Consider the following 56376-nt stretch of genomic DNA (forward strand, 5'->3'; position numbering starts at 1 on the left):
GAAGTGGGCGGAGGCGTTGGCCTGGTGCCGGGGGACCAGGGCGAGGCCGGCGATCGGCTTCGCGGCCGGGCTGACGGCGCCGGGGGGGCGGCGCGTGGGCAATGCCGGGGCGATCATCTCGCCGGCCGCCGACGGCGCGGCCGAGAGGGCCGGGATCATGTGCTGGTATGGGCTGACGGTGGCGCCGGAGCCGGGCTCGTTCGGGCAGACCGTGGCCGACTGGCTCGCCCGGGCGGCGAAACGGCGGCCACCAAAAGCGTGCCGTTCGCCCTACCCCCTCTGCGGGGGAGGGTGGCCCCCGCAGGGGGTCGGGAGAGGGAAGCGACGGTACAGAACCCGGCTCCGCCCTTCATGCCTGTCACACCCTCTCCTGAAGCCGGGTTCCCCTCTCCCGACCCGGCCTGACGGCCGGCCCACCCTCCCCCGCAGAGGGGGGAGGGAGACGCGCGGATGACCGATCGGGCAGCCAACACACCAGAACCGCCCATCGGCCCCTGGAACCCGGGTGTCCGCTCAGACCTACCCTCCGCCTTCCTGCCCCTCGTCACGGTCTACCGCCCGGAGCACGTCGAGACGCCGCTGCGCGACGCCCTCGATCTCAGCGATCTCTGCGGCCTGCCCGCCCGGCAGCTCACGCGCTTCCGGGCAAGCCGCCTCGTCGTCCACGAGGTTCTCATCCGGGTCATGTCGGACCTGTCCGTGCCGGTGGGCGCGGTCTACGCCGATCTCGGCGTGAATTTCCGCGCGATCGTCGCCACGATCCTGCGCGAGGGCGTCGAGCCCCGCCTCGAAGACGTCGAGGCCGCCTTGGCGGAGATCCGCGCTGATGCCGACGCCGTGCTCACGCGCGAGATCGCGGACATCCTGGACGATGCGCCGGTCGCAGCGCCGCCTCGGCCGGGCTGGCTCGACCGGCTCCTCGGCCGGCGCCCGCCTGCGGTCGAGACACCGCGCGAGGATCTGCCGACCCGCGCCCTGCGCCATCTCGACTCGTGGCAGCGGCGGGCCGCCGAATCCGGCGACGGCCTGGAGATCGCCGCCTGCGAGGCGCTGCGCGCAGTCGTGTCGGGCCTCATCGCCCGGCAGAATACGCTGATCCGCGACCCGACCCTGCTGCGCAACCTCGCCGGGACGCTGGTCAGCAACGGCTACGGCAGCCGCCGGGTCGGCGAGTTGATCGAACCCTGGATCGCCGCCGTGGTCGAGGCCCGCGGCTACCGCCGCTTGGCGGCCCAGGACCATCCGGTGGTGATGAACGTCAAGGGCGCCTCGGCCTCCGGCAAGAGCACGATCCGACCTTATCAGCTCGGCCTCGCCCGGCGCCTCGGCATGGCGTGGTCCGACTTCGCGGTGATCACGCCGGATGTCTGGCGCAAGTACCTCCTCGATTACGACAGCCTGGGCGAGGCCGCCCGCTACGCCGGGACGCTGACCGGCTACGAGGTCGAGATCATCGACATGAAGCTCGACCGCTACGTCACCCGCAGGGCGGCCGAGCGGCGGATCTCGAACCTGCTGATCGACCGATTCCGGTTCGACAGCTTCCAGGCCGAGGCCGGATCGGACGGCGGCGGCCAGTTGCTCACGCGGTTCGGCGATCGGGTCTACATGCAGTTCATGGTCACGCCGCCGGCCGACACGGTCGAGCGCGCATGGCAGCGGGGCGAGATGTTCGGCCGCTACAAGGCGGTGGAGGATCTGCTGGCCCACAACGTCGAGGCCTATACCGGCATGCCGCGCCTGTTCTTCAACTGGGTGCTGGCCCGGGACAAGCAGGTGGTCTGCGAGTTCCTCGACAACAGCGTGCCGCTCGGTGAACGCCCGCGCACCATCGCGTTCTGGGCGAACGGGATCCTCAACATCCTCGACGTGAAGGGGCTGATCGACATCGACCGCTTCCGCAAGGTCGACATCTTCGCGCGCGCGCCCGACGCGGTGTTCAAGGGGGCCGACCTCTCGGCATCCGCCAACACCACGTTCCTGAACGCGTGCCTGCGCCGGATGGCGGCGATCCGCTTCGTTCAGGCCGAGACCGGGCGCGCGATCCTGCGGCTCGATCGGGGGCGGATCACCGGCCTGGATCGCATCGCCCTCGCGGCGCTCGCGGAAGGGCCGGACTGGGACGCCGCGCGCGCGCTCCTCGGCATCCCGACCGACACCGCATCGGTCCCCGAACTCGACGAAACCCTGAACCCAGCCGACGAGCCCACACTCGGGGCCTGGGGGCCATTTCCCGGGATCCCACAAACGGCATAATATCGCCGTCCTGACAGTTCATCCCGTCCGTTTCACACTGGTATATTGCATGCCTGGAATGGATGTGCATGATCAACGACGCACGAGACGCCGCCACGGAAGGCCGCGCCGCCCCAGAGAGGCTTAGGGATGGAACGCCAGGATTCGCCGTCGGCGAAGTGGTGGCAGCTCGCTTTCGGCGTGACCTGCATGGCCATGATCGCCAACCTCCAATACGGCTGGACATTGTTCGTCGATCCGATCGATCAGCGCTACCACTGGGGCCGGGCCGCGATCCAGCTCGCCTTCACGCTGTTCGTCGCCACCGAGACCTGGCTCGTCCCGGTCGAGGCGTGGTTCGTCGACCGCTACGGCCCGAAGATCGTGGTGGCCTTCGGCGGCGTCATGATCGCCTCGGCCTGGACCATCGACGCCTACGCCGACAGCCTGTTCATGCTGTACCTCGGGGCGGTGATCGCCGGCATCGGCGCCGGCTCGGTCTACGGCACCTGCGTGGGCAACGCGCTGAAATGGTTCCCGCACCGCCGCGGCCTCGCGGCCGGCGCGACGGCCGCCGGGTTCGGCGCGGGCGCAGCCATCACGGTGGTGCCCATCGCCCGGATGATCGCCACCAGCGGATATCAGGACGCGTTCCTGTATTTCGGCATCGGCCAGGGAGCGGTGGTGTTCGCCCTCGCCTTCCTGCTGCGCAAGCCGTCGACGATCACCACTGTTCAGCGCAAGAGCCTGCGCCTGCCCCAGACCAAGGTCGACCGCAGCCCCCGCGAGGCGGTGCGCACGCCCGTCTTCTGGGTGATGTACGTCATGTTCGTGATGGTCGCCTCGGGCGGCCTGATGGCGGCGGCGCAGATCGCCCCGATCGCCCACGACTTCCAGGTGGCCGGCGTTCCGGTGAGCCTGTTCGGCCTGCAGATGGCGGCGCTGACGTTGGCGATCTCGCTGGACCGGATCTTCGACGGGTTCGGGCGGCCGTTCTTCGGCTTCGTCTCGGACCATATCGGCCGCGAGAACACGATGTTCATCGCCTTCTCGACGGCGGCGGCGGCGGTGATCGTGCTCCTGACCTACGGGCACAACCCGATGGTGTTCGTGCTGGCCACGGCGGTGTATTTCGGGGTGTTCGGCGAGATCTACTCGCTGTTCCCGGCGACCTGCGGCGACACGTTCGGCTCGAAATACGCCGCCAGCAATGCCGGCCTGCTCTACACCGCCAAGGGGACCGCGGCGTTCCTCGTGCCCTTCGCAAGCCTGCTCTCGGCGGCCTATGGCTGGTCGGCGGTGTTCGCGCTGATCATCGTGCTCAACGTCACGGCGGCGGCGCTGGCCATGTTCCTGCTTCGCCCGATGCGAGCCCGCTACCTCGCGGCGGACGACGCCCCCGCGGCGCTCGCGGCCCAGCCGATCCGGGCGGCCTGACGCCGCTTACCCGTTCAGACCCGATCCGACTCTCTGGAGACCCCCGATGACCGCCCTGGCCAAGATCGTCCACACCACCCCCGAGATCGAGGCGGAACCCGAGCTGACCGACGGCTTCCACCTCGTCATCGACGCGCTCAAGCTCAACGGCATCGAGACGATCTACGGCGTGCCGGGCATCCCGATCACCGATCTCGGCCGCATGGCCCAGGCCGAGGGGATGCGGGTGATCTCGTTCCGCCACGAGCAGCATGCCGGCAACGCCGCGGCGATCGCGGGCTTCCTCACCCAGAAGCCCGGCATCTGCCTCACGGTCTCGGCGCCGGGCTTCCTCAACGGTCTCACGGCGCTCGCCAACGCCACCACCAATTGCTTCCCGATGATCCTGATCTCGGGCTCCTCCGAGCGCGAGATTGTTGATCTGCAGCAGGGCGACTACGAGGAGATGGACCAGCTCTCCATCGCCAAGCCCCTGTGCAAGGCGGCCTTCCGGGTGCTGCACGCGGCCGATATCGGCATCGGCGTCGCCCGCGCGATCCGCGCCGCCTGCTCGGGCCGGCCGGGCGGCGTCTATCTCGACCTGCCCGCCAAGCTGTTCGCCCAGGTGATCGACGCCGAGGCCGGCCAGAAGTCGCTGGTCAAGGTGATCGATCCGGCGCCCGCCCAGCACCCCGCCCCCGAGGCGATCGCCCGGGCCCTCGAGGTGCTGAAATCCGCCAAGCGGCCGCTGATCGTGCTCGGGAAGGGCGCCGCCTACGCCCAGGCCGACGAGGCGATCCGTTCGCTGGTCGAGACCAGCGGCATCCCCTACGTGCCGATGAGCATGGCCAAGGGCCTCCTGCCCGACACCCACCCGCTCTCGGCCGGCGCGGCGCGCTCGACGGCGCTGAAGGACTCGGACGTGGTGCTGCTGGTCGGCGCCCGGCTGAACTGGCTGCTGTCGCACGGCAAGGGCAAGAGCTGGGGCGAGCCGGGCTCGACCAAGTTCATCCAGATCGACATCGAGCCCCGCGAGATGGATTCGAACGTCGAGATCGTCGCGCCCGTGGTCGGCGACATCGCCTCCTGCGTGCAGGCTTTGCTCGACGGCATGGGCCAGGGCTGGCAGCAGCCCCCGTCCGACTGGATCGAGACGCTCAAGACCAAGCGCGAGGCGAACATCGCCAAGATGGCGCCCAAGCTCATGAGCAACGCCTCGCCCATGACCTTTCACGCCGCGCTCGGGGCGCTCCGCACCATCGTCAAGGAGCGGCCGGACGCGATCCTGGTCAACGAGGGTGCCAACACCCTCGACCTCGCCCGGGGCATCATCGACATGTACCAGCCGCGCAAGCGGCTCGACGTCGGCACCTGGGGCATCATGGGTATCGGCATGGGCTTCGCCGTGGCCGCTGCGGTCGAGACCGGCAAGCCGGTCCTGTGCGTGGAAGGCGACAGCGCCTTCGGCTTCTCCGGCATGGAGGTCGAGACGATCTGCCGGTACGGCCTGCCGGTCTGCATCGTGGTGTTCAACAACAACGGCATCTACCGCGGCACCGACACGGATCCGACCGGCCGCGACCCGGCCACCACGGTGTTCGTGCCGGATTCCCGCTACGACCGGATGATGGAGGCCTTCGGCGGCGTCGGCTACCACGTCACCACGCCCGACGAGCTGACCCGGGCGGTCAACGAGGCGATGAACGCGGGCCGGCCGGCCCTCGTCAACGCCGTGATCGACCCGGCCGCCGGCAGCGAGAGCGGCAACATCGGCAGCCTCAACCCGCAGAGCGGGATCAAGAAGAAGAAGTGAGGGCGGGCCAAAGCCCCTGATACGAAAGCCTCCGACGGCCGGATCGCTCAGCGGTCCGGCCGTTTTCAATGGGACCGCCGGATCCGTATCACGCCCTCCTTCCTCTGCGGGGGCGGGCGGGAGGGAGGCGGGTTCCGTTGCTCAAGTCCCGACCGCATCGCGCGCGCTCAGCCACAACCCGCCATGATCGATCCCGACCTCGCCGGCCGCCTGCACTTCCGTCACCGCCTGCCCACACAAAAGCCCCTCCCCCCGGGCCGGCACGACCTCGGCCTGTACGCCGAGCGGGACGCGGTGCTGGTGGTCCCCGAGGGCCTCGATTCCCACCGGCCCTGCCCCCTCGTGGTGCTTTTCCACGGCGGCGGCGGCAGTGCCGAGCGGATCCTGCCGATGCTGGAGCGACACGCCCAGTCCGAAGAGTTCCTGCTTCTCGTCCCGCAATCGCAATTCCCGACCTGGGACATCGTCATCGCGGGTCACGGCCCCGACCGGGAGCGCGTCGCGGGCGCGCTGGCCCATGTGGCCGACCGCTTCCCGCTCGATCCCGGACGCCTCTGCTTCGCGGGCCACTCGGACGGCGGGAGCTACACGCTCTCGCTCGGGCTCGCGAACGGCGACGTGGCCAGTCACCTGATCGTCTCGTCGGCGGGCTTCCTGTCGGTGCATCTGCAGATCGGTGCGCCGAAGATCTTCCTGTCGCACGGCACCCGGGACCAGCAGATCCCGATCGACCGCAGCGCCCGGGTCCATGTGCCGGCGCTGCGCGAGGCCGGCTATCCGGTGACGTACGTCGAGTATGACGGCCCGCATGCCCACCAGCCGGCCGTCGTGGCGCAGGCCGTGGACTTCTTCCTGAGGGATCAGGCCAGCGCGGGCTGAGCCGGTCCGTGAGTCCGGCCCGGGGGCTCGACTGCGCCGGCATCGGCGAGAAGCGCCGGGATCAGGTCGGTCTGCGAGACGATCCCGACGAGGCGGCCATCGCGGTCGACCACCGGCAGATGGTGCAGCCCCGCCCTCGACAGGAGTGGCACGAGCGCGGCAATGGGCAGATCCGGGCCGACGGGCGCGACCGCGCTCATGATGTCGGCGGCGCAGCCATGGGGCGCCCGGCCGCGCTCGACCGTGAGCCGCAGGCGGCGGCCGAGGCCGAGGCGCGGCCCGGACCGGTCCCAGGCGGCCTTGTCGAGCAGGTCGGTCTGCGTGACGATCCCGAGCACCCGCGCGCCCTCGTCGGTGACCGGCAGCGCCTTGATCCGGTGACGGCGCAGCAGCCGCAGCGCCTCGGTGAGCGGCGCGTCCGGCGCCACCGCGATCACGTCGCGCGACATGATCGCCCCGCAGGTGATCGGCCCCGAGCTGCGGCCGTAGACCCGCATCTGCACCTGCCGCAGGATCTGCTCGAGATCGCCGCGGTCGACGTCGAGCAGCTGATCGAAGTCTTTCAGAGCCGCGTCGAGATCGGCGGTGCGGAACCCGACCCGGGCGCCCGAGGGCGGATCGGCGGTCCGCGGACCGGCCGGGCGCTGGTGCGGATAGGCGCGGCCCGTGAGGTTGTTGAACAGCAGCGCGGTCGCGAGCAGGATCAGCGAGTTGGCCGCCACTGGCCAGAGCGCGAAGCCGTAGCCCAGCGCCCGGACCGCCGGGCCGCCGAGCACCGCCGTCAGCGCCACGGCGCCGCTCGGCGGATGCAGGCAGCGCAGGAGCATCATCAGGGCGATCGCCACGCCGATCGCGCAGGCGGCGGCCACGAACGGGTCGGCGATCCACGCGGCCGCCGTAACGCCGACCAGGGCAGCCACGAGATTGCCGCCGAGGATCGACCAGGGCTGCGCCAGGGGGCTCGCCGGCACGGCGAAGAGCAGAACCGCCGAGGCACCCATCGGTGCGATCAGGATCGGCAGCGCCGCGTTCGGGAGTGACGCGCGGCAGACGAGGCCGGTCGCCAGGATCCCCACCAGGGCACCCGCGGCGGAGCGCAGGCGCTCGCGCGTGCTGACCGGGGTCAGCTCCGGCAGGAAACGACTCAGGAACGCGCGCATCGGCTCCGGGGCTCGCATACGAAAAGGACGGCGCCAAGGCGACGCCGTCCTGTCTCAGGATCGCTGAGGACTTCCGGTCCCGGTCAGACCGCGCGGGCCTCGTGCATGGCCCGGATCTGCTCCTGCGTGTAACCCAGGCCCGCCAGCACCTCGTCGGTGTGCTCGCCGAGCAGCGGAGAGGCCTTCACCTCGACCTGCATGTCGGAGAACTTGATCGGGCTGCCGACGGTCAGATACTTGCCGAGCTTCGGATGCGCCACCTCGACCACGGTGCCGCTCTCACGCAACGACTTGTCCTCCGCGATCTCCTTCATCGACAGTACCGGCGCGCAGGGGATATCGAAGGTGCGCAGGATGTCGACCGCCTCGAACTTGGTCTTGTCGGCGAGCCACTCCTCGATCGTCTTGAAGATGTCGAAGATCTTATCCTGGCGGGCCCGGGCGGTGTTGTAGGCAGGATCGGTGATCCACTCTTCCTTGCCGAGGGCCTTGCAGATCGGCGCCCAGGCGTGGCCCTGGATCGTGAAGTAGATGTAAGCGTTCGGGTCGGTCTCCCAGCCCTTGCACTTGAGCACCCAGCCCGGCTGGCCGCCGCCCCCGGCATTGCCGCCGCGCGGCACCACGTCGGAGAACTCGCCGTGGGGGTATTGCGGGTACTCCTCCAGGTAGCCGAGGGCGTCGAGGCGTTGCTGGTCGCGCAGCTTCACGCGGCAGAGGTTGATCACGGAGTCCTGCATGGACACGGCGACCTTCTGACCCTTGCCGGTCTTGTTCTTCTGGTGGAGCGCCGTGAGGATGCCGATGGCCAGATGCATGCCGGTGTTCGAGTCGCCGAGTGCCGCCGCGCTGACGGTGGGCGGCCCGTCCCAGAAGCCCGTGGTCGAGGCGGCACCGCCGGCGCACTGGGCGACGTTCTCGTAGACCTTCAGGTCCTCGTAATGGTGGCCGTCCGAGAAGCCCTTCACCGAGGCGAGGATCATGCCGGGGTTCAGCTCCTGGATCCGCGCCCAGGAGAAGCCCATCCGGTCCAGTGCGCCGGGGCCGAAATTCTCGACCATGACGTCGGAATCGCGGATCAGCTTCTCCAGGACTTCCTTGCCGGCCTGGGTCTTGGTGTCGAGGGTGAGCGAGCGCTTGTTGGAGTTCAGCATCGTGAAATAGAGCGCGTCCGCGTCCTCGACGTGGCGCAACTGCGTGCGGGTCACGTCGCCGGCACCGGGGCGCTCGACTTTGATCACGTCGGCCCCGAACCAAGCCAGCAACTGCGTGCAGGCCGGACCCGCCTGAACGTGCGTGAAATCGATGATCTTGATGCCTTCCAGCGGCTTGCTCATGGGGCGTCCTCCCTTGGAATGTTGGTGGTTCGGTGAAGGCGATGCGCGGCCGGCCCGTTCAGGCCGGCACGGCGGCTTCGAGCTCGGCCACGCGCTGACGCAGCCGCTTGTCTTCCGTCCAGCGTTCGGTCTCGTCTCGGATCACCGCCACGATCCCGGTCACTTGGTCGGCGGAGTCCCGCACCATCCCCACCGTGAAGGCGATGGAGCGCTGGCTTCCGTCCTTGCAGATCGCCGGCACCCTCAGGGTCTGCGCCCCGTAGCGGGTGATGCCGGTCCGCATCGTCTCGGCGTAGCCGTCCCAGTGGCGACGCCGGTGCCGCTCGGGGGTGATCAGGTCGAGGGTCTGACCGAGCGCCTCCGCGGCGGTGAAGCCGAAGATCCGCTCGGCGGCCGGATTCCAGACGGTGATGGCACCCTCCGGATCGGCGACGACGACCGCGTCCCCGATCGCCGCGACGAGACTCGCAAGGTCGGATCCCGTCCCGGCGGTCGCGCTAGCATCCCCGCGCGTGGTGGGATTCGTCATGGGCGGCCTTTCTCTCCGGAATAGGAGCTAAAGTTCCGGCTGACCGCTGCGGCCCCGGCGTCGGAGCGCCGCGCAACATTGGTATTTGGTATGCCATATGTGGAATGGCGTCAACGGCCGGTCCGGGGACTGCACTTTCATTCCGGCCGGATCTGTATCCTGGCGACCTCTCCGACGCGGCCGGAGGCCGGGCGTGTGCGCCCTATCGTGTTCTCAGATTTGCCGCTTTCGGCGCGCAGGAGCGCGACGGTCGACAGCTCGGACCGGCGGTTCGGCATCCCGCCCTGGAGTTCATCCGGTGATCCGTTTCGAGAAAGTCAGCAAAGTCTACCGCACGGACGGTCACAAGCGGACCATCCTCGAACAGGCCTCGTTCACCCTGAAGCCGGGCATCTCGTATGGGATCCTCGGGATCAACGGCGCCGGCAAATCGACCACGATGCGGCTGATTGCCGGAACGGAGGATGCGACCCGGGGCAAGATCTATCGCGGGCTGCGGGTCTCGTGGCCCCTCGGCTTCGCGGGCGGCTTCCATCCGAGGATGACGGGCCGCGACAACGTCATGTTCGTCGCCCGGATCTACGGGGAGGATCCGCGGAAGGTCCTGGATTTCGTCGAAGACTTTTCCGAACTCGGCAGCTACCTCGATGTGCCGATCTACACGTACTCCTCCGGCATGGGCGCGCGCCTTGCATTCGGGATGAGCATGGCGATCCCGTTCGATTGCTACCTGATCGACGAGATCACCTCCGTGGGCGACGCGCGCTTCTCGAAGCGCTGCGACGAGGTTTTCTCCCAGCGCCGCAAGCACGCGGACATCATCATGGTCTCCCACTCCATGGAGACGATTCGGCAATGGTGCTCGCAAGGTCTCGTGCTGCTCAACGGGCGCGCGATCATCTACGAGGACGTCAACGACGCGATCGAAGTCTACCGGCGTCTCAACGCGTGACGCGTCGCATTCCGCGCGCGTCCGGACACGCTTTTGCCGCGTCCGCGTGAGAGACGGTCCGGACGCCGACGCCGCTTCGCGGCCGCCTGCTCTGAGACGGATCGACCTGCAAGGCCGCGGAGGCCGGGAACCAAGCCATGAACATGGAGATCCGGAAAGCCGAGGGGCAGCCGGTCACGACTGCCGAGCGCCAGAAGGCGATCACCGAGTCTCTGCGGCAGATCGCGCGGATGTCGCGCTTCGCCGATCGCAAGAAGGGCATCCGGTCCTACCAGAGCAACGTCAAGAACGATCCGTGGATCCCGATCCTGTTCGCGATCTGCTTCGTGCTGCCGACGCTGGCCGGCGCGATCTACTATGGGTTAATTGCATCGGACCGATACGTCACCGAGGCGCGGTTCGCGATCCGTCCCGCCATCGGCGCGGCCGACAAGTCGAGCTCGGAATCGGGCGGAGCCAGTTCGGGCGTGTCGAGCCAGATGGTGGCTCAGGACTCGATGATCACCCGGGAATACATCCTGAGCCGGCCGATGCTGGAAACCATTGAGGCGCAGCTGCCGCTGCGCGATTGGTTCAGCAACGACAACATCGATTACATCTCGCGTTTCGATCCGAGCAAGCCGATCGAGAAATTTCTGCGCTACTGGAAGCGGCGCGTCGACGTGGTGACCGAACCCGGTTCCGGAATCATGACCGTGAACGTGGAGGCGTTCGACCCGGACCAATCCCTCGCCATCACCCAGGCCGTCATGAAGGAGGCCGAGCGGATGGTGAACGACCTCAGCGTCAAGGCGCGTGAGGATGCGGTCGCCGAAAGCAGCCGCGAGCTGAAGCTCGCCGAGGAACGGATGACCAAGATCCGCCTCGCGATGCGGGACCTGCGCAACCGCGAGGGCGTGCTCGACGCGCAGAAGTCGAACGACATCAACGTGAAGATGATCGCCGAGCTGCGTGCCTCCCGGATCAACCTCGCGGTCCAGCTCGCCATCGGCCAGCGCGATCTCGGACCCGAGTCCCGCCGCATCATCGACATCAAGCAGCAGATCAAGGATCTCGACGACAACATTGCCCGGATCGAGCAGCAAAGCGCCAGTCCGGAGCCCGCGCAGAAGCGCCTGCTCTCGGACGCGCTGACGCGGTTCGAGACCCTGGAAACTGATCGCAGGAACGCCGAAAAGTACTACCAGTCGGTGCTGGCATCCTACGAACGCGCCCGCATCGTCGCGGCGCGCCAGATCGAGTTCTTCAGCCCGATCGTGGAGCCGGTGCGGGCCGAATCGTCGACGGAGCCGCGGCGTCTCCTGATGCTCAGCCTGATCACGGCGGGGGCCGCGGTGCTGTTCGCCGCGTCCATGTTCGCGCGGAAGATGATGGCCTGACAGCGGGCCCCGTCATCCGGGACGGCGCCGCTGCCTCAGCGGCCGGTGCCGGCCGGAAAATCGGACCGGCTCGCCGCCGATCCGACCGTTCCGCCAGTCCAGCCCTGTGCCCGCCAGCCCTCGGCCCGCTCGTCGAGGTCGATCGAGCCCGCCTGGGCCAGGATGCTCAGCACCTGCTCGGCGCGGCTGTCGTCGGCGCGGATTGTCACGAGGGTTCCGCCACGGCGAATGCCCTCGGCGTAGGTCTCGGCCTCACCCTCGCTCAGCCCCGCCCCGGTCAGGCCACCGATCAAGCCGCCCGCCGCGGCGCCGACGCCCGCGCCCGTCACGGTCGCCACGAGCCAGCCCGCCGCCACGACCGGCCCGAGGCCGGGGATCGCCAGCAAGCCCAGGCCGGCGAGAAGGCCAGCCCCCCCGCCCAGGACCGTGCCGACCGTCGCACCGGTGCCCATGGAATCGACGGTCTCGTCCGGCTCATGGGCCTTGTCGATGGGCGGCAGTGCGGCGGCCTCGGGGTCGGTCCGGTTCGAGACGATGCTGATGTCACCGTGGGGAAGACCGGCGGCTTCGAGCTGGTCGACCGCCCGGGCGGCGTCCTCGTAATCGTCGAACAGGGCGGTGAGCGCACGTGCGGCCATCGAAGTCTCCCGGAACGGCGGGCCGTGAGCCCGCAGACGCGGCGACGCCGCCGCCGGGGCGGTGCGTTCACCGACCGGTCAAGCGGCGGAACCGCGCCGGGTTCCCGCACCCGCCCGCGGTGCTCTTAACGGGCCGCTAACCTTCTACCCGGCAGATCTTGCCGGGTTCGCCGCAGGGAAGGCGTCCGGGACGGGCGGCGACGGGTGGGATCGATGGCGGAGACGGCGAGCGCGCCGACACGGTTGGGCCCCGCGGCCATTCTGGGGCAGTTCGCCCTGCCCACCCGCGGCGACATGCACGCCCTGACGAAGCGCTCGGATCTCCTGTTCGCCACCGGCGTGCTGGGGATCCTCGCGGTCCTGATCTTCCCGCTGCCCGCCATGCTGCTCGACCTGCTGCTGGCGGTCTCGATCATCACCTCGGTGCTGATCATGATGACCGGGCTGTCGATCGACAACCCGCTGGAGTTCACCGTCTTCCCGACACTGCTGCTCATCGCCACGATGCTGCGGCTCGCCCTGAACCTCGCCTCGACGCGCCTGATCCTCGGCCACGGCCACGAGGGCACGGCGGCGGCAGGCCATGTCATCGAGGCCTTCGGCCACTTCGTGATGGGCGGCAACTTCGTGATCGGGATCATCGTGTTCGCGATCCTGATCATCGTGAACTTCGTGGTGATCACCAAGGGTTCGGGCCGCATCGCCGAGGTCGCGGCCCGCTTCACCCTCGACGCGATGCCCGGCAAGCAGATGGCGATCGACGCCGACCTCTCGGCCGGGCTGATCGACGAGAAGGCCGCCAAGGCCCGGCGCGCGGCGCTGGAGGAGGAATCCTCCTTCTTCGGCGCCATGGACGGCGCCTCGAAATTCGTGCGCGGCGACGCCGTGGCGGCGCTGCTGATCACCTTCATCAACGTGGTCGGCGGCATCATCATCGGGGTGGCGCAGCAGGGCCTGAGCTTCGGCGACGCGGCTAAGAGCTACACGCTGCTCACCATCGGCGATGGGCTCGCGAGCCAGGTGCCGGCGCTGATCGTCTCGACGGCGGCGGGCCTGCTCGTCTCCAAGGCCGGCGTGAAGGGCGCCGCCGACAAGGCGCTCGGCAAGCAGCTCGCACATTACCCGAAGGCGCTCGGCATGTCGGCGGCCGTGATGCTGCTGATCGCGCTGCTGCCCGGCATGCCGATGCTGCCGTTCGTGCTGCTGGGCGGCGGTGCCGGCTACGCCGCATGGCGGATCAACAAGACCGCCAAGGAGGCCCCGCCCGTCGACGCGGAGGGTGTCCCGATCGACACCAAAGCCGTCGCGGCCGCGGCCGCCGCCAAGGAGGAGACGGTCACCGACCTGCTCAAGCTCGACGACCTCAAGCTCGAGATGGGCTACGCCCTGCTCGCGCTGGTCAACGGCGAGGGGCAGGACCGGCTCACCGACCAGATCAAGGCCCTGCGCCGGCAGCTCGCCGCGGAACTGGGCTTCGTGATGCCCTCGGTGCGCATCCTCGACAACGTCCAGCTCGACGCCAACACCTACGTGGTCCGCGTGAAGGAGATCGAGGCCGGTACCGGCCGGATCTTCCCCGGCCAGTTCATGGCGATGGATCCGATGGGCGGGCAGGTCCAGCTTCCCGGCCAGCATATGCTTGAGCCGACCTTCGGCCTGCCGGCCACCTGGATCGACGCCGCCCTGCGCGATCAGGCCCAGGTCAAAGGGTACACGGTGGTGGATGCCGCCACCGTGGTCTCGACGCATCTCACCGAAGTCATCAAGGCGCACGTCTCCGAGCTGCTCAACCATGTCGAGGTCTCGAAGCTGTTGCGCGAGTTGCCGAAGGAGCACACCGAGCTCCTGAAAGAGATCGTGCCGTCGCAGATCTCGACCACCGGCATTCAGCGCGTGCTTCAGTTCCTGCTGGCCGAGCGCGTGTCGATCCGCGACCTGGGCGCCATCGTGGAGGCGGTCGCCGAGGTGGCGGGCGGGGTGAAGAACCCGCGCGACGTGGTGGAGCACGTCCGCGCCCGGCTCGGGCGGCAGATCTGCGCGCAGTATCAGGATCAGAACGGCAGCCTGCCGATCATCACCCTGTCGCCGGCTTGGGAACAGGCCTTCCTGGAGTCGATCGTCGGCGAGCGGGAGGAGCGCTACCTCGCGATGCAGCCCTCGAAGCTCAGCGAGTTCGTCACCGCGGTGCGCGACCGGTTCGAGACCGCGGCGCGGCAGGGCGAGATGCCGGTGCTGGTGACCTCGGCCCAGACCCGGCCGTTCGTGCGCTCGATCATCGAGCGTTTCCGCCGGGAGACTCCGGTGATGAGCCAGGCCGAGATCCATCCCAGGGCGCGGCTGCGGACGGTGAGTTCAATCTGAACTGGGGGGATGAGAGGCGGCGTCCGCCCTAGGCGGGTAAGAGACCCACCGGCCACGCCTCAGAACGCTTTCTGCTTGAGCTCCCGCTCCAATTCGCGCGCGTCGAGCCCGGGGGCGACAACGGGCGGATCCGGCACCACGGCCGCCTTCGGCCCGTGCGCGGCCGAGCCGATCGCCGCCGCGAGCCTGGACCGCTCGAACGCGATCACCACGATCACCGAGATCAGGGCCGGGATCCAGAAATAGAAAATCCGGAAGATGACCACCGCCGCGATGATCGCGTCCTTCTGGGCCTCGTCGGTGATGTGCATCGCGGTGATGAACACGATCTCGAACACGCCGAGGCCGCCCGGGGCGTGCGAGGCCAAGGCCACCGAGAAGGAGGCCAGGAAGATCGCCAGCACCGGGATGAAGCCGGGGTTCATCGCATCCGGAAGCGCGAAGTAGATGATGCCGGCCGCGCCCAGCAGTTCGAGCGGCGCCGCCAGGAGCTGACGGCCCATGATCCCGGGCCGCGGATATTCCAGCTTGAACGAGCGGATGTGCAACGGGCGCAGCCGCAGGATCGAGCCGACCACGTAGAGAGCCACGAACCCCAGCATGCCGATGCCGACGATCAGCGCGGTCTTCGGATCGGTGAGAAAGCTCGGCAGCTTGCCATCGAGGCGAGCCAGCAGGTTCGGATCGACCACCAGCGTGAAGCCGCCGAGCAGGACAGTGCCCAGGAAGAACGTGAAGGAGCAGAGGGCCACCAGTACGGCGACCTGCGCCGCGGTCAGGCCCTTGGCGGTGTAGGCCCGGTAGCGCACCAGGGCGCCGGAAAAGACCGAGGCGCCGATATTGTGCGAGAGCGCGTAGGTCGTGAACGAGCAGAGTGAGACGAACCGCAACGAGATGTGGTGCACCCCGAGGTGCAGCAGCGCGATCCGGTCGTACCAGGCGAGCGCCGCGTAGGCGACGAGGGTCGAGAGCGCCGCGAGCAGGATCCGGTGCGGCGGGATCGCCAGCACAGCGGCCCAAATCGCCGACAGCGAGGTCGTCTTTAATTCCTGGTAGAGAAAATAGCCCGAGACGACGACGGCGGCGAGGCCGATGAGCGGCCAGATGAACTCGCTGATCTTCTTCATGAACACCGACGCCCCGGGGAGAGCCCCTGATGCGCCGTCAGGCGGCGCCCTGCAAGCGGCGTGACGCCGCCGCAGGCCCCTTGTCAGGTGATCATGACGGTTTCGTGCCGTGCGACCGGCCAAGCCGGACGCCGCACCGATCCTTCAGCCTCGGGCGCGGTTGAGGCCGATCCCGTCCATCGCGGCCTGATCGCGGACCGATTCGGCCGCCCGCTCGGCGGTGCGCTCGCGATCGTTCAGGATCTCGACCTTCTTCAGCTCCTCAAAGGCCTCGCCGAGCTCGGCCTTGGCCTCGGCGAGCTGGCCCTCCAGCGCCTGGGCGGATTGGCGCATGTTGTCCCGGCGGGCCGCCGCGGCGCGGGCATAGGTCGGGTAGGCGAAGTGGCCGACATCGGTGATGCCGGCGCGGGCCTCCTCGACGGCGACCTCGCGGTCGAGTTCCACCGCCATGCGCTGGAAGTCGGCCATCATCATCTCGATCTGGGTCACGCGCCGGCGCTTCTCGTCGACCTGGAAGCGGCGCAGGCGGATCAGCGTGTCACGCGATTTCATCAGGACGCTCACTCCACGCAACGCTTGAGGCGGGATCCAGGATCACGCCCGGTCCGCGCCCCTAGGCTCCGCCGACGATCTGACCGAGCCTCGCGTAACCATCGCCGATGGACGTTGCTTCTTCCTTACCCTGCCCAAGAAAAGCCTCAAGATGCGGCATGAGGGCCACGGCCTCGTCGACCTCCTGGGACGAGCCGGCACGGTAGGCGCCGAGGCGGATCAGCTCTTCCATATCGGCGTAGGTAGAGAGCAGCCGGCGCGCCCTGCGGACCACCGGCAGATAGACCGGATCGCAGGAGCGCGGCATGGTCCGCGAGACCGAGCGCAGCACGTTGATCGCCGGATAGCGCCCGCGCTCCGCGATGGCGCGCTCCATGACGATGTGGCCGTCGAGGATGCCGCGCACCGCGTCGGCCACCGGCTCGTTGTGGTCGTCGCCCTCGACCAGCACCGTGAACAGCGCCGAGATCGTCCCCTGCCCGACCCCCGGGCCAGCGCGTTCCAGAAGCCGTGGCAATTCCGAAAAAACCGTCGGCGTGTAGCCCTTGGCGGTCGGCGGTTCGCCGGCGGCGAGGCCGATGTCGCGCTGGGCCATGGCGAAGCGCGTGATCGAGTCGATCATGCACAGCACCTTGGCGCCCTGATCGCGGAAATGCTCGGCCACAGACAGCGTCACATAGGCGGCGTTGCGGCGCATGAGGGCCGGCTCGTCGGAGGTCGCCACCACCACGACGGAGCGCGCAAGGCCGGCGGCGCCGAGATCGTCCTGCAGGAATTCCTGGACCTCCCGGCCGCGCTCGCCCACGAGCCCGATCACCGCCACGTCGGCAGCCGTGTAGCGGGCGAGCATCGACAACAGCACCGACTTGCCGACGCCCGAGCCGGCGAAGATGCCCATCCGCTGGCCGGCGCACATGGTCAGGAAGGTGTTGATACAGCGGACGCCGAGATCCAGCGGGCCGCCGACCCGGCTGCGCGCATGCGCCGGGGGCGGATCGGCCCGCAGGCTATAGATGTCCGGTCCCTGCGGCAGGGGGCCGAGGCCGTCGACCGGCCGCCCGAGGGCGTCGATCACCCGGCCGAGCCAGCCGCCGGTCGGGCGGATCGCGCCGGCGGCCTCGTCGCGCACGTAGGCCGGGCAGCCGCGGCGGACGCCCTCCAGCGAGCCGAACGGCATCGCCAGCGCCCGGTCGCCCTGGAAGCCGATGATCTCGCAGGGCACCCGTCCGAGGCCGTCCGCGCCCTCGACATCGATCCGGCCGCCAAGCCGCATCGCCGCCACCGGGCCGGCGACCTCGACCAGCAGGCCGCGGATCGCCACCACCCGGCCGAAGGTCTCCAGCACCTCGACGCGCTCCAGCGCCGCCCGGGCCGCCGCGAGGGCGGCGACGGGTCTTGCCGAATCCTGTGTCATCAGCCGCGCTCTCAACGCTTCGTTTACCGGCCTCCTTAACACTGTGATCCACGGGCACGTAGCGGCTCGGTCCGGCGTCGGGTGACGGCCAAGCTCGCTGAAATCGGGCGCTGTGGCCGGTGAACCACAGCTCGGATCGGGGCGTTTCGTGAGAAGTACTTAGACCGCCGGGGCGAAGGCCCCAGCCGCGGGCGGCGCGCGATCAGGGTCCCGGACGGGGCCGGAGGAGCCAGTTTCCTCCGGTCAAGCTCGCGGATCTGCGAACGTGGCGCTTGCGGTCGGGAATCAGGTTTTGTTAACGATTAATCCATAGCGTTCCACGTCAAGAGTGACGAGGCGCCCGTCCACAGGCCGGTGGCGGGCGAACGACGGGACGTGTCTGCGCGCTGATGCGGCCGGCTGGGCTGGGGACCGACGATGCGGGTACTTTTGATCGAGGACGACAGCGCGACTGCGCAGAGCATCGAACTGATGCTCAAGTCCGAGAACTTCAACACCTACACCACCGACCTCGGTGAGGAAGGGATCGACCTCGGCAAGCTGTACGATTACGACATCATCCTCCTCGATCTGAACCTGCCCGACATGTCGGGCTACGAGGTGCTGCGCAACCTGCGCGTGGCGAAGGTGAAGACCCCGATCCTGATCCTGTCCGGCATGGCCGGCATCGAGGACAAGGTGAAGGGCCTCGGCTTCGGGGCCGACGACTACCTCACCAAGCCGTTCCACAAGGACGAGCTGGTGGCGCGCATCCACGCCATCGTGCGCCGCTCGAAGGGCCACGCCCAGTCGGTGATCACCACCGGCGACCTGATCGTGAATCTCGATCAGAAGACCGTCGAGGTCGGCGGCGCCCGGGTGCACCTGACCGGCAAGGAGTACCAGATGCTGGAACTCCTCTCGCTCCGGAAGGGCACGACGCTCACCAAGGAGATGTTCCTCAACCATCTCTACGGCGGCATGGACGAGCCGGAGCTGAAGATCATCGACGTGTTCATCTGCAAGCTGCGCAAGAAGCTCGCGAACGCCAGCCAGGGTAAGAATTACATCGAGACCGTCTGGGGCCGCGGCTACGTGCTGCGCGAGCCAATGGACGGCGAGGAGCGGATGGCGGTCTGATCCGCCCCACCGACGATCTCGAAAAACCCCGTGCGGTCCGGCCGCGCGGGGTTTTCGTGTTTCTGGACACACCCGTCAGCGCGCGCTTGGCGCAGCGCCTAGGGCAGCCGGACGGCTCCGAACGCGGCGTGGCCCTGGATTGCTTCGCTCCGCTCGCGACGACGATCGACCGCCGTTGCGAACGGGAAGATGCAAACCGCTTACCGCGACCCGGAAAAGACCTGGGCGGCCGGCGCGATCACCACGTAGCTCCCGCAGGGCGCGGCCCGGCTGATCACCGCACTGGCGACGCCCCAGACGTAGAGGCCCCGCCGATCCTGCGCGACGACCGGGCCGCCGGAATCGCCGAAGCAGACCCGGCCGCCCCGGACCTGCGCGATGGTCAGCCCGGTGCTGCTGGCCGCGAGCGGCGTCAGCGCGGCCGTGCGCAACCGCCCGACGGTGTTACCCGACAGGCCGGCCCCGGCGATCCGCAGGCTCTTCGGAACGCGGCTTGGATCGGCCGCCAGCGAGATCGGCCGGCGGTCGCGCACCGGCTCGGTCAGGCGCAGCACCGCGAGGTCGAGGGAGAGATCTGCGAGGCCGACATCCGGGGCCGCGTTCGGCAGCATCTCCCCCGGATCGGGACTGTAGCGGGCCGCGACCCGGGCGCCGTAGACCGGCCGCGTCGGTTCGCTGCCGCGGAAGAACACCACCAGCGCCCCGAGGGGATCGCCGTTCACGCAATGCGCGGCGGTGAGCACGAGATCCGGCGCGACGAGGACGCCGGTGCAGCGGGTCAGCTTCAGCGCCTCCTCGGGCCGGGTGATCGTACCGATGGCGACGGTGGCCCGCGCCAGAGCATCGCGCCCGGCAGGCGCGCCGCCCTGGATCGCTGCGGCCGGGCCAGCGAGGCCGAGCCCGAGCACTAACCCAGATCCGGCGCGGGCGAGACGCCCGCCGAGGGTCCCGAAGATGCTCACGTGCCGATCCCTTTCCCGGCGAACTGTCCGACCTGACAGATGCCGGCCGCGGCATCCGGCGCAAGCGGGCGAGAGGACGCAACTCGATCGTCAGCGCGCTACCGTCCAGGTGGTCGTCCCGTCCTTGTTGTCCTTGACGGCAACGCCCATCGCGGCGAGCGCGTCGCGCGCCCTGTCGGAAGCCGCCCAGTCCTTGGCGGTTCGGGCCGCGCGCCGTTCGGCGATCAGCGCCTCGACCGCCGCGACGTCGACGCCCGAGGCCGCGACCTGCGCAGTCTCGCGCTCGCTTCGGGTGCGCGCGAGAAGTCCGAGCAGGTTCGCCCCGGCCCGCAAGGCCGCAGCTTGCGGCTCCGCGGCACCGAGCCGGTGCAGCTCGTTGATCGCCGCGGGCGTGTTCAGGTCGTCACACAAGGCCTCGACGACCGCGCCGGGGATGTCACGCGCCGCCGGCTCGTCCCCAGCGACGTTGTACCAGCGGTCGAGCACGCGGCTCGACTCCTCCAGCCCACGCAGCGTCCAGTCGATCGGCTGCCGGTAATGCGTCTTGAGCATGGTGAGCCGCACCACCTCCCCCGGCCAGTCCTTCAGCACGTCGCGGATGGTGATGAAGTTGCCGAGCGACTTCGACATCTTCTCCCCCTCCACCTGGAGGAAGCCGTTGTGCAGCCAGACATTGGCCATCACGGGCGTGCCGAAGCAGCAGCGGGTCTGCGCCACCTCGTTCTCGTGATGCGGAAAAATCAGGTCGATGCCGCCCGCGTGGATATCGAAGGTCTGCCCGAGGTGCTTGGCCGACATGGCCGAGCACTCGATGTGCCAGCCCGGACGGCCCGGCTCCGCGATCTTCGCGGGCGACGGCCAGGACGGCTCGCCGGGCTTCGAGGGCTTCCACAGCACGAAATCGAGGGGCGAGCGCTTGTAGGGGGCGACCTCCACCCGCGCGCCGGCCTCCATCTCGTCGAGGGGGCGCTTCGACAGGCCGCCGTAATCCTTCATCGACGGCACGTCGAACAGGACATGGCCCTCCGCCACGTAGGCATGCCCGGAGCGGACCAGCGCCTCGATCATCGCGACCATCTCGGCGATGTGATCGGTCGCGCGGGGCTCGACGAAACGGGGGCGCCCGCCCGCCACGTTCACGTCCTCCGGCATCAGCACGCCGAGATCGCGCACGTCGCGGTGGAACTGGGCCAGCGTCCCGTCGGTGAGTTCGCGGATGGTGATGCCGCGCTCGGCGGCGCGGGCGTTGATCTTGTCGTCCACGTCCGTGACGTTGCGCGCGTAGGTGACGTGCGCCGGCCCGTAGAGGTGGCGCAGCAGCCGGAACAGCAGGTCGAAGACGATGATCGGCCGAGCGTTGCCGATATGGGCGGCGTCGTAGACGGTGGGGCCGCAGGCGTAGACACGGACATGCGCCGGATCGATCGGCGCGAAGGTCTCCTTGGCGCCGGTCAGTGTGTTGTAGAGCCGCAACATCGGCGCCATGAAACGTAACCCTCCTCCCGGCGCCGCCGCCGGCGAAACGCGCCCGCCCGCGAGAGCCTGCGGGGCGCCCGCGGCCGAGAACGGCCGAAACGTGGCAAGGCCGCCGGCGCCGCCACGGCACCGTGTTGCATCGCCGCGACGGCGCGGCCCGCACGATGGGGCTAACCCAAAAGCGTGAGGAATTCGAGAAGGCCCTCGCGCTGCGCGGGTAAGGCTTCCTTAACCGCGCCGTCGGACCGTCCGGGCCACGAACCTCACGCCGCAGTTCCTGTGCTCAAGGACCCTCGATGCGACGCTCGTCCACCGGTATCCTCGCCCTCGCCACCGCCCTTGCCACCGCCGGCCTCGCGCACGCGGCGCTCGCGGGCAGCGACGGCGAGACCCCCGCGCAGGCGCCGAGCCACGTGGAGAAGACCTTCCTGATCCCGTCGAGCGACGGCTACGGCGTCGGCGAGTGCCTGACGACGCCGGGCAGCAGCTGCGGCCAGGTCGTCGCCAACGCGTGGTGCGAGGCGCAAGGGTATGCGGCCGCCAACGCCTACGGTGTCGCCGCGGCCGACGAGTATACCGGCGCGATCAGCCAGCCGGTCCCGGCCCCGACGGAGCGGCCGATCCGGATCACCTGCCAGGATTGATCGCCCGGGCCTGCCCTACTTCATGGCATCGGCGCATTTCGGCGCCGGCTCCGTGCCCCAGGGGGCGAGCGGCACCGCCGAGGTCGAGTTCTTCGGCGAACCCTGGATGACCTTGTCAGAATACACCATGTAGATCAGCGTATTGCGCCGTGCGTCGCAGCCGCGCACGATCTGCATCGACTTGAAGATCAGCGAGCGCCGCTCGCTGAACACCACCTCGCCCTGGCTCAGCTTGCCCTTGAAGGCCACCGGCCCGGTCTGGCGGCAAGCCAGCGAGATGTCCGAGACATCCTCGGCCAGACCCAGCGTGCCCTTGATCCCGCCCTTCTCGGGCTGCGTGTACCAGCACGCGACGCCTGCCACCGCCGGATCGTCGATGCCGTAGACGACCAGCTTGTCGTTGGGTGTCAGCGGGCGCCAGACCGTCGACTTGTCGAATATCCGATCCGGCTCCTGAGCGGCCGCGGGTCCGGCTGCGGCCAGACCAAGCGCCAGAGCGCCAACATAGGTGAGACTCCGAAACCACATCGCTGGCCAATTCCCCCTCAAGCTTGTCGATGGGATGTAGGAGGGGTGTCGCCGTCCTGCGAGGGGGCGTAGGATCGTCGTGTTTCGGCCCCGAAGCGCGGACGCACGCCGCCCGGCGTCTTCGGAACGGAGCGTGCCCGGTCACCACGATGCATCGTATGCCTCATCGTCCGATCGTCCGTTCGCTCGGCCGCGTCATCCTGAGCGCGGTCCTCGCCCTCGGGCTGTGCCACGCCCTCCTCGGCCAGGCCACCGCGCAGGAGACACCGGCGGACCCGCAGGCCGCCGAAGCGCGGCCCGCGCCGCAGGGGCCCTCGCCCCAGTGCCGTCGCTACCGGGCGGAACTCGCGTCTCTTCAGAACGGCGCCAGCACGACGCGGGCGCTCAACGACGAGATCGGGCGGCTCGAGGCGTATTACCGCGGCCTCAACTGCACGGAAAAGTTCCTGTTCTTCGATACGCGCCCGCCGCAATGTGGTGCCGTCGAGCAGCGGATCCGCGCCCTGAAGGCGACCTATGGCGGCGCGGCGCTCGACGACAACGGGACGCGGCGACGCGAATTGCAGAGCCTCGTTGCCTCGACCTGCACGGCGCGGGAAACCTACGCGGCGAGCGGCGAATCCTATGCCCGGGGCGGCCCGCAGATGGTCTGCGTGCGGACCTGCGACGGCGGCTTCTTCCCGCTGCGCAACCTGCCCGAAGGCCGCGGCGGCGCGGACGAGATGTGCCAGGCGCTCTGCCCCGGCACCGAGGCCCAGGCGTATTCCATGCCCTACGGCGACGACGCCCTGAAGCACGCCGCCACGGTGAAGGGCAGCCGCGCCTATACGAGCCTCGCCAGCGCGTTCAAGTTCCGCAAGGAATTCGTCCCGAACTGCTCCTGCAAGCCCGAGGGCAAGACCTGGGCGCAGTCGCTGGTCAAAGCCGAGAGCATGCTGGTCCGGCACAAGGGCGACATCTTCGTGACGCCGATGCAGGCCGAAGCGCTGTCCCGCCCGAAGGTCAGGCTGACGCTGGTCGGCCGGGCGGACCGGACCGCGGCGGAACTGGCCGCCGACGCGGCCGGACGCGCCGGACTCGGGACGAAGGGCGACGCCGAGGCGGGCAAGGATGGCTCGGAATCCCCCGGTCCGCCGGCCAGCCCCGCCAGGCCGGACCATGTGGCCGTTCGCATCATCGCGCCGAACGTGATCGCAGTGCCTCAGCGCCTCACGCCCTAGCGCGCCCGCACGGAACCAATCACGGCGCCCCGTGTTCGGCTCGGCCTGACCCGATACGAGGCTTCGATGCCGCTCCTGCGACTGCTCCTCCTGACTGGCACCGTCCTTCCGACCCTGACCTTCCTTCAGGCGGCCGACGCGGCGCCGGGTCGGATCCTGCTGGCCCAGGGCGGGCCTGAGGAGCGCGGTCCCCGGGGCGGCGAGCCGCCGCACGGCGGCCCGCGCCCGGAGCGTCCGCCGCAGGAACATCCCGGCCCGCCCTCCGGGGCGCCGGCCGGACGCGAGCGGCCGGAGCCGCGCCCGGAACACGCCGCCCCGCCGCCGCGGGAACGTCCGGAGCCCCCGGCGCCACGCCCGGCGGAGCCGCCCCAGCGGGACCGTGCCCCCGAGCGGCGTCCCGAACCGCCGGCCGCGCGACCACCGGCGCCTGAGCGGCGACAGGAGCATCAGCCCGAACGCGAGGACCGTCAGCCGGATCGGCCCGCGCCGGATCGGAACGGCGGTCCCGGTGCCCAGCCCCGGCCGGGCAACGAACGGCCATCGGCTCCCCCCCCGCCGCAACAGGCGCCCGATCGTGATCGCCGGGCGCCCGACACGGATCGCCCGAGAGCGCCACAAGGCGGGCCGGATCGGTCCAGCCCGCGGCCCGACAACCGGCCGCCTCCGGGCGCTGGCCCGGCTGGCGAGCCGGGCCGGCCCGCGCCGCCCGACACGGCGCCGGGAGCACCCGGACGCCCGGTTCAACGGCAGGATCCGCAGCGGCAAGACGTTCAGCGTCAGGACGTTCAGCCCGCCGACCGGCCCCGGCCGAATGCCGGTCCGGGTGGGGATCCGAACCGCCCCGCGCCGCCCAACATGGCTCCCGGCGTTCCGGGACGGCCGGTTCAGCGTCAGGACGTCCAGCCCGATGGCCGACCGCAGCCGAATGCCGGCCCCGGCGCGGCGCCGAGCCGCGCCTTGCCGCCCAACATGGCACCCGGGATCCCAGGGCGTCCGTTCCAGCCCCCCGGCCAAGCGGCTGCCCCGGCGGGCGCGGTCGGCGGGGGCGGATTCAACGCACCGGGTCAGCCGGGCTACGTCGCTGGCGGCTTCCGGCAGGACGATGCGGCGCGCACGTTCGAGGCGGTTCGCAGCGACCGCCGCGAGTTCAACGCGGACGGCCGCACCTACTATCGCGAGCCGGGGCGCATCATCGTACGCGACCGGGACAGCTACCTGATCCGCCACGACGAGAACGAGCGCTTCCGCGACCTCGATCCGCGGGGCTACCGCTTCGAGCGGCAGGGCACCGACTTCTACAGCACGATCGATCGGCCCGGCGGCGAGCAGGTCGTCACCGTGACCGACGACGACGGACGTCTGCTGCGCCGCTACCTCCGCTACCGCGACGGGCGTGAGCTGGTGCTGATTGACAACGGCTACGCGGGCCCGCTGCGTCCGATCTACGAGGACGTGGTGGTGCTGCCGCCCCCGGACATCCGGATCCCGCGCGATCGCTATATCGTCGATTATGCGCAGGCGGACGAAGGCGAGATCTACGAGGCGCTGACGGCACCGCCGGTGGTCGCCGTCGATCGCCGCTACACGCTCGATCAGATCCGCTACAGCCCCGACCTCCGCGCCCGGATGCGCTCGGTCGACATCAATACGATCACCTTCGACACAGGCTCGTTCACGGTCACGCCGGATCAGGCGTCGAAGCTCTCCGTGATCGCCGCCGCGATGAACCGGTCCATACGGGCCAACCCGCGGGAGGTGTTCCTGATCGAGGGCTTCACGGACGCGGTCGGCTCGGCCATCGACAACCTCTCCCTGTCGGACCGGCGTGCCCAGTCGGTCGCGACCGTCCTCACGCAGCAATTCCAGGTGCCGCCGGAGAATCTGACGACCCAGGGCTATGGCGAGCAGTACCTCAAGGTGAACACGCAAGGGCCGTCGCGGGAGAACCGCCGCGTCGTCGTCCAGCGGATCACGCCGCTGCTGCAGCAGGGGCAGGATCAGGGCGGCCAAGCCGCGCCGCCGCGGCCGCGGTGAGCCCATCGGCCGCGCAGGCCTGCGCCCCGCGCGGTCGTTGACGGCGGGGCGCCGGCGACCCGGCACCGATTCGAAGGCAGTATGGAACGGGCATGGACAGCGAAGCGGACGGGCGGCTGATCCGGTCGGGGACACCCGTCTTCCGCCGCACGGCGCTGGCGCTCGCGGCCGCCGGGTTCTCGACTTTCGCGGTGCTCTATGCGGTCCAGCCCCTGCTCCCGATCTATGCCGACGATTTTTCGGTCTCCCCGGCCGAGAGCAGCCTGGCGCTGTCGTTGCCCTGCGGCCTGCTGGCTCTGGCGCTCCTCGTCGTCAGCCCGCTGTCGGAGGTGTGGGGCCGCAAACCCGTGATGCTGGCCTCGCTGCTGGCCTCCGCGCTGCTCACCATCGTGGCCGCGCTGGTTCCCGGCTGGCACGGCTTCCTGGTGCTGCGCGCGCTGACCGGTCTGACGGCGAGCGGGTTGCCCGCCGTCGCCATGGCCTATCTGGCGGAGGAGATGGATGCGCAGGCCATCGGCCTGTCGATGGGACTGCTGGTCGGCGGCAACGCGCTGGGCGGCATGTCGGGGCGCCTCATCAGCGGCGTCATGGCCGATCATGTCGGCTGGCGGATCGGGCTCGCCACCATCGGCGTGCTGGCCCTGGCCGCGGCCTTCGCGTTCTGGCGCTGGCTGCCGCCCTCGCGCAGCTTCGTGGCGCGCCGCATGGCGTGGCGCGAGGTGCCGGGCAGCTTCGGCCACCATTTCCGCGATGCCGGCCTACCATGGCTGTTCGTCGAGGCGTTCCTGCTGATGGGCGGCTTCGTCTGCATCTACAACTACATCGGCTTCCGGCTGCTCGATCCGCCCTTCTCGCTGAGCCAGACGGTGATCGGCCTGATCTTTTCCGTCTATCTCGCCGGGATGGTGAGCAGCCCCGTGGCCGGCGAACTCGCCAGCCGCTTCGGCCGGAGGCGGGTGCTGTGGCTCGCCACCGGCCTCGGACTCGCCGGGATCCTCATGACCCTGTCCGACCACATCCTGGTGATCGTCTTCGGGATCGTGGTGACGACGGTGGGTTTCTTCGGCGCGCACTCCGTGGCGAGCAGTTGGGTCGGCCGGCGGGCACGGCGCGACCGGGCGCAGGCCTCCTCGATCTACCTGTGCCTGTACTATCTCGGTTCCTCGGTGCTCGGTACCGCCGGCGGCTGGTTCTTCGCCCATTCCGGGTGGACCGGCGTGGTGCTGTTCGTGGGTGCGCTCTACGGGCTGGCGCTGGCCGTGGCGCTGCGGCTGGCACGACTGGCGCCGCTGACGACGTAACCCTCGCAGATCTGCGGCTGTCGCGCGTATCCGCCTGCTGGACTGCGGTTCTATTGGCAAGCCTTGCCAATGTCTGCCATCCCGCGACGCCGAGGTGCCGACGTGGCGACCATGCCTGTCCATGGCGAGCCTGGGGCGGGCATCCTCATCGGTCGCGTTCCGCACGGTCGACGGGATCGGGAACGGGCGCTCGCGTGAGGAGCGCACCGTCCCGGATTGTCGGGCATGGACGATTGCGGATCGCGACGGCGCGCGGCATCGTCCCGGCGAGATTCCCCGGCCCAAGCATCCGAATCGAGAGCCACATTCATGAGCGGGCGCAGCCACGCCAGCCACGTCGTCGACCAGTTCGGTGCGCAGGCCGCCGCCTACGTGGCGAGCGCGGTCCATGCCGGGGGCGCCGATCTCGACCGGATCGCCGTCCTGATCCGGGCGTTGCCGGGGGCGAAGGTGCTCGATCTCGGTTGCGGCGGCCATGTCGCCTTCGCCGCGGCGACGGCCGGCGCGGCGGTCACCGCCTATGATCTGTCGGCCGAGATGCTGGCCGCGGTGTCTGCGGAAGCAGCCCTGCGCGGGCTCGACAACATCGAGACCCTCCAGGGTGCGGCCGAGGCGATGCCCTTCCCGGATGCGCGCTTCGACGCGGTGCTGACCCGGTTCAGCGCTCATCACTGGCGCGACGTGCCGGCCGCCCTCGCGGAGGCCCGGCGGGTTCTGAAGCCCGAGGGTCTGCTCGTCGCCTGCGACGTGGTGGCCCCCGAGGATCCGCTGCTCGACACGCATCTCCAGGCGGTGGAACTGCTGCGCGATCCCTCACACGTGCGCGACTACCGGCTCACGGAATGGCGCGCCATGCTGAAGACGGCCGGCTTCGCGCCCGGCGCCGTGCTGGCGAGCCGACCGCGCATGGAGTTCGCGAGCTGGATCGCCCGCATGCGCACGCCGCCGACCCAGGTCGCGGCGATCCGGGCGCTTCAGGCCTCGGCCGCCGCCGAGGTCACGGCGCATTTCCAGATCGAGTCGGACGGCAGCTTCCTGCTCGATTCCGTGCTGATCGAGGCGCGCCCGCGCTGAACCGGGGCTTGGCCGTTGCGGTAGGGGCGCCGGGCTCCCATCTTGCGGAACCGCGCAACCAGAGGGAGCCGACCCCGCCCGGCGGGGAGCTGGCTCGATGATACGGCCTGATCGAGCTCGCCACCGTCGTCCTGCTGATCGTGCTGAACGGTGTGTTCTCCCTCTCGGAGCTGGCCCTCGTCTCCGCGCGCAAGAGCCGGCTGCGCGCGCTGGCCGACGCGCGCCGCCCCGGCGCGAAAGCCGCGCTGACGCTCGCCGAGGAGCCGGGGCGCTTCCTGTCAACCGTACAGATCGGCATCACGCTGATCGGTATCCTGTCGGGCGTGGTCTCGGGCGCGGCGCTCGGTGACCGGCTGGCCCTGATCCTGATCGACCTCGGCCTGCCGCGGGGCTGGGCCGACACGCTGGGCTACAGCCTCGTGATCGGGGTGATCACCTACCTGTCGGTGATCATCGGCGAGCTGGTGCCAAAGCACCTCGCCCTGCGCAATCCCGAGCGGATCGCCTGCGCGGTGGCCCCCGGCATGCGCGTGGTTTCGAAGGCGGCGCTGCCGGCCGTCTACCTGCTCGATGCCTCGACCCGGGCCGTGTTCCGCCTGATCGGCTAGGAGACTGAGAGCGCCAGCGCGGTCACCGAGGAGGAGATCCGCAGTCTGGTGGCCGAGGCGGAGACGGCCGGCGTGATCGAGGGCGGCGAGCGGGCGATGATCTCCGGCGTGCTGCGGCTCGGCGACCGGCTGGTGCGCGGCATCATGACCCCGCGCACCGACGTGGCCTGGATCGACCTCGCTGACGATCCGGAGACCGTCCGAGCCCGGATCCTCGCGAGCCCCCATGCCCGGCTGCCGGTCGCCGATGGCGGCCCCGACGCAATGATCGGCGTGCTGCAGGTGCGCGACCTGATCGGGCCCCTGTCGCGGGGCGAACCGCTCGACCTGCGTGCGCATCTGCGGCCGGCTCCGGTGCTGCCGGACACGCTCGATGCCCTCGATGCGCTCAATGTCCTGCGCAACGCCCGGGTACCGATGGCACTGGTCCACGACGAGTACGGCCATTTCGACGGACTGGTGACGCCCGCCGACATCCTCGACGCCATCGCGGGCGCGTTCCCCTCGGAACAGGCCGAACCGGACGCGGTGCGCCGCCCGGACGGGTCCTGGCTGATCGCCGGCTCGATGCCGGCCGACGAGCTGGCCGACCAGCTGGGTTTAAGGCTCCCGCCCTCGCGCGACTACGCCACCGCGGCCGGCCTCGTCATCGCCACGCTCCAGCGCCTGCCTGAGACGGGCGAGACCTGCGAGATCGCGGGCTGGCGGTTCGAGGTGGTGGATCTCGATGGGCGGCGCGTCGACAAGCTCTTGGCGACGCGATTGCAAGAGGCTGAGTCAGCTTAGATCCGGCCGCTCTCAGTGAGGTTGCGATCCTTCCGCATCACCGCGTCAGGGAGGACGACGCGGCCGGCGCGCGAGGCGGTCAGGCCCTCCTCGATCTGCGCGGTAAACGCCAGCTCGTAATCAACGCATCCGGCGACCGCCTCGCCGATGATCGCACCTCTGTTGCGGTCGGCTCCCTCGCACAGGCTGGCGGGCTTGGCCGGCACGTCGGCCCGGCAGCTCGGCGACCGATATGGACTGGTTCGCCATCACGCCGCCTCACCCGCGAGCCGCCGCGCCGCTTGCTCCCGCCCGATCAGCGGCAGCAGGCCGGCGAGATCAGGCCCATGCTCCAGCCCTGTGAGGGCGAGCCGGAGCGGCATGAACAGGCTCCGGCCCTTGGCCCCGGTGCGGGTACGGATCTCGGTCGTCCAGGCCTTCCACGTCTCGGGGCCGAAAGGCTCCGGCGGCAGGGTTTCCCGGGCGGCCGCAATCACGGCCGGCTCGGTCAGCACCGGCTCCACCGGGCCGGCGACGACCCGCCACCACGCGGCCGCCTCCGGGACCCGGGTGAGATTGGCCCGCACCGTCAGCCAGAACGCCTCCGCGCGCTCCGCCGGGGTCCCGAGCTGCGCCAGCCGGTCGGCCACCTCGGAATACGGCATGGCGTGAACGAGGCGCGCGTTGAGACCGTCGAGTTCCGCCGTATCGAACCGGGCCGGCGCCCGGGAGATCTCGGCGAGGTCGATCAGGCCGGCCAGCGTATCGAGGTCGGGCACGGCCCGCACGGCTTCGGCCGAACCGGTGAGCACCGCGAGTGAGCGCACGGCGGCGGGCTCGTAGCCGGCCTCGCGCAGGCCGCGCAGCGACAGGTGGCCGAGCCGCTTCGACAGCCCCTCCCCGTCCGCGGTCGTGAGCAGGTTGTGGTGGCCGAACACCGGCACTGCAGCGCCGAGCGCCTCGAAGATCTGCACCTGCACGCCGGTGTTGGTCACGTGGTCCTCGCCCCGGATCACGTGGGTGATGCCGAGATCGGCGTCGTCCACCACGGAGGGCAGCGTGTAGAGGTAGCTGCCGTCGGCGCGGATCACCACGGGATCGGACAGGGACGCGCAGTCGACATGGGCCGGCCCGCGGACGAGGTCGTCCCAGGTCACGGTGCGGGCTTCCAGGAGGAAGCGCCAGTGCGGCCGGCGTCCCTCTGCCTCCAGGGCGGCGCGCTCCTCATCGGTGAGCTTGAGCCCCGCCCGGTCGTAGATCGGCGGCTGACCGCGGCCGAGCTGGCGCCGGCGGCGGCGTTCCAGTTCCTCCTGGGTCTCGTAGCAGGGATAGAGCCGCCCGGCCGCGCGCAGGCGATCGGCGGCGGCATCGTGCTGCGCCTTCCGGTCGCTCTGCCGGGCAAACAGGTCGGGCTCGATCCCGAGCCACGCCAGATCCTCCCGGATCGCTTCGGCAAACGCCGCCGTCGAGCGTTCCGCGTCCGTGTCGTCGAGGCGCAGGAGGAAGCGCCCGCCGGTCCGGCGGGCGAACAGCGCGTTCAGCAGCGCCGGCCGGGCGTTGCCGATATGGAGGTAGCCGGTCGGCGACGGGGCGAAGCGGACGAGGGTCATGATCCGCTCCATACCCGATCTTCGGCCCGGTGGTGCAGGACTTCCGGGGTTCGGCCCCCCGCCCGGCTCATGGCGGCCTGCGGTCGAGCGGCTACCCAGGGTCGTGAAAACCCGTCACAAGGCTCCGCTTGACGCGGGACGGGGCGCAATGGCGACGGACGAGACGGCCGACATCGTGGTGATTGGCGGCGGGATGGTCGGCCTCGCCAGCGCGATCGCGCTGAAGGATCGCGGCCTCGACGTGGTCCTGTGCGATCCCGGCGAGGCCCGGGCCCGGACCTCCTACGGCAATGCCGGCGTGGTCAGCCGCGGCTCGATCCTGCCGATGTCGAGCCCGGCCCTGTGGGGCAAGCTCCCGGCCTATCTGCGCAACGCCGACCGGGGCCTGCGCCTGAACTACGCGCACCTGCCGCGGATCCTGCCCTACGCGGCGCATTTCCTGGCGAGCGCCCGCGCCGCCCGCTGGCGCCGGGCCGCCGAGGCGCTGCTGCCGCTGACGAGCGCCGCCTACCCGGCTCACGAACGCCTCGCCGCCCGGGCGGGGACGGGCGACCGACTGCAGCGGACCGGCTGGCTGAAGGCCTACCGCTCCGAAGCCGCCTTCGCGTCCGCCGCCCTGGAGCGCGAGATCCTGGCCGGGCACGGCGTCGCCTTCGAGATCCTCGATACGGCGGCCCTGCGCGATCTGGAGCCGGCCTTGATACGGCCCTACGCGAAGGCGATGCTACTGACCGAGACCGGCTCGGTGCGCGAGCCCGGCCGGCTGATCGAGGCCTGCGAGGCGCTGTTCTCGGGGCTCGGCGGACGCCGCCTGCGCGGCAGCGTCGCGCGGCTGGCGCCGGATGCCGGCGGATGGCGGGTCGATCTGGAGGCCGGCACGGTCCGGGCGCGGCAGGTGGTGCTCGCGGCGGGCGCCGCCTCGGGGGCACTCGCGCGGACGCTCGGCTACCGCTTCGCGGTGGCGGCCGAGCGCGGCTACCACCGCCACTACGCCCTGCATCCGGACAGTCCGCCGCTGACCCGGCCGGTGCTCGACACGGGCGCTGGGTCGATCCTCTCGCCGATGGGCGAGCATCGGGTCCGGGTGCTGTCGGGCGTGGAACTCAACGCCCGGCACGCCGCCCCCGACCATACGCAGATCGAGGCGGCCTCCCGCGAGGCCGCCGGAACCCTGCGGCTGGGCGGCCCCCTCGACAACGCGCCCTGGCTCGGCTCCCGCCCCTCGACGCCGGACGGGATGCCGGTGATCGGCCAGGCGCCGCGGCACGACGGATTGGTCTTCGCCTTCGGCCACGGCCATATCGGCCTCTCGACCGGCCCGATCACCGGCGAGATCGTGGCCGACCTCGCCACCGGCCAAGCCCCGAGGGTGCCGGTGGCGGCCTTCGCACCGGAGCGGCTGCTGCGCTGGCCGCGCCTGCTCTGACGCTCAGCGCCAGTCGTAGGGATTGTAGGGGTCGAGCGCAGCCTGGATCTTTCGGAGAATCGCGGGCTGGCGCTGGAGATCCACGTCGCGGGCGAGTGCCCGCAGGAAGGCCCGCGGACCGTGTTCGAGGTCGCGGGTGAGGCCGTCGTAGCGGTCGGACGGCTCGACATGGGCCGGATTGACCGCCACCCGGTAATCCAGCCCGCAGGTCGGCGGATCGATCCCGAGGCGGTAGCAGATCCGCACGCGGGCGAAGGGGGCCTCCGGGCGATAGTCGACCCGGTAGCCGCCCAGCTTGAAGGCGCCGCCGGTCACGCGCTCGGCGTAGGACAGCGTCTGAGCCACGGTGGCGAAGGCGGCGGTACGGCGCTCGCGCACGAGGTCGATGGCCGCGCGCTCGCTCGGCACGACCGATTGCGCGCAGGCCGCGGTGGAGACCAGCGTGGCCAGGATGGCTGGGACGTGGGCGCGCATCACGGCTTCTTCATGCAGACCGCGACGGGTTCGGCATTTTTGGCGGCCTTCGCGGTCATGTCGAGGCAGCCGACCGTGGCGACGCCGTCCGTGACGGTCACGGACGGCAGCACCGCCATGCCCCGGCAATAGGCGCCGATCAACACCTCGTCGCGGCGGCAGGCCACGTCCAACCGGATCTGGCTGTTGACGGCCGGCCCTGCCGGCCCCGCGGGACCCGCGGGACCCCGTTCGCCGGTAGGGCCGCGTTCGCCCGTCGCCCCGTTGAGTCCGGCGGGCCCCTGTGGCCCGGCCGGTCCCTGATCGCCCTTCGGTCCGGGTGGGCCGGCAGGACCCGGCTTCGCCCCGTCGCAGCCTGACAGCGCGAGCGCCGCGATCGTGCCTGCCACGATCGCGGTCAGAAAGAGTTTCATCGGGGTCTCCGGCCAAGCCTACTCGTGGAAGTGGTGCAAAGCGCCGGTGCGTCAATCGCGCTCGCGGTTCGCCCCCCCGGTCGTGATCGATATGAAGGCGGGACAAGCCTCGGACCGGATCGGTTCGAGCGAGCCGATTAAGTCTTTGGTAAAAGCTCGCTTCTACGCAACTTATAGAGGGTATTATCAACGTAATTTACCCAGGATGACGGACCAGGCACCAACGTTTCTCGGCAGATACAGAACGTTCGGTTGTCATCTGGCACGCCTGCGCGGCGACGCCGATGGGGCCGCGGCGGTGGAATTCGCCATGGTGAGCCTGCCGTTCCTCGCATTGTGCGGCGCCATCTTCCAGGTGGCATTCCAGATCTGGGCGACGCAGAACTTCGATCGCGCCCTGCAGAATGCCGTCCGCACGATCTTCACCGGCCAGTTCCAGCAGGCGAATACGGGCCAGACCGACGCGTCCAAGCTCCTGGCGGCCCTGAAGACAACGATGTGCGGGCCGGCTAACGCCACCATCGTCAACATCTTCAATTGTCAGGCCGTCAAGATCGACGTCGCGACCGCCAGCACGTTCTCGAGCGCGTCCCCGTCGACCCCGGTCAACACCGCGACCGGGACGTGGAACACCACCTTCGGGACGAACTACGCCTGCGCCGCGCCGGGCACGATCGTGATCGTCACCGCGGCCGTGCAGTTCCCGACCTTCTTCAATCTCATGGGCCTCAACACCCGTCAGTTCACGACCGGCAGCGGCGCGGGATCGAGCCTGCTGGTCTCGACCGCGGTGTTCCGGACGGAGCCCTACCAGACGAACGGGGCGAGCCCGTGCTGAAGCGCCTCGTCCGCAGAGCGAAGCACCTGCGGCGCGACCGCCGCGCCACGGCCGCGGTCGAGTTCGCCGTCATCCTGCCGGTCCTGCTGGCGATCTGGGCCGGCATGACGGAACTGGCGCATGCCATCGACGAGTGGCGCAAGCTGACGCTCCTCGCCCGCACGGTCGCCGACCTGACCGCGCAGGGCGATACCAAGAATCCGATGAGCACGACGTTGATGACCGACATCCTCGCCTCGGCCACGACGGTGATGCGCCCGTTCAACGCCGCGAACGCCAAGATCGTGATCAGCGCGATGGGCGTCGGCCTCACGGGCGCGACCCAGATCCCGACCGTCTGCTCCAGCTATGCCAGCGGCAATGCCGTGGCCCGCAGCACCGGTCTCGCCAGCAGCCTCACCGTGCCGCCCGGCTATCAGACCGTCGGCATGCGCTACGTGCTGGCCGAGGTCAGCATCACCTACACGCCGATGATCGGGAGTGCCCTGGTGAAGCTCGCCAAGGGCGTGAGCAGTACGATCACCTTCTCCAGCGTCGCCCCCTGGCCGACCCGGGGCGGGACAACCTACGGGAACAACATCTACACCGAAGTGGTGCTGCCCGGCACGACCGCGAAGGCGTGTGATGGCACGACTCCGTAACGGCACCCGCCTGCTGCGCGATCGTCGCGGTAACGTCGCGCTCCTGTTCGCCTTTGTCAGCGTGCCGATGCTCATGCTGGGCGGAGCGGCCATCGACTACGGCTTCGCGACCCGGCTGGAAACGAAGCTCCAGGCCGCGACCGACTCCACGGCGCTGCTGCTCTGCCAGACGCCATCGACCACGAGCTCGGCGGACCTTAACACCCTGGCCCAGACCACCATGAGCGGTGCCATGGGGACGACGAACCTCGTGGTCGACCCGCTGGCCATCACCAGCAACCCGCGCCAGATCACGCTCACGGCGCACAAGGTGTCGACGACCTTCTTCGGCAAGCTGACCGGCACCGCTCGCATCAACCCGGGCGCCACCTCGCAATGCGCGACGCCGATCCCCAAGACCTTCGAGATCGCGCTGGTGCTCGACAATACGGGCTCGATGGCCGAATCGAGCGGCGGCCAATCGAAACTGCAGGCGGTGCAGCAGGCGGCCACGAACTTCGTCAACTACGTCTACACGAACAGCTCCTTCAGCAGCGCGACCCGGATCTCGATCGTGCCCTTCGCCGGCGCCGTGGCGGTGAATCCGACGACCTACCGGTACGCCGGCTGGATCGATCAGAACGGGCAATCGAGCCTGCACTGGACCAACGTCCTCGCGCCGAGCGGATCCAATTTTACGAGCCGGTTCGACATCTTCACGAAGCTCAAGAACAGCAGCGGCTTCAGCAGCTGGGGCTGGGGCGGATGCCTGGAATCGCTGCCTTATCCGTTGAACACCCAGGACAGCGCCCCGACGTCGGGCAACAGGGACTCCTACTACGTCCCGCTATTCGCGCCGGACGAGCCGGGCGACGCCAGCAACTCGTATCGCGGTTACAGTGACAGCACTGGCACGTATTACTCGTACAACAGCTACATCGACGACGATACCAGTACCAATGTCGGCTCGTGCCCAATCAACAAGAGCCTCTCGTACGATGCTTCGCTGGGCCGGGCCTGCAAGTACGTGATCCCGCTCAACGCCACGACCAGCAATTACGTCGGGATCCCGAACGGCCCGAACTTCGGCTGTACGACGCAGCCGCTCCTGCCGCTGACGACCGATCAGACCGCGCTCAAGACCCTCATCGGCAACATGGCGCCGCTGGGCTCGACCAACATCTTCGAGGGGATCATGTGGGGGTGGCGGACGCTCTCGCCGAAAAGCGTGTTCTCGAGCGCCTACGCATCCATCAACCCGGCCACGAGCCCGCCCGCCGATTATACGACGGCTGCCAGTTCATCCAACGCCTCCGCGATCAACAAGATCATCATCCTGATGACCGACGGCACCAACAGCTGGACGGCCAATCCGAACGCGCCGACCGGATCGCTGTATTTCGCCGCCGGTTATTTCCAGAACGCCAACCAGACGAGCGCCAATCCGCGGATGCCGCCGGCGCCCTACCAGAACGTCTCGGATACCAACAGCGCGCGAAACGCTCTCGACGCGCTCACCGCGACGGCCTGCGCCAACGCGAAGGCGGCCAATATCTCGATTTACACGATCGGGTTCAGCATCCCATCCGATCCGATCGACTCGGCCGGTCAGACGCTCCTGAAGAACTGCGCCTCGTCGGCGAGCCAGGCCTTCATCGCCAACACGTCCAACGACCTGATCGCGGCCTTCCAGAAAATCCAGTCGAGCATCGGTGCGCTGCGGCTGACGCAGTAGGCGATCGGATTCGCGCGTCTCCTTTGGAGAATGGGCAGCGCACGGACCTGCTTTTCTCCCGCCCCGCACCGCGGGCTTCAGGCGACTCGGATCGAGGCGCGCCGCTCATCCCGGAGCGCGACAGACCCTTCGAGCCGATGGGTGCGCCCGCCGAGACCGCGGGCCTGTACCGCCGGAGGCCCGCAGAGCGTGGGCAGGGCGTCAGGCTCGCTCTCGACCGCGGTTCCTGACGGATCGTTGACCGGAAGGGCGCCTTGCTCAGACCGGTGCGTGGCTACCACAGCCCGCTTGGAAGCAGGCCTGTGGGACGGTCCGCCCCACGCGTGACCGAACAGATCCCGCGCGACGCCGACCCGCTGCGAGCCGTACTGCGAACGGACGACGTATCAATCGTCCCGATAGACCCGCTCCCGCCGCTCGTGCCGCTCCTGGGCTTCCAGCGACAGGGTGGCGATCGGCCGCGCATCGAGGCGGCGCAGGGAGATCGGCTCGCCGGTCTCCTCGCAGAAACCGTAGGAGCCGTCCTCCAGCCGGGCGAGCGCGGCGTCGATCTTGCCGGTGAGCTTGCGCTGGCGGTCCCGCGCCCGCAACTCGATCGCCCGGTCGGTCTCGGACGAGGCCCGGTCGGCGAGGTCGGGGTGGTTCTCGTTCTCGCTCTGGAGCGCGACCAGGGTATCCTGCGCCTCGCGCAGGATGTCGTTCTTCCAGCTCAGCAGCTTGCGCCGGAAATATTCGCGCTGCCGATCATTCATGAAGGGCTCGTCGTCGGAAGGGACGTAGCCATCCTCCAGCGTCACCTTCGCCATGCGTCACCCTCGCTGGATCGTAACCCGCCCACCAGGGGATGGCCGGTGCGCGGCGATAACGTGAGGTGCCGTATAGTCGAGGCGATCTATCGCGACAACGCACGCAGGAACGAGGGCCGGAAGGCGTGGCCACTGTACCGCCGCGTGCGGCAATCCGGTCACGGTACAGACCTTTTACTCTGTCATTCCTGTCCGCAGGCGAACAATCGCGGCGGCGATCTCCGTCGTGAGGCTGCGGGCCAGGGGCAGCCTGTAATGGGTCTGGTCGAAGAACAGGTCGGGATCGGCCCCCTCGGGGCGCCCGTCGCGCCAATCCACCACCGTGCTCAGCGGATGCGTCGCCAGCGCGCGGCGGACAGCGGCTCGGCAGGCTGATTCAGCGGTCGCCCGGGGGCTTCCGACCGGCGGTTCGGACCGCGCATAGACCGGGGGGAAGACGACCACCACCGGCGTCCGCGCGGGGACGCGTGCGAGTTCGGCCCGCAGCCGGTCGGCGATCGGGAACGGGCCGCCGTGATGCGGTTCCGGTGCTGAACTCACCGGCTTCTCCAAGGCCGCTTTCTTCGCGGGTTCGATGCCGAAGCCCTGGCCGAGATAGTTGCGCTCGTAATCCCACCAGCCATCGGCCGGAGCCGTCTTGCGACGCGGATTCAGCAGCCAGCCCAGACGGTTGACCGTCTCCTGCGCGGCCGGGAAACGGATGAGACCCTTGAGATAGTCGGGCCAGTCGCCGAGCAGCCATTCGGGAAACGCGTGCTCGCTCGGGAAAGCGGGATCGTCCGCGCACCAGAAAGCATCGGCCGAGAGCACGAGCGCGGCGGGGTGGGCGTGGTGCTGGAGATACCAGGCGAGGATCGCGAACTGCTCCATCGGGCCGGTCGCCGGCACCGAGAGCTGGACGAACGGAATGCCGGTGAGCCGGGTCAGCGCCGCCGGCTCGATCAGCTGGATGTGCGAATTGCCGATCACCGCGCCGGTGAAGGCCGGATCGCGCCCGCGCATGGCCGAGGCCGTACGCGGGCCCTGCGGTCGGACGGCGCCCCGCGACAGCAGCGTCGAGCGGCCGGTATCGTAGGGATCGACCAGCACCGCGAGCGCCAGATAGGCCGCGAAGATGCCCACGACGGACAGCAGCAGGGATCGGGCGAAGCCGCGCCAGTCCCGGTCCGTGCTGCGGGGGATCGTCGCCATCCTCAGAACTGGAAGTAGATGAACTCGTAGTTCGCATCGTCGCCGATCTTCAGCAGGACGAGGACGAACAGGAGCGCGAAGCCGAAGGCGAGCCAGCGCCGCGGCGGCAGCCGGTGGACCGCCTCCCAGGCGGTCGGTCCGACCGTGGCCACGAGGGCGGCGATCGCGATCGTGCGCCACTTGAAGCCCGCGCCCTTCGGCGCGAACCCGAACAGGCCCTTGAACACGATGAGCGCGGCCTCGAAGCTCGTGGCCCGGAACAGGACCCAGGTCAGCACCACGAACAGGCTGGTCAGCAGCCAGCCGACCGGCGCCGGGATCGCGATTCGCACCTTCCGCCCGAGCACGCCGGCACCGAGGCCGATCCCGTGCAGCGCCCCCCAGGCCAGGAAGGTCGGGCCCGCTCCGTGCCACAGGCCGCCCAGCGTCATGGTGGCGGCGAGCGCCCCGACTTGCCGCGGCAGCCCGTGCCGGTTCCCGCCCATCGGGATGTAGAGGTAGTCGCGCAGGAAGCGCGACAGGGTCATGTGCCAGCGTCGCCAGAAGTCGCGCAGCGAGGTGGCGCGGTAGGGCGCGTCGAAGTTCTGCGGCAGCACGAGGCCGAACAGCAGCGCGATGCCGAGCGCCATGTCGGTGTAGCCGGAGAAATCGAAATAGATCTGGAAGGTGAAGCCGAGCGTCGCCTGCCACGCCTCGACCACGGTGACGGTTTTGCCGGTGGCCGCCGCCTGGAACACGGGGTTCACGTAGGCCGCGAGCGGATCGCCGAGGAACACCTTCTTGGCGAGGCCGACCGCCAGCAGCATCAGGCCGCGGCTGAAGCGCTCGGCGGCGTCGGGGCGCGCGTAGGGCTCCGCGTCGAACTGGTGCATGATCTCGCTCCAGCGCACCAGCGGGCCGGCGAGAACCTGCGGAAAGAAGGCGATGTAGAGGGCGTACTTCACGAGCCCGAAGCCCGGCGCCCGGCCGGCCCGCAGGTCGGCGAGATACATGATGTGGTGGAAGGTGAAGAACGAGATGCCGAGCGGCAGGGCGAGCCCGAGCCGCGGCGCCGCGAGGCCCGGGATCAGGTTGGCGAGATCGGCGAAGAAATCGAGGTATTTGAACACGCCGAGGAGCGCGAGGTTGGCGCCGATGGCCGCCGGGATCAGCCAGCGGCCGGGCCACCGCCGGTAGAGGCGCGCCGCGCACCAGTTCGCGAGGATCGAGCCGGCGAGCAGCGGCACGAAGCGGATGTCCCACCAGCCGTAGAACACGAAGGACAGGCCGACGAGGAGCGGCAGCCGCCAGCCCGGCGCGGCCCGCGCCACGAGGGCGTGCAGGATCAGCGCGGCCGGGAGGAAGGCCAGGAGGAAGACGAAGGAGTTGAACAGCATCGGGCGAGGCGGCGAACCGGATGGGCCGCCAATGTCTCCGATCGGAATCGGGCCGCCTTGTCGGGGATCGCGGCCGGCCCGTCAATCGGCGGCTCGCGCCCGGTCCTCAGGCCATCCGAAATCTGAACGCGGCCGTTGTCGGGCGAGCCGGGCTCCAGCACACGGAGCGCCGGGTCAGTGGCACAGGTGGACGCCTCGCGACGGTCTCGTGCCGGATCCCGGGTCGTATTCCGCTTGCGCTGCATGCGCCCGGGAAAAGGACGGTGCACAGCCGGGTCGCCGCGATGGCTTCGCTCCGCCCGTAAGAACGGCCGAGCCGTCGAGCGGGCGGCTCACCCCCCACGCCGGGCCGCCTCGATGGTCAGCCCGAGCCCCACCGAGCCGAAGATATCGCCCTCCACGACCCGGGCGGACGGCAGGGCCGCGGTCAGCGCGGCGCGCAGATGCGGCATGCCGGTGGAGCCACCGGTGAGGAACAGGGCGTCGATCCGCTCCGCCGCCAGCTCGGCCTGGGCGAGGCAGCGCGTGATCCGGGCCGCCACTGCACGGGCGAGATCGCCCGTCTGATCGGCCAGCGTCCCGCGATCGAGGCGCGCCGCCAATCCGCGCTCGATCAGGCCGAGATCGAGTTCCGTGTCGCCCCGCTCGGACGCCGCGATCTTGGCGCCCTCCACCGCCCCCGCGAGGGCGTGGCCGCGCTCGCCCTCCACCACGGCGTGCAGCCGCTGGACCAGTTCGGGCCGAGCGCAATCCCGGATCACTTCGTCGATCTCGCGCAGACACTTCGGATTGTAGAGGCGGTTGATCGCCGACCAGGTCGCGAGGTCGTGGTAATAGGCGTTCGGCACGGCGAGGTCGCCCCGGCGCATCGGGCTGCCGAGGCCCAGCAGCGGCATCACCGTGCCGAGGCTGAGCTGCCGGTCGAAATCGGTTCCGCCGATGCGCACGCCGTCATTGGCCAGGATATCGCCGGCCCGGTCGGGCTTCCCCCGCCGTTCCGGCGACAGGCGCACGATCGAGAAGTCCGAGGTGCCGCCGCCGATATCGGCCACCAGGGCGATTTCTTCGGACTGGACCTGCCGCTCGTAGTCGAGGGCGGCGGCGATCGGCTCGTACTGGAACCAGACCTCCCGGAAACCGACATCGCGGGCGATCGCCCGGAGCGTGTCCTCGGCCCGGCGGTCGGCCTCCGGGTCGCCATCGACGAAATGAACCGGGCGGCCGTGAACCACGCTGTCCAGCGCGGTGCCGCTGGCCGCCTCGGCCCGCGCCTTCACCTCCGCGAGATAGCGGGCGATCACGTCGCGCAGCCGCAGGCGCTGACGGCCGACCGGGGTCGTCTCGTCCATCAGCGGCGTGCCGAGCACGGATTTCAGGCCGCGCATCAGCCGCCCGGATCGGCCCTCGACGTAGGCGGCCGTGGCCGCCCGACCGATCAGCGGCTCCCGGCCGAGCTCGAAGAAGATCGCGCTCGGGATCGTCCGGTGCGCCCCCTCCAGCGGCAGCAGGGTCGGGCCCTCCGGGCCGAGATGCCCGAGGGTGGTGTTCGATGTGCCGAAATCGAGGCCGCAGGCCGCCATCGTGTCGTGGGTCCGGTTTCGCTTGGGGCGGGGGCGTGGCCGTACAGGGCCGCGGCGTTCGGGTCCAGGCCGGAAGCCGCGCGGCAGGTCTGACGGGAAGCGTGGACAGCGCGTCCGCGGAGGCTCGCGTCGCCCGGCGGCGTGCTACTAAGGCGCCATGCGATCCGACATCGATCTCGGCCTGACCGGCGAGTGCCCCGCGCTCCTCGACCTCACCGAACTGCTCGCCACGCGGCTGCTGGTCCAGGGCAATTCGGGCTCCGGCAAGTCGCACCTGCTCCGCCGCCTGCTGGAGCAGAGCGCCGGCCTCGTCCAGCAGGCGATCATCGATCCCGAGGGCGATTTCGTGAGCCTCGCCGATCGCTACGGCCACGTGGTGGTGGAGGCGGACGGCGACGATGTCGCCCTGCAGCGGATCGCCGCCCGGGTCCGCACCCACCGCGTCTCGGTGGTGCTGTCGCTCGAGACGCTCGACGCGGACGGGCAGATGCGCGCCGCAGCCGCGTTCCTCGGCGGCCTGTTCGACGCCGACCGCGACCATTGGTATCCGATGCTGGTGGCGGTGGACGAGGCGCAGCTCTTCGCGCCGGCCGCGGCCGGGGAGGTCTCGGACGAGGCACGGCGCCTGTCGCTCGGCGCGATGACCAACCTGATGTGCCGCGGCCGCAAGCGCGGGCTCGCGGGCATCATCGCCACGCAGCGGCTCGCCAAGCTCGCCAAGAACGTCGCGGCCGAGGCCTCGAACTTCCTGATGGGCCGGACCTTTCTCGATATCGACATGGCGCGCGCCGCCGATCTCCTCGGGCTCGAACGCCGTCAGGCCGAGACGTTCCGCGATCTGCCGCGCGGGCATTTCGTGGCGCTCGGCCCGGCCCTGTCGCGTCGGCCGCTCACGATCGCGGTCGGGCCGACCGTCACGGTCAGCCGCAGTTCCTCGCCGGTGCTGGTCCCCCTGCCGGTGGCAATGGAGGATGCCCGCTCGCTCATCCTCACGGCGAGCCCGGAGGAGAGCGCGGTGCCGCTCGCGCCCCGCCCGAAGCCGCGTCCCGCGCCGGTCCCGGACGTGCTGGTGCAGCTCGCGAATTACCGGCCACCCACCCCCGCCGAGGAGCTTGACGAGGAACCGATGGACCCGGAAGCGCGGGAGGCGGCGCTCGCAGAGGTGCTGGCCTCGGTCCTGGCGGATGCGGATGCCGCCGCCTGCACGCCCGCGACGCTCTATCAGGATTTCACGGTCCGGTGCCGCATCCGGCGGCTGCGGGGCGACACGATGGGTCTGCCCGAGTTCAAGCGCCGCCTAGCCGTTGCCCGGGCTGAGGCCGGCGGCGCGGTCGCCGACGATTCGGGCTGGGCGCGCGCGCAAGGCATCGCGGCCGGATTGCCGGACGACCTCGCCGGGCTGTTCCTGGTGGTGGCCCGGGCGGCGATCGAGGGCGCGCCCTGCCCCACCGACGCCGTGCTGGCCGAGGCCTACGGCACCAGCTCGGGCGGCAGAGCGCGGCGGATGCTGGCCTACCTGGAGGAACGCGGTGCGATCGTGACCCGCAAGGACCTGCGCGGCGCGCCGATCATCGCGGTGCCGGATCTCGGCGTCGAGACCGGCCCCGGTGGAGTTCCTCCGGCAGCGGGCGGTCTCCGCAGGCGGATCGGCTAGGCGGATCACGGTCTTCCGAAGGATCGCACCTTAACGCCGTCTGTTGCAATGCAGACCGGCAGCGGTCCGAGCTGTTCGATATCTGTAGAATTATACTTCTTTACTGTGAAATGTGTTTTTTAAGCTCGATTATATTATGATAGTGATTTCGATCGATTTTTAGATCAGGGCAATGTTTTTAAAATTTATGATATATAATATTCGTACATGTAATTTCAGACCGGTTCAGACACAAAATTGAAAATTACTATCGCGAATGATACTCTAGACAGGCAAGTGATTCGACCAAATCGGAGACGCTGAGATGCCTCGCCCGACTGCCGTTGCTGTCGCCGATACGGACGACCACGATCATGTCGACGGTTGTCTGTGTGACGTAAAGCTCGGTGCCGGTGAGTTGCTTGCGGACGAGGATCTGCCCGCAGCGCACGGTGGAGTCCTGACGAAGCGTGTGCGTCGCTCGGCCGCCTTGGACGACACGAACGACCTCGACGGCTGCGATCTGGATTTCACTCAGGAAGCCCCGACGGGCGATCAGGACCTTCCCCCTGCAACCGGAGGCATCGCTTGACATGCCATACGCTCTCACGTGGCTCCCGCGCGTTCTGCAGGATGCCGGGCTCAAAGTCGCAGAGCAGCCGGGCTGGCAAACCCGCGGCCACGGTGATGTCGGGCCGATCAAGGGGGTGATCTGTCACCACACGGCCGGCCCATTGAAGGGCAACATGCCGAGCCTCAAAGTGATCACGGAGGGCCGCCTGGGCCTTTCCGGGCCGCTCGCGCAACTCGGTCTCGGACGGGACGGGACCTTCTATATCGTAGCGGCGGGGCGGGCCTATCATGCTGGGCCGGGTTGCTGGCAAGGCATCACGACCGGTAATTCGAGCTTCATCGGGATTGAAGCCGAGAACACCGGCCTGACGAGCGGCGCATCGGCGGACCCTTGGCCGGAGATCCAGATCGACGCCTACGAACGCGGCGTTGCAGCCATCCTGAAGAAGATCAAGGCGAACGCCATCATGTGCTGCGGGCACAAGGAATATGCGCTGCCCTTAGGCCGGAAAGTCGACCCGACTTTCGATATGAAGCCGTTTCGGACTGCGGTGGCGGCGATCATGGCCGGGACCGCCCCGGCACCGCGCATCATCCCAGTGGCGGACGCCGCGAATCGCCCGACCCTGCGCCGCGGCACTACGGGTGCCTACGTCACCCAGGTGCAGAACAAGCTCGCGCTCGCGGCCAACGATACGTATGACGGGGCGACCGAAGCGGCCGTCAGGGAATTCCAACGCAAAAAAAATCTTGTGCCCGACGGGATCGTCGGTCCTAGAACCTGGGCTTCGCTGGAAGCCGCCTGAGGATAGTCCGGGGCGCGGGCCAGTGGCCCTCGAAGGACGACAATGCGGAAGACGCCTACGGTCTGCTGCGCCGGGTTCAATGTGCGGGATCGCTCTCGGTCGCAGCTTGGCGGCGTTCTCTTACGCCGAGTCGGCTTTGCGTGCTGCAACCGGTCCCAAAGCCGGGTCATCGGGTATGCCCTCGCCGTCGCGCTGATCTACGGCTCCGCCACGGCCGCGCGGGCGCTCCCACGGACGCTGACGTGCATCTACACCGAGCCATTCATAACCACGACCTACGTCGCCAGGACGAGGACCCTCATCATCGAGCGTGCGCCCGGCCAGTCCCGCACGGTCATCCGCGGCGTCGCCGCCGATACGGCGCGCCCAGCGACGCTCCGATTTCGGACGAGCCGTCGCGTGGTGCAGACCGTGAACCTGAGCCAGAGGGGTTCTGACGGCATGAGCGACAAGGTCTTCCCCTACACGGGACATCTCGTCAGCGGGAATCTCACGGGCGGCTGCAAATAAGGTTGCCCGTCTCCCGACTCGAACGCGGGGCGGTCTTGCTGGAGATCACGCGCCCCGACGCACTTCCAGCTTGGCGAGCTCCACCGCGGCCCGCAGCTCGATCTCGGCCATGAGGCCGTCGAGCCGCGGATCGCCCGACGGACCCGAGCGCTCGGCCAACCGGCCCGCGATGGTGCGCAGCTCCTGCGGCGCCACACGGCCGCCGAGCAGGGCGGCCTTCAACCGGTCGAGGCCGTCGAGGAGATCCTGGCCGCGCTTGGCCGAGCGGCGCCGCCGCTCCTGGGGTGTTTCGCTCTCGGCCTGCAGGAGCAGCACCGCGTCGAGCCCCGCGAGCGAGGCGGCCGCCGCGGGCGCGCCGGCGCCGGACGCCGGAGGCGCGGCCGCGTCGAGGCTGAAACCACCGCCGCCCTCGGGCCGCCGGGGGGCCGCGACGCCGCCCGCGCTCTGGATCGGCTGGCGAGTCTCGACGCGCATGATGCGGTTCGCGTTGCTCCAAGCGCCCCTGCGCCGCACCGGAAGGTCGGCCGGCGGGGTTAAGCGTCCGTAAACGGGGCGGCAGAAGCTGCCGGGTAGGCAGCTCCGGTGCCGGCGCCGCGCGCCCATCCGGATCGCCCTGGATCGCGAAAAGACAATGTCTGAAGGCGCTTGGCCGGCGGTCCGGGATGGCACGGCGCTGGCAGGAGGACGGCAGGTCCGTTCACCCGTGAAACCCCCCGGCATGCGCCCGCGTCCCGCGTTCAGTCTCCTGCACTCCCTGCTCGGCCTCTGCGCCGGCGCGCTGCTGCTCGCGGCCCTTTCCGGCCCGGCGCTCGCCCTGTCGCGCGTCAAGGATCTCGCCTCCATCGAGGGCGTGCGCCAGAACCAGCTCGTCGGCTACGGCATCGTGGTCGGCCTCAACGGCACCGGCGACACGCTCAACAACATCCCGTTCACCAAGCAGTCGCTGCAGGCGATGCTGGAGCGGCTCGGCGTCAACACCCGCGGCGCCACGATGCGCACGCAGAACCTCGCCGCCGTCATGGTCACGGCGAGCCTGCCGCCCTTCGCCGCGCAGGGCACCCGCATCGACGTCACGGTCTCCTCCCTGGGCGATGCCAAGTCGCTCCAGGGCGGTACGCTGCTGGTGACGCCACTCCTCGGCGCCGACGGCGAGGTCTACGCCCTGGCGCAGGGCTCGGTGGCCATCGCGGGCTTCGCCGCCGAGGGCGCCGCCGCCAAGATCACCCGGGGGGTCCCCACCAACGGGCGCATCTCAAACGGAGCCAATATCGAGCGCGAGATCGCCTTCAAGCTGAACGACGCCAAGTCCCTGCGCCTGTCCCTGCGCAACCCGGACTTCACCACCTCGAAGCGGATCGCGGCGGCGATCAACGATTTCATGGGCGCCGACACGGCCGAACCCACGGATCCCGCCACCGTCACGATTCAGATCCCGGCCCGCTACAACGGCAACATGATCCGGCTGATCACCGAAGTGGAGCAGCTCAAGGTCGAGCCCGACCAGACCGCCCGGGTGATCGTCGACGAGCGCTCGGGCATCATCGTGATGGGCCGCGACGTGCACGTGTCCACGGTGGCGATCGCGCAGGGCAACCTGACCATCACCATCACCGAGCAGCCGCAGGTGAGCCAGCCGGCGCCGCTCTCCAACGGGCGCACCGTCGTGGTGCCGCGCACCGGCGTGAAGGTCGATACCGGCGAGGGCAACAAGCTGGCCCTGGTCAAGGAGGGCGTGAGCCTGCGCGAACTCGTGGACGGCCTCAACGCCCTCGGCGTCGGCCCCCGCGACCTGATCTCGATCCTGCAGGCGATCAAGGCGGCGGGCGCCCTGCAGGCCGAGATCGAGCTGATGTGACGAATCCCCCGAGGAGGACCCGAATCATGCTGCCATTCGCCAGCCCCGCGGCCAACGCCGCTGCGGGCATCGGGACCGCGGTCGACGGGATCGTCGGCACCGCCAACCGGGCCAAGGCCTGGAAGACCGCCACGGAGTTCGAGTCGATGTTCCTGGAATCGAGCCTCGACCGTCTCACCCAGTCCGAGGGGACCGATGGCCCGCTCGGCGAGAACGGCACCGGTGGCGGCATCTACCGCTCGATGCTGACCAAGGAATATGCGGGACAGATCGTGAAGAGCGGCGGCGTCGGCATTGCCGATTCGATCTTCCGCGAGATCATGAAGATGCAGGGAGCATCGAGCAATGGAACGAGTCATGCCAACGGCTGAGGCGCTACGCGTCGCGGACCGCGTGACCGCGGAGGCGCTGGTCGCGGGCGTGCTCGGCAACATGGCCGCCCTTGAGGCGGTGCTCGCCGAGGAGGCGGCCCATGTCCGCGCCGGGCGGCTGCGGGAGGGGATCGCGGCCGCCGAGCCGAAGGCGGCGCTGGCGGCAGCCTACATGCAGGGCTTGGAGGTCGCCAAGGCCAACGCCGTGGCGCTGAAGCGCTTCCATCCCGAGGGCGTCGAACGATTGCGGACCGCGCACAAGCGGTTCACCGCCACGGTCGAGGCGAACCAGACCGTGCTCGACAGCGCGCGCGGCGTGTCGGAGGGCCTGATCAGGTCCCTGGCGGAGGAGATCGGGCGGGCGCAACTGCCTTCAGGCTACGGCCGGCAGGCCCCGGCCCCCTCCCCGTACGGACGCGGGGTACGCAGCGGTCCCCTGGTCCTGTCGCGCAATCTGTAGATCCCGCGGCTGCGGATGTCACCGGCGGCCGTTGCCGAACCGCAGGTAGGTCCGCACCTCGCCGAGATCCGTGTCGGCGCGGTTGTCGATGGCGAGGTGGCCGGCGACCAGAGGCGCCGCCGCGGGGGCTCGCCCGGCGCGCAGGTCCAACCCGGCGGCGACCCGGGCCGAGATGCGGATGCAACTGTCACTGCCCGGCAGTCGGACGAAGCCCGGCCCCTTCGTGGGGCACGGCACGGGGCCGGGGGCCACGGGCGCCTTCTGCGGCTCGCCGGCCGACGCGGAGCCCGCGGCGATCAGGAGCGCAAGAGCCGGCGCGAGAGCCGGGAGCGGCCAACGCCACCGGTACCGGCTACGCGGCAAGGCGGGACAACTGCCGGTGCAGGACATCGATATAACCTTCGACCTCGCTGATGACCGGGTCGAGGTCCGGCTCCAGAATGCGCAGCCGGGCGAGGTCGCGCAGCAGGATGTCCAGTGCGATACCGCGATCGTCCAGCCGTGGATATCCGGCGCTGTACGTGTCGATGGCCTGCTCAACCTTCACGATCGCACCGATCCGCTCTGGGCCGCCCAGACGACGGACGAGTTCGACGGGTTCGGACAGCGACATGCGGAGCCCTCCTCGAATCAGCAGCGACGTGACGGTGCAACCGCAACGCACAGTTCAGTGCGGGAAAGCGGCAGGACTATGATCGCGGCGATCGGTTCACCACACAGCTGCGCGATTGCACAGCGCACCCGGGCCCCGGCTCAGCTGATGTAGTTGACCAGCGAGAGCTTCGAGAGCGTGGCTGTGATCTGATAGCTCGCCTGGAGCCGGTTCTGAACGTCGAGGAGCTTGGTGACGACTTCTTCGGTGGGGGCCTGCTCGATCCCGTCCAGGGTGTTCTGCACGGTGTTCTGGGTGGCTGCGTTGGTGCTGCTGGCGTTGGTCAGGCGCGCGGATGCCAGGGAGAGCTGGGTGACGGTGTCCTGAACGCCGGAGCTTCCGTCGGCGGCGGTCAGGAGCGTGCCGGCCGTGTCGACCACCGACTGGTAGGTGGCGTTGGTCGAGCCATCGTTCGTCGTCGGCAGAGCGAAGGCCATCGTGGCGAGGCCGGCGAGGACGTTCTGCACCGCCGGATCGATGGCACGCGCACCCGTGCCGATGCTGGCGCCCGCGCTGACCTGGACCGACTGGGTGTTGATCGCGTCCGTCTGCTTGCCCGCCGCATACGTGTTCTCGCCCTGATACCAGAGCACCGTATCGGTCGCGCTTGCGGGCTTGTAGCCGATCGGGTTGTTGTTGGCGTCGAAGGCGACGCGCTCGGGCATCACCCCGGTGTTCGATGGGCCGCCCTTCACCGAACCCGTGAAGAAACTCGACGCGGCGGCGGCGGTGGCGTTCACGGCCAGCGTGCTGCTCGCCAGCCCCGTCAGCGCGTTGTTCAGCGTCGTCGACAGGTTGTGCATCGTATCGCTCGGACTCGACCCGATGGCGAAGGTCGTGGTCGAACCGGAGTCCGCGCTCGCCGCTGCCGTCAATGTCAGCGTCTTCGTCGTGCCGTCCGGCAGCCCCAGCGCGATCGTCACACTGTCGCCCGGCAGAGGCTGCTGAGACGGCAGAGACAGGGTAAAGGAGGCCGGCGCGGAAGCTGCGGCCGGCCTATAGGTGGCGCTGAGCGCGGAGCCCGTCACGGTCGGCGTCGCGGCGAGGGTGAACCCGAACAGGCCGCGGGTGGCGCTGTTCGCCTCGTCGGTCACCTGGACCGTCGTCGACGACGTGGTGGATGCCGGGTCCGGCACCTGGGTCAGCCGTCCGTTCTTGGCGGTCCCGACCGCGGCCCCGACATACTCCGCAACCACAGCGGTCAGCCCAGCGATCGAATGGCCCTGATCATCGGTCGTCCCGTTCAGGACCGTGTCCACGTCGGCCACCGGCTGGGTGGTGGTGTCGCTGCCTCCGAACAGGTAGTTGCCCGCCGCCGACTGGTTGAGCGTGTCGAGCGCCGTCTGCAAGTTCCCCAGCGCGGTGGAGCGAACGGCGACGGAGTCGGCCGCCGCGCTCTGGACGCCATTGTTGAGGGTGTCGCGGGCGCTGCTGCCGAGCGTCGCGACCTGGGTCAGGCTGGTCACCGCGAGGTTCGTGCGCGTCTGCGCGGCGCCGATACCGGCCGCGTATCCGGTGAGCGCGCTCAGCGTCGCCTGGGCGGCGAGCGCCGTCGATCGCCCGGAGCCGAGGCCGCCATAGGTCGTCGCCACCAACCCGGTGGAGACCTGACTCGACAGGTCGGTGAGCTGGTTCTTCAGCGCGGCGAGCTGCGAGGCGTTCCGCGTCGTGAGGTAGGAGCCGGCCGCGAAGGGCGTGATCGTCGTCATGATCAGATCTGCAGCAACTGGTTAAGCATGTCGCGGGCCGCGGTGAGCACCCGGGCGTTGGCGCCGTAGGCGGTCTGCAGCGCGATCAGGTTCGACATCTCCTGGTCGATGTTGACCCCGGCCGCCGAGGAGAACCGGGCCTGAGCGGTGGAGAGCGCCGTCTGCTGCGTCGCATCGATCGCGGTCGCGTTCGCGGAGGCGGCTCCCTGGGTCGCGATGATGTCCTGCGCGAAGCCGGCCACGGTGGCGCTATAGGGCGCAGAAACGCCGCCGACCCCGCTCGCCGACGAGAAGGTTTGCTGGGTGGAGGTCAGGGCCGTGAACAGGCCCTGCGCCCGGGCCGCGCTGGCGGTCGAATCCGTCGCGCTCGTTGCCGTCAGCACCGCCGTGTTGGCGGACACGTTGCTGTTGACGGCGAGGCGCTGGGCGAGACCCGTGAGCTTCGAGCCACCGTCGAGCGAGCCCGTGTAGAGGCTGTTGCCGTTGCCGTCCACGAACAGGGCGAGTTGGGGATAACCCGAGGTCGGATCCGTCGAGGTCGGGACGGTGATGCTCGCCGTCGCGGCGACCTGGGGCGGGTTGGCGGCGGTGCTGCTGCTCGTAATGGTGATACTGGCGCCGGTGCCGCTTACCGACAGGGTCGGATCGAGGGCGCTCAGAGCGGTGCTGATCTGCGCCGGATTCAACGGAAGCTGGATCTTGGCCACGAGGGCGTTGGCGTCGGCGGTCTGGCTCGCGGTGATGGAGGTCGATGCGGAGTTGGACGCGACCAGGATGATGTTCCGGCCGGTGCTGTTGGCGCTGGCCGGGATCGTCAGGGTGTTGCCGGCCTGGAGGCCGGTCAGGTCGATCGTGGCGGAATTTCCCGTGCCCTGCGTCGCGGTGACCTGCTTGTTGGTCAGCGCGGTGGCGAGCCCCGCCGCGAGGTCGTCGAGCTGGCGTTGGGCCTGCGGCAGGGTCTGGTCGCGCAGTTCGAACTCGGCCGCGAGGCTCCCGGAGCGCAGGACCCCCGGTTCGCCCAGATCGATCTGGCCGCCGCCCGGCAGCGTGGCGGTGATGGTCCCCACCGAGCGTTGGTTCGGGTTGGAGGAATAGGTCGAATTGGCGTTCAGCGTTCCGCGCCCGTCGAAGCTCAGCGACGCCGCGGAACCGCGATCGACAAGCGTCACGCCCGACTGGGTCAGGACCGAGACCGTACCGTCGCGCTGCGCGGTCGTCGTGATGTCCATGTAGCTCGACAGGCTGGTGACAGCCTGGTCGCGCTGGTCCTGCAGGTCGGCGAGCGATGCGCTGTCGGAGGTGTTCTGAATCTTCGTGTTCAGGCTCGCGATGCTCGTCAGCAGCGCGCTCGCCGCGTTCGTGTCGGTGCCGAGCTGCGATTCGATCCCGGTGCGCAGGGTCTGCACCGTGTTGGCGGCGCTGTTGATCTGGCTGGCGAGCGCCGAGGCGTCGCCGAGCACCGTCGTGCGGGCCGGGGCGGAGGTCGGGTTCGCGGACAGTTCCTGCAGCGATTCGGTGAAGGTGTTCAGGGTGCCGTCGAGTGACGAGGCGGTACCCGGCGTGCCGTAGAGGGCGTCGAGCTGCGTGGCGATCCCGGCCTTGGTGCTGGTGTAGGCGGCGCCCGACGTCTCAAGCCGGAGCTGACTGAGCGCCGCCGCGTCGAAGTTGCGGGTGATCTGCCCGGCCGCAACCCCCGAATTGTTTGGACCGGTGGAGACCGTCGAGAGCGTCCGCTTGACGTAGCCCGCTGTCCCGGCATTGGCGACGTTCTGCGAGACGACGTTGATCGCCGCCTGCGTGGCGGCCAGCCCTGCGGTGGCGGTCGAAAGCGCATTCAGCGACATCTCACGCCCTCCGCTGTCCGGCGTCCCACACTCAGCGGATCACGTTGAGCAAGTCAGACATCATCGTCTGAGCCGTCGACATGACCCGCGTGTTCGCAGAATAGGCCTGCTGGGTTACGATCATCTTAGAGAATTCGCTTGCAATGTCGGTGTTGGATTGTTCGACGGCGGCGCCCGTGATCGTGCTGCCGTTGAGGCCGGAAAGCGGCGGTCCCGAATCGGCCGTCTGCAGGTAGTTGCCGTTCGTATCGGCCTTGAGCCCGTCCGGGTCGGCGAACTGCACGATGCCCGCGGTGGCGAGGGCCTTCACGGTGCCGTTCGAGAAGGTGCCGTTGATCTTGCCGTCCGTGCCGACCGCGACGCTGGTCAACGTGCCGGAGGTGCTGCCGTCCTGGCTCAAAGCATTGGTGGTCACGGAGCCGCTGGCATCCGAGTATTGCGTCAGGCCGCCCGAGACATCCAGGGTCAGCTTCGGGAACGTGTAGCCGGAGAAGACGTCGCCGCTCAGATCGACCGTCGTCGCGCTCGGGGTGCCGGTCGCGGCGGGCGCGGTGAGCTTGCCCGTCGAATCGAAGGTGAACTGCGTTGCCACGTCCGTCCAGGTCGGGTTGTCCGTCGTGCCACTGTTATAGGACAGCTTCCAGGTCGCCCCCGCGGTGCTGGTGGAAACCTGCGTCCAGCGCATGTTGACCGTGACCGGCGCCCCGGAGGACGTGTAGGCCGTGATCGAGGGGCCGGCGATGCTGCCGGCCGGGACGGCGGAGGCGCTCGTCGTCGGTGTCGCCGGGAGGTTGGCCGCATACGAGATCGTCGTGGTGGGCTGCGCCGGGAGGGTCGGGTTGCCGATCTTGATCGCACCCGAACTGGTCACCTGTCCGGTGGTCGGATCGAGGTTGTTGCCGGTCAGGTAGCCGCCGGCGCCGTTCATCAGGAAGCCGTCCGCGGTCGGGGCGAAGTCGCCCCGGCGGGTGTAGGCATTGGTGCCGCTGAAGGTCGCGGCGCCGTTGGCGTCACCGGTCTTCTGCACCACCGTGAAGAAGCCCGTCCCGTTGATCGCCATGTTGGTCGGCGTGCTGGTCGAGACCACGTTGCCGGCGATCGTGTTGGTGAGTTGCGACTGCGCCAGGACCGAACCCGAGACCTCGCGCTTGGGCGTCGTCTCGGTCATCAGATCGACGAAGCTGGTGTCGACGCGCTTGAAGCCGGTCGTCTGCGAGTTCGCGATGTTCCCGGAGATGTTGCTGATGGCGTAGGACTGCGCCTGCAGTCCGGAGACCGAGGTCTGCAGGGCGGAAAAAAGATCCATGGCGAGCGATCCCGATGCGCGCCGGCACGGCCCGCAGGCCCGGTCGGCCGCAACCGCCGTGCCACCGCCAAGCCCTTGATTGTGCTGATGGTGTCCCGGACGGACCCGGCAGTTCTGGCAGCCTGAACGGCCGGGCCCGGCAAATCCTGCCCGGCGGACGCGCCGTCGGCCCGGGGCGCCCGCCCGCCCTCGTTTACGGCGCGTTATCCGGATTCATGCGAGGATCGTCGTCGGCCAGGATTGGGGGCGGCGCGGCCTGAGCGGACGCGCCGGACCGGTTGGGATTTCGGGTCTCGGGATCATGCGGGCGAAACGGACGAGCCTCGTCCACATCATCTACTTCTCGCGCCTGAACCTGTCGTCGGAACCGGCGAAGCGGTCCGAGCAGATCGCCGAGATCGGCCGCATCGCCCAAAAGAAGAACGAATTCGCGGTGATCACGAGTTTCCTGGTGATCGAGGGCAACTTCGCCTGCCAGGTCATCGAGGGCGAGCGCTCGTCGGTCCACGAGACCTTCGACCGGGTGAGCGCCGACAGCCGCCATCGGGACGTGCAGATCAGCGAGTGGCGGGAGATCGCCAAGCGCGAGTTCGTCCACTCCTTCAAAAGCGCCCAGCGCAGCGCGGGCAACGACACGCTGTTCTCGAAGGCCAACCTGCTGCCGATGCTCCAGCGCGGCACGCCGAAGGCCTCGGCGATCCACGGCCTTTGCCTGTCCCTGCAATCCGACACGATGTCCCGTCAGGGCATCGACCATCTCTTCGTCTGAGCCGCGCGATGTCCGAGAGCGATTCGAATCCGATTCTCATCGTCGACGACCAGGAGAAGCTTCTCCGGCTGATCGTGATGCTGATGACCCGCATCGGCTTCCCGGATGTCGAGGGCGTCACCAGCGCTCCCGAAGCGCTGGAGCGCATGCGGCAGCGCCGCTACGCCCTGGTGATCTCCGACCTCGACATGGAGCCGATGGACGGCCTCAGCCTGCTGCGCGAGATCCGCGCCGACGATACGCTGATGAACACGCCCTTCATGCTGACCGAGTCGTCCTTCGACTTCGAGGACATCAACCTCGCCCACCAAGCGGGCGCGGACGCCTTCATCCTCAAGCCGTTCGACATGGCGGTGCTGAAGACGAAGCTGAAGCAGGTGCTCAACCGCAAGCCGCGCAAGCGCGAGGCGCCGATCGCGGCGGAATCGAGCCTGAGCGTCGAGTTTCCGATGCTCGGGAAGTTCTGAGGCCGCGGCGCTTCCGACCCTCACCAAACCCGCTTCTGATAATCCTTCACGTCGGTGAAGCGCACCGCCGGATACCGCTCCTCCTCGTAGCGGAGCGAGAAGGCGGTCGTCGCCATGAAGACAGGCGCCCCGTCGAGGTCCCTGGCCATGGCCGAGCCGTGCGAATCGACGAACTTGTCGAGCTCGATCTCCGAGTCGGACGACACCCACCGGCAGACCGAGAATCGCGAGGTCTCGTAATCCACCGGGAGGCCGTACTCGGCCTGGAGCCGCTCCTTCAGCACGTCGAGCTGGAGCGCGCCGACCACGCCGACGATCGCCTGGCTGCCGTCCTGCGGCACGAACACCTGGACCACGCCCTCCTCGCCCATCTGCTGGAGCGCCTCGCGCAGCTTCTTGGCCTTCATGGCGTCGGTGAGCTTGATCCGGCGCAGGATCTCGGGGGCGAAGCTCGGCACCCCGCGGAACACGATGTCCTCGCCCTCCGTGAGCGTGTCGCCGATCCGCAGCGTGCCGTGGTTCGGGATGCCGACGACGTCGCCGGCGAAGGCCTCGTCCGCGATGGCGCGGTCCTGCGCGAAGAAGAATTGCGGCGCCGAGAGCGAGATCGGCTTGCCGGTGCGGACCAGCCGGGCCTTCATGCCCCGGTTGAGCCGGCCCGAGCAGACCCGCATGAACGCGATCCGGTCCCGGTGGTTCGGGTCCATGTTCGCCTGGATCTTGAACACGAAGCCGGTCATGCGCGGCTCGGTCGGCTCCACGACGCGCTTGTCGGCGTCCTGGCCGCGCGGCGGCGGCGCAACCTGGGCAAGACCGTCGATCAGGTCGCGCACGCCGAAATTGCGGAGCGCCGAGCCGAAGAACACCGGCGTCAGGTGGCCCTCGCGGAACGCGTCGAGGTCGAACGTCTTCAGGCCGCCCTCGGCGAGTTCCACCTCCTCGCGCCACGCAGCCGCCGCGCCGTTCTCGGTGAGCAGGTCGTCGAACAGCGGATCGTCGGGGCCCGACACAGTGACCATCCCGGCATCCTCGGCGGCGTCGAGCCGGCGCACACGCTTGCCGCCGAGTTCGTAGGTCCCGGAGAAGTTGCGGCCCGTGCCGATCGGCCACGTGATCGGGGCGACGTCGAGCGCCAGCGTCTTCTCGATCTCGTCGAGCAGCTCGAACGGGTCGCGCGCCTCGCGGTCGAGCTTGTTGACGAAGGTGACGATCGGGATGTCGCGCAGGCGGCAGACCTCGAACAGTTTCCGCGTGCGCGCCTCGATGCCCTTGGCGGCGTCGATCACCATCACGGCCGAATCGACCGCCGTCAGGGTGCGATAGGTATCTTCCGAGAAGTCTTCGTGGCCGGGCGTGTCGAGCAGGTTGAAGACGCAGTCGCCGTACTCGAAGGTCATCACCGAGGTGACCACCGAGATGCCGCGCTCCTTCTCGATCCCCATCCAGTCAGAGCGGGTCGAGACCCGGTTGCGCTTGGCCTTCACCTCGCCGGCGAGCTGGATCGCGCCCCCGAACAGCAGCAGCTTCTCGGTGAGCGTGGTCTTGCCCGCGTCCGGGTGGGAGATGATCGCGAAGGTGCGCCGCCGCGACACCGGATCGGCCGGCCTCGCCTCGGTCTTGGTTTGCATCAGCATGGAGCGAACGCTCTGGGTCGTCGGAACGTGAGGGCGCGCGTCGGGCGCGGTCTCGGGATCGTGTAGCGGGATGCCCCGATATTGGCAAAGACGCGGGGCTCATCGCGGCGTCCCTTCAGGGACCGTACAGGGGCCCGGCACCAGCCTCCCTACGCCGATTCACGATCCGTGAGGCTGCCATGGCGCGCGCTGCATCAC

Annotated in this window: 51 protein-coding genes and 1 pseudogene (1 of these 52 only partly in view); 26 read left to right on the top strand and 26 right to left on the bottom strand. The window is 69.4% G+C overall.

The genetic code is table 11. The features are described from left to right. Window positions 1–450: 450 nt before the first annotated feature. From MKK75_RS22130 to MKK75_RS22145, 4 genes are all read left to right on the top strand, one after another. Window positions 451–2256, top strand: a complete 1806-nt coding sequence (locus tag MKK75_RS22130) for a zeta toxin family protein (RefSeq protein WP_244044670.1) — start codon at window positions 451–453, stop codon at window positions 2254–2256. A gap of 129 nt (window positions 2257–2385) precedes the next feature. Further along, on the top strand, window positions 2386–3672 hold the full coding sequence (oxlT, locus tag MKK75_RS22135) for an oxalate/formate MFS antiporter (RefSeq protein WP_244044671.1): 1287 nt from the start codon (window positions 2386–2388) through the stop codon (window positions 3670–3672). A gap of 46 nt (window positions 3673–3718) precedes the next feature. Continuing rightward, complete coding sequence (gene oxc, locus MKK75_RS22140; RefSeq protein ID WP_244044672.1) at window positions 3719–5464, top strand: oxalyl-CoA decarboxylase; 1746 nt, start codon at window positions 3719–3721, stop codon at window positions 5462–5464. Between the two features lie 183 nt (window positions 5465–5647). Further along, window positions 5648–6343 carry an alpha/beta hydrolase gene (locus tag MKK75_RS22145; RefSeq protein WP_244044673.1) on the top strand — a complete coding sequence of 232 codons (696 nt, stop codon included), beginning with the start codon at window positions 5648–5650 and terminating at the stop codon, window positions 6341–6343. Here MKK75_RS22145 and MKK75_RS22150 read toward each other — a convergent pair. The 3 genes from MKK75_RS22150 to MKK75_RS22160 all read right to left on the bottom strand — a co-directional run bounded on the left by MKK75_RS22150 (window position 6325) and on the right by MKK75_RS22160 (window position 9366). Then, window positions 6325–7503 (bottom strand): HPP family protein, encoded by a 1179-nt coding sequence (locus tag MKK75_RS22150; protein ID WP_244044674.1) that lies wholly within the window; start codon window positions 7501–7503, stop codon window positions 6325–6327. The two genes, MKK75_RS22145 and MKK75_RS22150, sit on opposite strands and share 19 nt — an antisense overlap. Before the next feature lie 83 nt (window positions 7504–7586). Then, on the bottom strand, window positions 7587–8837 hold the full coding sequence (frc, locus tag MKK75_RS22155; RefSeq protein ID WP_244044675.1) for a formyl-CoA transferase: 1251 nt from the start codon (window positions 8835–8837) through the stop codon (window positions 7587–7589). Between the two features lie 58 nt (window positions 8838–8895). Then, entirely contained in the window at window positions 8896–9366 is a 471-nt protein-coding gene (locus tag MKK75_RS22160; protein WP_244044676.1) for a PAS domain-containing protein, read from the bottom strand. A 298-nt stretch (window positions 9367–9664) separates the two neighbouring features. Here MKK75_RS22160 and MKK75_RS22165 point away from each other — a divergent pair, with 298 nt between their 5' ends. Together MKK75_RS22165 and MKK75_RS22170 are read left to right on the top strand one after the other, a co-directional pair. After that, window positions 9665–10318: an ABC transporter ATP-binding protein gene (locus tag MKK75_RS22165; RefSeq protein WP_244044677.1), complete on the top strand. Its 654-nt coding sequence runs from the start codon at window positions 9665–9667 to the stop codon at window positions 10316–10318. 137 nt (window positions 10319–10455) lie between these two features. Further along, window positions 10456–11697 carry a capsule biosynthesis protein gene (locus MKK75_RS22170; RefSeq protein ID WP_244044678.1) on the top strand — a complete coding sequence of 414 codons (1242 nt, stop codon included), beginning with the start codon at window positions 10456–10458 and terminating at the stop codon, window positions 11695–11697. Between the two features lie 35 nt (window positions 11698–11732). Here the strand turns inward: MKK75_RS22170 and MKK75_RS22175 are convergent, their stop codons facing one another. Then, window positions 11733–12335, bottom strand: a complete 603-nt coding sequence (locus tag MKK75_RS22175) for a hypothetical protein (protein WP_244044679.1) — start codon at window positions 12333–12335, stop codon at window positions 11733–11735. A 213-nt stretch (window positions 12336–12548) separates the two neighbouring features. Here MKK75_RS22175 and flhA point away from each other — a divergent pair, with 213 nt between their 5' ends. Then, window positions 12549–14696, top strand: coding sequence for a flagellar biosynthesis protein FlhA (gene flhA, locus MKK75_RS22180; RefSeq protein ID WP_244044680.1), 2148 nt, complete (start codon window positions 12549–12551; stop codon window positions 14694–14696). A gap of 59 nt (window positions 14697–14755) precedes the next feature. Here the strand turns inward: flhA and MKK75_RS22185 are convergent, their stop codons facing one another. The 3 genes from MKK75_RS22185 to fliI form a co-directional block, all read right to left on the bottom strand. After that, the gene (locus MKK75_RS22185) at window positions 14756–15823 is read right to left on the bottom strand and encodes a lysylphosphatidylglycerol synthase domain-containing protein (RefSeq protein WP_244044681.1); all 1068 of its coding nucleotides are present in this window, start codon (window positions 15821–15823) and stop codon (window positions 14756–14758) included. Window positions 15824–15967: 144 nt separating this feature from the next. Beyond that, entirely contained in the window at window positions 15968–16375 is a 408-nt protein-coding gene (gene fliJ, locus MKK75_RS22190; RefSeq protein WP_244044682.1) for a flagellar export protein FliJ, read from the bottom strand. Window positions 16376–16436: 61 nt separating this feature from the next. Beyond that, window positions 16437–17789, bottom strand: a complete 1353-nt coding sequence (gene fliI / locus MKK75_RS22195) for a flagellar protein export ATPase FliI (protein ID WP_244044683.1) — start codon at window positions 17787–17789, stop codon at window positions 16437–16439. A gap of 417 nt (window positions 17790–18206) precedes the next feature. On the opposite strand from fliI, the gene ctrA reads away from it, so the two are divergent. Beyond that, entirely contained in the window at window positions 18207–18908 is a 702-nt protein-coding gene (gene ctrA / locus MKK75_RS22200; protein ID WP_161393306.1) for a response regulator transcription factor CtrA, read from the top strand. A gap of 200 nt (window positions 18909–19108) precedes the next feature. On the opposite strand, the gene MKK75_RS22205 is transcribed toward ctrA, so the two are convergent. Further along, complete coding sequence (locus tag MKK75_RS22205; RefSeq protein ID WP_244044684.1) at window positions 19109–19870, bottom strand: trypsin-like serine protease; 762 nt, start codon at window positions 19868–19870, stop codon at window positions 19109–19111. A 90-nt stretch (window positions 19871–19960) separates the two neighbouring features. Further along, the gene (cysS, locus tag MKK75_RS22210; protein WP_244044685.1) at window positions 19961–21355 is read right to left on the bottom strand and encodes a cysteine--tRNA ligase; all 1395 of its coding nucleotides are present in this window, start codon (window positions 21353–21355) and stop codon (window positions 19961–19963) included. Window positions 21356–21642: 287 nt separating this feature from the next. Between cysS and MKK75_RS22215 the strand changes: the two genes are divergently transcribed. Next, the gene (locus MKK75_RS22215; protein ID WP_244044686.1) at window positions 21643–21990 is read left to right on the top strand and encodes a hypothetical protein; all 348 of its coding nucleotides are present in this window, start codon (window positions 21643–21645) and stop codon (window positions 21988–21990) included. A gap of 15 nt (window positions 21991–22005) precedes the next feature. On the opposite strand, the gene MKK75_RS22220 is transcribed toward MKK75_RS22215, so the two are convergent. After that, the gene (locus MKK75_RS22220) at window positions 22006–22518 is read right to left on the bottom strand and encodes a CreA family protein (RefSeq protein ID WP_244044687.1); all 513 of its coding nucleotides are present in this window, start codon (window positions 22516–22518) and stop codon (window positions 22006–22008) included. A 158-nt stretch (window positions 22519–22676) separates the two neighbouring features. Here MKK75_RS22220 and MKK75_RS22225 point away from each other — a divergent pair, with 158 nt between their 5' ends. From MKK75_RS22225 to MKK75_RS22245, 5 genes and pseudogenes are all read left to right on the top strand, one after another. Continuing rightward, on the top strand, window positions 22677–23738 hold the full coding sequence (locus MKK75_RS22225; RefSeq protein ID WP_244044688.1) for a DUF2865 domain-containing protein: 1062 nt from the start codon (window positions 22677–22679) through the stop codon (window positions 23736–23738). A gap of 66 nt (window positions 23739–23804) precedes the next feature. Continuing rightward, window positions 23805–25772 carry an OmpA family protein gene (locus MKK75_RS36420; RefSeq protein WP_244044689.1) on the top strand — a complete coding sequence of 656 codons (1968 nt, stop codon included), beginning with the start codon at window positions 23805–23807 and terminating at the stop codon, window positions 25770–25772. 92 nt (window positions 25773–25864) lie between these two features. Next, window positions 25865–27073: an MFS transporter gene (locus MKK75_RS22235; RefSeq protein ID WP_244044690.1), complete on the top strand. Its 1209-nt coding sequence runs from the start codon at window positions 25865–25867 to the stop codon at window positions 27071–27073. Window positions 27074–27382: 309 nt separating this feature from the next. Next, window positions 27383–28147 (top strand): class I SAM-dependent methyltransferase, encoded by a 765-nt coding sequence (locus MKK75_RS22240; protein WP_244044691.1) that lies wholly within the window; start codon window positions 27383–27385, stop codon window positions 28145–28147. Between the two features lie 107 nt (window positions 28148–28254). Then, window positions 28255–29541, top strand: a pseudogene (locus MKK75_RS22245) (hemolysin family protein). Here MKK75_RS22245 and MKK75_RS22250 read toward each other — a convergent pair. Continuing rightward, complete coding sequence (locus MKK75_RS22250; protein ID WP_244044692.1) at window positions 29538–29747, bottom strand: hypothetical protein; 210 nt, start codon at window positions 29745–29747, stop codon at window positions 29538–29540. The pseudogene MKK75_RS22245 and the gene MKK75_RS22250 sit on opposite strands and share 4 nt — an antisense overlap. Window positions 29748–29789: 42 nt before the next feature. Beyond that, window positions 29790–31130, bottom strand: coding sequence for a glutamate--tRNA ligase (gene gltX / locus MKK75_RS22255; protein ID WP_244044693.1), 1341 nt, complete (start codon window positions 31128–31130; stop codon window positions 29790–29792). A gap of 148 nt (window positions 31131–31278) precedes the next feature. Here gltX and MKK75_RS22260 point away from each other — a divergent pair, with 148 nt between their 5' ends. Further along, window positions 31279–32556, top strand: coding sequence for an NAD(P)/FAD-dependent oxidoreductase (locus MKK75_RS22260; protein WP_244044694.1), 1278 nt, complete (start codon window positions 31279–31281; stop codon window positions 32554–32556). A 3-nt stretch (window positions 32557–32559) separates the two neighbouring features. Here MKK75_RS22260 and MKK75_RS22265 read toward each other — a convergent pair whose 3' ends face one another. Together MKK75_RS22265 and MKK75_RS22270 are read right to left on the bottom strand one after the other, a co-directional pair. Further along, window positions 32560–33030 (bottom strand): hypothetical protein, encoded by a 471-nt coding sequence (locus MKK75_RS22265; protein ID WP_244044695.1) that lies wholly within the window; start codon window positions 33028–33030, stop codon window positions 32560–32562. Beyond that, window positions 33030–33443: a hypothetical protein gene (locus tag MKK75_RS22270; RefSeq protein WP_244044696.1), complete on the bottom strand. Its 414-nt coding sequence runs from the start codon at window positions 33441–33443 to the stop codon at window positions 33030–33032. Before MKK75_RS22270 ends, MKK75_RS22265 begins: the two co-directional genes overlap by 1 nt. Here MKK75_RS22270 and MKK75_RS22275 point away from each other — a divergent pair. From MKK75_RS22275 to MKK75_RS22285, 3 genes are read left to right on the top strand one after another with little or no spacing between them, the layout of a single operon-like run. Beyond that, on the top strand, window positions 33409–34281 hold the full coding sequence (locus MKK75_RS22275; protein ID WP_244044697.1) for a TadE/TadG family type IV pilus assembly protein: 873 nt from the start codon (window positions 33409–33411) through the stop codon (window positions 34279–34281). The two genes, MKK75_RS22270 and MKK75_RS22275, sit on opposite strands and share 35 nt — an antisense overlap. After that, window positions 34275–34922 carry a TadE/TadG family type IV pilus assembly protein gene (locus MKK75_RS22280; protein WP_244044698.1) on the top strand — a complete coding sequence of 216 codons (648 nt, stop codon included), beginning with the start codon at window positions 34275–34277 and terminating at the stop codon, window positions 34920–34922. Before MKK75_RS22275 ends, MKK75_RS22280 begins: the two co-directional genes overlap by 7 nt. After that, on the top strand, window positions 34906–36636 hold the full coding sequence (locus MKK75_RS22285) for a TadE/TadG family type IV pilus assembly protein (RefSeq protein WP_244044699.1): 1731 nt from the start codon (window positions 34906–34908) through the stop codon (window positions 36634–36636). The genes MKK75_RS22280 and MKK75_RS22285 overlap by 17 nt, the downstream gene beginning before the upstream one ends. 386 nt (window positions 36637–37022) lie before the next feature. Here the strand turns inward: MKK75_RS22285 and dksA are convergent, their stop codons facing one another. The 4 genes from dksA to MKK75_RS22305 form a co-directional block, all read right to left on the bottom strand. Next, entirely contained in the window at window positions 37023–37442 is a 420-nt protein-coding gene (gene dksA / locus MKK75_RS22290) for an RNA polymerase-binding protein DksA (RefSeq protein WP_010683819.1), read from the bottom strand. 174 nt (window positions 37443–37616) lie between these two features. Next, a complete protein-coding gene (locus MKK75_RS22295; RefSeq protein ID WP_244044700.1) occupies window positions 37617–38633 on the bottom strand; it encodes a hypothetical protein in 1017 nt (338 codons plus the stop codon). A 2-nt stretch (window positions 38634–38635) separates the two neighbouring features. Further along, window positions 38636–40009, bottom strand: coding sequence for an MBOAT family O-acyltransferase (locus tag MKK75_RS22300; protein ID WP_244044701.1), 1374 nt, complete (start codon window positions 40007–40009; stop codon window positions 38636–38638). Between the two features lie 332 nt (window positions 40010–40341). Then, window positions 40342–41589: an Hsp70 family protein gene (locus MKK75_RS22305; protein ID WP_244044702.1), complete on the bottom strand. Its 1248-nt coding sequence runs from the start codon at window positions 41587–41589 to the stop codon at window positions 40342–40344. A gap of 157 nt (window positions 41590–41746) precedes the next feature. Here MKK75_RS22305 and MKK75_RS22310 point away from each other — a divergent pair, with 157 nt between their 5' ends. Then, on the top strand, window positions 41747–43243 hold the full coding sequence (locus MKK75_RS22310; protein WP_244044703.1) for an ATP-binding protein: 1497 nt from the start codon (window positions 41747–41749) through the stop codon (window positions 43241–43243). A 247-nt stretch (window positions 43244–43490) separates the two neighbouring features. Here the strand turns inward: MKK75_RS22310 and MKK75_RS22315 are convergent, their stop codons facing one another. Beyond that, entirely contained in the window at window positions 43491–43817 is a 327-nt protein-coding gene (locus MKK75_RS22315) for a hypothetical protein (RefSeq protein ID WP_244044704.1), read from the bottom strand. Here MKK75_RS22315 and MKK75_RS22320 point away from each other — a divergent pair. Further along, complete coding sequence (locus tag MKK75_RS22320) at window positions 43816–44601, top strand: N-acetylmuramoyl-L-alanine amidase (RefSeq protein ID WP_279594054.1); 786 nt, start codon at window positions 43816–43818, stop codon at window positions 44599–44601. The two genes, MKK75_RS22315 and MKK75_RS22320, sit on opposite strands and share 2 nt — an antisense overlap. A 555-nt stretch (window positions 44602–45156) precedes the next feature. On the opposite strand, the gene MKK75_RS22325 is transcribed toward MKK75_RS22320, so the two are convergent. Then, a complete protein-coding gene (locus tag MKK75_RS22325) occupies window positions 45157–45585 on the bottom strand; it encodes a flagellar assembly protein FliX (protein ID WP_244044706.1) in 429 nt (142 codons plus the stop codon). Between the two features lie 244 nt (window positions 45586–45829). On the opposite strand from MKK75_RS22325, the gene MKK75_RS22330 reads away from it, so the two are divergent. From MKK75_RS22330 to MKK75_RS22340, 3 genes are read left to right on the top strand one after another with little or no spacing between them, the layout of a single operon-like run. Next, window positions 45830–46966: a flagellar basal body P-ring protein FlgI gene (locus MKK75_RS22330; RefSeq protein WP_244044707.1), complete on the top strand. Its 1137-nt coding sequence runs from the start codon at window positions 45830–45832 to the stop codon at window positions 46964–46966. A 26-nt stretch (window positions 46967–46992) separates the two neighbouring features. Then, the gene (locus MKK75_RS22335) at window positions 46993–47337 is read left to right on the top strand and encodes a rod-binding protein (protein WP_244044708.1); all 345 of its coding nucleotides are present in this window, start codon (window positions 46993–46995) and stop codon (window positions 47335–47337) included. Next, window positions 47324–47797, top strand: coding sequence for a hypothetical protein (locus tag MKK75_RS22340; RefSeq protein WP_244044709.1), 474 nt, complete (start codon window positions 47324–47326; stop codon window positions 47795–47797). Before MKK75_RS22335 ends, MKK75_RS22340 begins: the two co-directional genes overlap by 14 nt. 18 nt (window positions 47798–47815) lie before the next feature. On the opposite strand, the gene MKK75_RS22345 is transcribed toward MKK75_RS22340, so the two are convergent. From MKK75_RS22345 to MKK75_RS22365, 5 genes are all read right to left on the bottom strand, one after another. Further along, window positions 47816–48049 (bottom strand): porin, encoded by a 234-nt coding sequence (locus MKK75_RS22345; protein ID WP_244044710.1) that lies wholly within the window; start codon window positions 48047–48049, stop codon window positions 47816–47818. A gap of 100 nt (window positions 48050–48149) precedes the next feature. Next, window positions 48150–48410 (bottom strand): hypothetical protein, encoded by a 261-nt coding sequence (locus MKK75_RS22350; RefSeq protein ID WP_244044711.1) that lies wholly within the window; start codon window positions 48408–48410, stop codon window positions 48150–48152. Window positions 48411–48550: 140 nt separating this feature from the next. Beyond that, window positions 48551–50158, bottom strand: a complete 1608-nt coding sequence (locus tag MKK75_RS22355) for a flagellin (protein WP_244044712.1) — start codon at window positions 50156–50158, stop codon at window positions 48551–48553. Between the two features lie 2 nt (window positions 50159–50160). Continuing rightward, complete coding sequence (gene flgK / locus MKK75_RS22360; RefSeq protein ID WP_244044713.1) at window positions 50161–52002, bottom strand: flagellar hook-associated protein FlgK; 1842 nt, start codon at window positions 52000–52002, stop codon at window positions 50161–50163. A gap of 31 nt (window positions 52003–52033) precedes the next feature. After that, window positions 52034–53308, bottom strand: coding sequence for a flagellar hook protein FlgE (locus MKK75_RS22365; RefSeq protein ID WP_244044714.1), 1275 nt, complete (start codon window positions 53306–53308; stop codon window positions 52034–52036). Window positions 53309–53609: 301 nt separating this feature from the next. Between MKK75_RS22365 and MKK75_RS22370 the strand changes: the two genes are divergently transcribed. Together MKK75_RS22370 and MKK75_RS22375 are read left to right on the top strand one after the other, a co-directional pair. Further along, complete coding sequence (locus MKK75_RS22370; protein WP_244044715.1) at window positions 53610–54077, top strand: BLUF domain-containing protein; 468 nt, start codon at window positions 53610–53612, stop codon at window positions 54075–54077. A gap of 8 nt (window positions 54078–54085) precedes the next feature. Continuing rightward, a complete protein-coding gene (locus MKK75_RS22375) occupies window positions 54086–54544 on the top strand; it encodes a response regulator (RefSeq protein ID WP_244044716.1) in 459 nt (152 codons plus the stop codon). A 20-nt stretch (window positions 54545–54564) separates the two neighbouring features. Here the strand turns inward: MKK75_RS22375 and MKK75_RS22380 are convergent, their stop codons facing one another. Continuing rightward, window positions 54565–56178 (bottom strand): peptide chain release factor 3, encoded by a 1614-nt coding sequence (locus MKK75_RS22380; RefSeq protein ID WP_244044717.1) that lies wholly within the window; start codon window positions 56176–56178, stop codon window positions 54565–54567. 179 nt (window positions 56179–56357) lie between these two features. Here MKK75_RS22380 and MKK75_RS22385 point away from each other — a divergent pair, with 179 nt between their 5' ends. Then, window positions 56358–56376, top strand: the beginning of a protein-coding gene (locus MKK75_RS22385) for a DUF1800 domain-containing protein (RefSeq protein ID WP_244044718.1). Its footprint extends 1508 nt past the window's final position; the window shows 19 of its 1527 coding nt (coding positions 1–19); it begins with the start codon at window positions 56358–56360; the stop codon falls past the right edge of the window.

The organism is Methylobacterium sp. J-030, from assembly GCF_022829545.1.
Taxonomy (GTDB): Bacteria; Pseudomonadota; Alphaproteobacteria; order Rhizobiales; family Beijerinckiaceae; genus Methylobacterium.

Bases quoted from the DNA above. Each gene is read 5' to 3' on its own strand.
- MKK75_RS22150 (WP_244044674.1), bottom strand. From the start codon at position 7,503: ATGCGCGCGTTCCTGAGTCGTTTCCTGCCGGAGCTGACCCCGGTCAGC.
- MKK75_RS22330 (WP_244044707.1), top strand. From the start codon at position 45,830: ATGCGCCCGCGTCCCGCGTTCAGTCTCCTGCACTCCCTGCTCGGCCTC.
- cysS (WP_244044685.1), bottom strand. From the start codon at position 21,355: ATGGCGCCGATGTTGCGGCTCTACAACACACTGACCGGCGCCAAGGAG.
- MKK75_RS22185 (WP_244044681.1), bottom strand. From the start codon at position 15,823: ATGAAGAAGATCAGCGAGTTCATCTGGCCGCTCATCGGCCTCGCCGCC.
- flhA (WP_244044680.1), top strand. From the start codon at position 12,549: ATGGCGGAGACGGCGAGCGCGCCGACACGGTTGGGCCCCGCGGCCATT.
- MKK75_RS22160 (WP_244044676.1), bottom strand. From the start codon at position 9,366: ATGACGAATCCCACCACGCGCGGGGATGCTAGCGCGACCGCCGGGACG.
- MKK75_RS22235 (WP_244044690.1), top strand. From the start codon at position 25,865: ATGGACAGCGAAGCGGACGGGCGGCTGATCCGGTCGGGGACACCCGTC.
- MKK75_RS22270 (WP_244044696.1), bottom strand. From the start codon at position 33,443: ATGAAACTCTTTCTGACCGCGATCGTGGCAGGCACGATCGCGGCGCTC.
- MKK75_RS22170 (WP_244044678.1), top strand. From the start codon at position 10,456: ATGAACATGGAGATCCGGAAAGCCGAGGGGCAGCCGGTCACGACTGCC.
- MKK75_RS22380 (WP_244044717.1), bottom strand. From the start codon at position 56,178: ATGCTGATGCAAACCAAGACCGAGGCGAGGCCGGCCGATCCGGTGTCG.
- MKK75_RS22335 (WP_244044708.1), top strand. From the start codon at position 46,993: ATGCTGCCATTCGCCAGCCCCGCGGCCAACGCCGCTGCGGGCATCGGG.
- gltX (WP_244044693.1), bottom strand. From the start codon at position 31,130: ATGACCCTCGTCCGCTTCGCCCCGTCGCCGACCGGCTACCTCCATATC.
- MKK75_RS22285 (WP_244044699.1), top strand. From the start codon at position 34,906: ATGGCACGACTCCGTAACGGCACCCGCCTGCTGCGCGATCGTCGCGGT.
- fliI (WP_244044683.1), bottom strand. From the start codon at position 17,789: ATGACACAGGATTCGGCAAGACCCGTCGCCGCCCTCGCGGCGGCCCGG.
- MKK75_RS22370 (WP_244044715.1), top strand. From the start codon at position 53,610: ATGCGGGCGAAACGGACGAGCCTCGTCCACATCATCTACTTCTCGCGC.
- MKK75_RS22240 (WP_244044691.1), top strand. From the start codon at position 27,383: ATGAGCGGGCGCAGCCACGCCAGCCACGTCGTCGACCAGTTCGGTGCG.
- MKK75_RS22175 (WP_244044679.1), bottom strand. From the start codon at position 12,335: ATGGCCGCACGTGCGCTCACCGCCCTGTTCGACGATTACGAGGACGCC.
- MKK75_RS22300 (WP_244044701.1), bottom strand. From the start codon at position 40,009: ATGCTGTTCAACTCCTTCGTCTTCCTCCTGGCCTTCCTCCCGGCCGCG.
- MKK75_RS22310 (WP_244044703.1), top strand. From the start codon at position 41,747: ATGCGATCCGACATCGATCTCGGCCTGACCGGCGAGTGCCCCGCGCTC.
- MKK75_RS22320 (WP_279594054.1), top strand. From the start codon at position 43,816: ATGCCATACGCTCTCACGTGGCTCCCGCGCGTTCTGCAGGATGCCGGG.
- oxlT (WP_244044671.1), top strand. From the start codon at position 2,386: ATGGAACGCCAGGATTCGCCGTCGGCGAAGTGGTGGCAGCTCGCTTTC.
- MKK75_RS22340 (WP_244044709.1), top strand. From the start codon at position 47,324: ATGCCAACGGCTGAGGCGCTACGCGTCGCGGACCGCGTGACCGCGGAG.
- MKK75_RS22295 (WP_244044700.1), bottom strand. From the start codon at position 38,633: ATGGCGACGATCCCCCGCAGCACGGACCGGGACTGGCGCGGCTTCGCC.
- MKK75_RS22375 (WP_244044716.1), top strand. From the start codon at position 54,086: ATGTCCGAGAGCGATTCGAATCCGATTCTCATCGTCGACGACCAGGAG.
- dksA (WP_010683819.1), bottom strand. From the start codon at position 37,442: ATGGCGAAGGTGACGCTGGAGGATGGCTACGTCCCTTCCGACGACGAG.
- MKK75_RS22315 (WP_244044704.1), bottom strand. From the start codon at position 43,817: ATGTCAAGCGATGCCTCCGGTTGCAGGGGGAAGGTCCTGATCGCCCGT.
- MKK75_RS22365 (WP_244044714.1), bottom strand. From the start codon at position 53,308: ATGGATCTTTTTTCCGCCCTGCAGACCTCGGTCTCCGGACTGCAGGCG.
- MKK75_RS22225 (WP_244044688.1), top strand. From the start codon at position 22,677: ATGCCTCATCGTCCGATCGTCCGTTCGCTCGGCCGCGTCATCCTGAGC.
- MKK75_RS22220 (WP_244044687.1), bottom strand. From the start codon at position 22,518: ATGTGGTTTCGGAGTCTCACCTATGTTGGCGCTCTGGCGCTTGGTCTG.
- MKK75_RS22355 (WP_244044712.1), bottom strand. From the start codon at position 50,158: ATGACGACGATCACGCCCTTCGCGGCCGGCTCCTACCTCACGACGCGG.
- MKK75_RS22350 (WP_244044711.1), bottom strand. From the start codon at position 48,410: ATGTCGCTGTCCGAACCCGTCGAACTCGTCCGTCGTCTGGGCGGCCCA.
- ctrA (WP_161393306.1), top strand. From the start codon at position 18,207: ATGCGGGTACTTTTGATCGAGGACGACAGCGCGACTGCGCAGAGCATC.
- oxc (WP_244044672.1), top strand. From the start codon at position 3,719: ATGACCGCCCTGGCCAAGATCGTCCACACCACCCCCGAGATCGAGGCG.
- MKK75_RS22325 (WP_244044706.1), bottom strand. From the start codon at position 45,585: ATGCGCGTCGAGACTCGCCAGCCGATCCAGAGCGCGGGCGGCGTCGCG.
- MKK75_RS22305 (WP_244044702.1), bottom strand. From the start codon at position 41,589: ATGGCGGCCTGCGGCCTCGATTTCGGCACATCGAACACCACCCTCGGG.
- frc (WP_244044675.1), bottom strand. From the start codon at position 8,837: ATGAGCAAGCCGCTGGAAGGCATCAAGATCATCGATTTCACGCACGTT.
- fliJ (WP_244044682.1), bottom strand. From the start codon at position 16,375: ATGAAATCGCGTGACACGCTGATCCGCCTGCGCCGCTTCCAGGTCGAC.
- MKK75_RS22215 (WP_244044686.1), top strand. From the start codon at position 21,643: ATGCGACGCTCGTCCACCGGTATCCTCGCCCTCGCCACCGCCCTTGCC.
- MKK75_RS22130 (WP_244044670.1), top strand. From the start codon at position 451: ATGACCGATCGGGCAGCCAACACACCAGAACCGCCCATCGGCCCCTGG.
- MKK75_RS36420 (WP_244044689.1), top strand. From the start codon at position 23,805: ATGCCGCTCCTGCGACTGCTCCTCCTGACTGGCACCGTCCTTCCGACC.
- MKK75_RS22260 (WP_244044694.1), top strand. From the start codon at position 31,279: ATGGCGACGGACGAGACGGCCGACATCGTGGTGATTGGCGGCGGGATG.
- MKK75_RS22265 (WP_244044695.1), bottom strand. From the start codon at position 33,030: ATGCGCGCCCACGTCCCAGCCATCCTGGCCACGCTGGTCTCCACCGCG.
- MKK75_RS22145 (WP_244044673.1), top strand. From the start codon at position 5,648: ATGATCGATCCCGACCTCGCCGGCCGCCTGCACTTCCGTCACCGCCTG.
- flgK (WP_244044713.1), bottom strand. From the start codon at position 52,002: ATGTCGCTGAATGCGCTTTCGACCGCCACCGCAGGGCTGGCCGCCACG.